Genomic DNA, 47,996 nt, shown 5'->3' on the forward strand with positions numbered 1-47,996 from the left:
GCTCGCCGCCCTCGCCTTCGCGGGTGCCATCGGCGTGATCAACGGCCTGCTCATCGCGAAGGGGAAGGTCACCGACTTCATCGCGACCCTCGGCACGCTCTCGGTCGCGACGGGCCTCGCCCTCATCGCCTCCGACGGCAAGCCGATCACCGTGGGGAGCCCGGAGCTGCTGCGCCTCACGACTGGGTCGATCGGGATCGTCGGCTACCCGATCATCCTCGCGGCCGTCATCGGCGTCATCGCCTGGATCGTCATGTTCCGCACGCGCTTCGGCCTCCACGTGCAGGCGGTCGGCGGCGACGAGGAGGCGGCCGTCGCGAACGGCATCGCGGCGGGACGCGTGCGCATCGCCGTCTACGTCATCGCGGCGGGGCTCGCCGGCATCGCGGCGCTGCTCCTCGTGGCGCGCGTCGGCGCCGCGGAGCCCGCCATCAACACGCAGTACCTGCTCAACTCCATCGCCGCGGTCGTGCTCGGCGGCGTGAGTCTCACGGGCGGCAAGGCCAAGATCGTCGGCCCCATCATCGGCGCTTTCCTCCTGACCGCCCTCACGAACGGCCTGACGCTGCTCGGCGTCTCGCAGTTCTACCAGCCGCTCGCGGTCGGCCTGGTGGTCGTCCTCGCCGCACTCATCACGCGCTACCAGAAGAAGTGAGCCCCTCCATGACCGACGACATCCTCCTCGAGGCCCGCGACATCACGAAGTCCTTCGGCGGCGTCCACGCGCTCAAGGGCGCGACCATGCGGATGCGCCGCGGCGAGATCACCGCCCTCATCGGCGACAACGGCGCCGGCAAGTCCACGCTCGTGCGCTGCCTCTCGGGCGTCCACCCGCCGGACTCCGGCACCATCACGCTCGAGGGCGAGGCCGTGTCCTTCGGCACGCCGCTGCAGGCCCGCGACGGCGGCATCGAGACGGTCCACCAGACCCTCGCCCTCGTCGAGGACCTCACGGTCTGGCAGAACTTCTTCCTCGGCCGCGAGCTCGTGAAGGGGATCCCGGGCATCCGCTTCCTCGACAGGGCGAAGATGCGCAAGACGGCCCAGGACCTCCTCGGCGACCTCGCCGTGAACGTGCCGCCCGTCACGAGCCGGGTGCGTCGCCTGTCCGGCGGACAGCGCCAGGCCGTCGCGATCGCGCGCGCCGCGGGCTGGGGGAGCCGCATCGTGATCATGGACGAGCCGACCGCGGCGCTCGGCGTGCAGGAGACCGCGCGCGTCGAGAAGATCATCCTCAAGCTCCGCGACTCCGGCGTGGCCGTGCTCCTCATCAGCCATAACTTCGACCAGGTGATGCGCCTCAGCGACCAGGTCTGGGTGATGCGAGCGGGCCTCGCCGTCGCCGAGCGCCGCACGACCGAGACGTCGGGCCCCGAGCTCGTCGAGCTCATCACCGGCGCGAAGGCCGCGTGATGCGCGAGCCGCTCCGGATGCACCGTACGTCGCCCGCGCGGACGTCGCCGATCGGGGTCCACGCCGGCCTCCTCACGCCCGACTGGACCCCAGGGTCCGCGCGGCGCGCGATCGCGACGGCCGCCGGCATCGGGTACGACCTCGTGGAGATCCCCGCGCCCGGCCAGGACGACGGGTCGGCCTCGGCGGCGGAGACGGCGGCGCTGCTCGACGAGCACCGCATCGACGCGGTCGTCTCCCTCGCGCTCGATGCGGCCTCCGAAATCCACACCGCGGATCCGGCCGCCTCCGCGCGCGGGGAGGCCCGGCTCTCGGACGCCGTGCGGTTCGCGGCCGGCATCGGCGCGGGGTACGTGGGCGGCGTCACGCACTCGGCCATGCGCAAGAACCTCCGCCGCGGAGGCCCGGCCGAGCGGGCGAACGTCGTCCGCGTGCTCCGCGACGTCGCGGCCCGCGCGGCGGCCGACGGCATCGTCGTCGGCCTGGAGTACGTGAACCGCTACGAGAGCAACCTCCTCAACACCGCGGCGCAGGCCGTCGCGCTCATCGAGGAGGTGGGGGCCACGAACCTCGTCGTGCACCTCGACGCCTTCCACGCCCACATGGAGGAGGTCGACCTCGCGAGCGCCGTGCGCGACGCCGGCGACCGCCTCGCGTACATCCACGCCTCGGAGAACCACCGCGGCGAGCTCGGCACCGGCAGCACCGACTGGGACGGCCTCCTCGCCGCACTCCGCGCGGCGTCCTTCGCCGGGCCGCTGACCGTCGAGACGTTCTCGCCGGCCGTGCAGGGCGCGGCCGTGGCCGACGACATCGCGCTGTGGCGCGAGCTCTGGTCGGACCCCGTCGCCGTCGCGACCGCGGGCCACCGGTTCCTCGCGGATCGGCTCGACGCCGTCCCGCCCGCCCGCGCCGTGGCATCCGCGGCGACCCGCGCCTGATCCCATCCACCCAGAAAGCAGGAGAACCATGCCCACCAACGCACTCGGAGTGCACGCCCTCGTCTTCGCCGGCGGCACGACCCCGGACGAGATCACCTACACGGTCGAGCAGACGAAGGCGGCCGGCTTCGACCTGCTCGAGCTCTCGCTGCACGACGTGGTCAACCTCGACACGGCCCACGCGAAGGCGGCCCTCGACGCGGCGGGGCTCGGCATCGTGTGCTCGCGCGGCCTCGCGTTCTCCGCCGACGTGTCGAGCGAGGACCCGGAGACCGTCGCCCGCGGCGCGCAGCTCCTCGCCGACAGCCTCGACGTGGTCGAGGCGCTCGGCGGCACGCACTTCACGGGCGCGCTCTACAGCGCCCTCGGGAAGTACGGCGCGCCCCTCTCGGCGAAGGGGCGGGACAACGTGGTCGGTGTGCTGACCGACCTCGCCGCCGACGCGGGACGACGCGGGATGACGCTCGGGCTCGAGATCTGCAACCGCTACGAGACGAACGTGATCAACACCGCCGCCGACGCGCTGCGCCTCGCCGACGACATCGGGGCGGACAACGTGCTCATCCACCTGGACACCTATCACATGAACATCGAGGAGGACGACCTCGCCCGGCCCGTGCGACTCGTCGGCGACCGGCTCGGCTACGTGCACATCGGCGAGAACCACCGGGGCTACCTCGGCAGCGGGCACCTCGACTTCACGACCTTCTTCCACGCCCTGGCGGAGATCGACTACCGCGGCGCCATCACGTTCGAGTCGTTCTCGTCCGCCGTCGTCTCGCCGACGCTGTCCAACGACCTCGCCATCTGGCGGAACCTCTGGGACGACGGGCCGGCCCTCGCCCGCCACGCGGGGGACTTCCTCCGCGCCGGGCTGGAGGGCAGCCGTGCCGGCGTCTGACCTCGACGCCCTCGCGCGCCGCGCTCTCGGCCTCGCGCAGGGCGGCCGCCGCGCGATCCTCGCCATCGCGGGCAGCCCCGGGGCCGGCAAGACGACGCTCGCGCGGGCGCTCGTGGCGCGGGTCGACGTGCTCGCGGGCGAGGGCACCGCCGCGTACGTGCCCATGGACGGCTTCCACCTCGCCAACGGCACGCTCGACCGGCTCGGGCGCCACGACCGCAAGGGCGCGATCGACACCTTCGACGGCTGGGGCGTGCTCGCGCTCGTGCGGCGGATCCGCGCGGAGACGGACCACGTCGTCTACGCGCCGTCGTTCGACCGCGCCGTCGACGAGGGCGTGGCGGGGGCCATCGCCGTCGAGCCCGCCGCCCTGCTCGTCGTGGTCGAGGGCAACTACCTGCTCGTGGACGAGGATCCGTGGGGGCTGCTCCGCGCGGAGCTCGACGAGGCGTGGTTCTGCGCGACCCCCGCCGACGCGCGGTTCACCCGGCTCGTCGACCGGCACACGGCGGGCGGCCGCGCCCCCGACGCCGCGGCGGCGTGGGCCCGTGACGTCGACGGGGCGAACGCCGTGATGATCGAGGAGACGCGCGCCCGCGCCGACCTCGTGGTCGACGGGACGGCCGCCGGCGTGCCGGAGGCGGTCGCCGGCTAGCGCGACCGACGCCGGACGCGCGACGGCCCGGACCCCGCGGGGCCCGGGCCGTCGTCGCGCGCGGCGGGCGCCGATCAGAGCTCGACGGTGCCGTGCTCCCCGACGTCCTTCGGGCGCTCGCCCGTGATGGCGGCCTTCGCGTACTTGATGAGCGCGACGGGCTTCGGGGTGTCCTGGTACCAGTACTCGGCGGCGTCGGCGTGGACGCGGATCAGCGCGACCGTGGGGTCGGCCTTCCCGCCCTCGAACCAGGCCTCGGCGCCGGTCGACCACAGCTCGTCGATGCGCGCGCGGTCGCGGGTGATCTCCGCGGTGCCGGCGATGGAGAGGAACCCGTCGCCGGACTGCAGCGACACGTTGACCTGGTCGTCGGCGCGGATCTCGGCGGTCTTGTCGCTCGGGTCCTGCGTGAAGAACCAGAGGTCGCCGTCGAAGTCGCGCTCCTGGCTGGCGAGCGGGCGGCTGACGAGCTGCCCGTGCGCGTTGACGGTGGTGAGGAGCGCGATGCGGGCGCCCTTGACGAGCTCGGCGACGCGCGCGCGGTCGTCCTGGTGGTCGTTCGTGGTGTCGGTCATGCGGCCGACGCTACGCGCGCCCGGCGCGGCCGAGGAGGGTCGGCGGCCGTGCGTACCCTGAGGGGATGGACCAGGGCGGCGCGGAGGTGACGGCGCCCGACGCGCGAACGACGTACCGCCCCGACCGCGAGGTCGACCTCCGGTTGGTGCTGCGCCCGCTGTTCCGCGGGGTCGTGGATCCCACCTGCCGCTGGGACCCGGCCCCGCCCGGCTCCCGACGCGTCGGCGTCTGGCGGACCGCCCGCACGCCGCTCGGGAACGCGTCGCTCCGGCTGGATCCGCGCCCCGACGGCGGCATCGACGCGCGCGCCTGGGGCCCCGGCGCCGAGTGGGTCGTCGCCGGCGTGCCGGAGCTCCTCGGCGAGGGCGACGACTGGTCCGGGCTCGACGTCTCCGCGCACCCGCTCCTCCGCGACGCGCACCGCCGCCTGCCCGCGCTCCGGCTGATGCGCACGAACCACGTGTTCGAGGCGATGGCGTCGGCGGTGCTCGAGCAGAAGGTCACGGGGCTGGAGGCCCGGCGCGCATGGCGGCAGCTGATCCTCGCGCACGGCGAGCCCGCGCCCGGGCCCGTCCCGGTCGGCATGCGCGTGCTCCCGTCACCCGAGCGCTGGCGCCTCATCCCGTCGTGGGAGTGGCATCGCGCGGGCGTGGATCCGAAGCGGTCCCGCACCCTCATCGCCGCCGCGACCTCGGCGGCCGGCCTCGAGCGCACGCTCGCGCTCGGCCGGGGGAGCGAGGAGATCACTCGGCGCCTCCGCTCGATCCCGGGCGTCGGCATCTGGACGGCGGCGGAGACCACGCAGCGCGCCCACGGCGATCCGGACTCGGTGAGCGTCGGCGACTACCACGTGCACGACACCGTGGGGTGGGCGCTCGTCGGCCACGCGGTCGACGACGACGGGATGCTGGAGCTGCTCGAGCCGTGGCGCGGGCACCGCCAGCGGGTGATGCGGCTCATCGAGGCGAGCGGGTTCCGGAAGCCGCGGTTCGGCCCGCGCATGACGGTGCAGGACCACCGCGCGCACTGAGCGCCGCGGCCCCGCACGCCGGATCAGCTGTCGGCGGTGATGCCCTCGGGCAGGTCCGCGCCGGCCTTCGTGAGCGCGTCCACGAGGTCCTGGCCGGCGACCGTCGTGACGATGTCGCCCTGGATCCGCAGGGTCGGCGTGCCCGTGACGCCCGCCGAGGTCGCGTCGGAGGTGTTGCCCGTGATCCACGACGAGTACTTCCCCTCGGCCACGCAGGTGCGCGCGGCGTCCGAGGACACGCCCTCGGTGGTGAGCCAGGTGACGAAGTCGGCGTGGGTCCACGAGTCGGTGATGGTCGAGTGGTTGTCGAAGAGCGCCGAGTGCACGGCCGGCCACTTGTCGGGCTCCTCGGCCAGGACGCATGCGGCGGCGCTGCCCGCGACCTGCCCGTACTTCGTGACGATCTGGATGGGGTGGTACACGATGCGCACCTGGCCCGTGGCGGCGATCCGGTCGAGCAGCGGGCCGGTCTCGGCCTCGTACTGCGCGCAGTGGGGGCAGGAGTAGTCCTCGAAGACGTCCATGGTGACGGGGGCGTCCGCCGCGCCGACGCTGACGCCGGTGGGCTCGGTCGCGATGCGCACCTGGTCGCCGGTGGACAGCGCCGCGGTCGTGTCCTGGACGGGGCCCGCGGCGCTCGCCGCCTGCGACTGCCCGAGGAGGTAGACGCCGCCGGCGATGGCCGCGATGACGACGACGAGGCCGCCCGCGACGGAGAACTGGGTGATGAGGCGGCGGCGCTTGCGGCGCCGGTCGTCGAGGGCCCTCTCGATGCGTGCCTTCTCGCGGATCGCGCGTACCTTCTCGTTCTCATGCCGGGCCATGCGGACGATCCTAGGGAGCCGCCCGCTCGTGCCCCTGGGAGGCGCCACAGCGCGCGGTACGGATAGGCTCGGCGGGTGCCCGAAGACGTGTCGTACTCCCCCCGCCTCCCCACCGGCCAGCAGCACGAGCTCACCGCGGAGGTGGACGGCCGCTCCCAGCGCATCGTGATCGCGGAGGTCGGGGCCGCGCTCCGCGTGCTCCAGGTCGACGGCGTCGACCTCGTGCAGTCCTACCCCGACGAGGCCCGTCCCCCCTTCTGCAGCGGCATCGTGCTCGCCCCCTGGCCCAACCGGATCCGCGACGGCGTCTGGGAGCGGGACGGCGTCACCCACCAGCTCGACATCACCGAGGTCGACCGCGAGAACGCGATCCACGGCCTCCTCGAGAACGCGCCGTACCGCCTCGCGGAGCGCGACGACGTCTCGATCACGCTCGCCGCCGACGTCCACCCGCAGCGCGGCTACCCGTTCGCCCTGGAGACGACCGTGCGCTACGAGCTCACGGGCTCCGGCGTCCGCGTCACCCACGGCATCCGCAACGTCGGCTCCGCGGACGCGCCCGTCGCCGTCGGCACGCACCCCTTCCTCCGCGTCGGCGACGTGCCCACGGAGGACCTCGAGGTCGTCATCGACGCGCCCACCCACATCGAGGTGGATCCCGTGCGCCTCAACCCCACGGGCGTCCAGACCCCGGTCGAGGGCACCCGCTACGACCTGCGCCAGGGCGTCCGCGTGCGCGACGCGCAGCTCGACGACGCGTGGGCCGACGCCCGCGTGGTCGACGGCGTCACCCGTCACGGCGTGCAGGCGCCCGACGGCCGGCGCACCGAGATCTGGGCCGACGGCGAGTTCACCTACTGGCAGGTCTTCGTGACGCCGTGGTACCCCGTCGCGGACGGGCACGTCTGGGCGGTCGCGGTCGAGCCGATGACGGCGCCGGCCGACGCGTTCAACTCGGGCGACGGCCTCATCACGCTCGCGCCCGGATCCGAGTGGTCCGGCACCTGGGGCATCGACCTGCACGACTGACCGCGTGGGGAGGCGTCCCGTCTGGGCGCGGCCTGGGAGCCGTGGTCGGAATCCGAAGGGGGCGGGGACGCGCGGCGCGGACCGTCCTAGCGTCGGAGCATGACCGACACCACCGCGACCACCGCAGCCCTCGACTCCATCACCGGCGTGCACCACGTGCGCCTCTCCGTCACCGACCTCGCCCGCTCGCGCGCGTTCTACGAGGGCGTGCTCGGGCTCACCCCCGCCATCGAGAGCGAGGGCGACCCGGCCGATCCCGCCGTGCGCGAGGACCCGTCGCAGTACTTCGGCGGCGTGATCTACGGCGTCGGCTCGCAGCTGCTCGGCCTCCGGCCGATCGAGGGCGACGGCTCCGCGTTCGACCCCGCGGCCCGCGGCCTCGACCACGTGAGCCTCCAGGTCGGCTCGCGCGACGACCTCGTCCGCGCCGCCGCGCTGTTCGAGGAGCGCGGCATCGCCCACGGCGAGGTCATCGACCTCCCCGGGGGCATGTCGATCCTCTCGGTGCAGGACCCGGACGGCATCAACGTCGAGCTCGTCGTCGCGGGCTGATCCGCGCCGGCGGCCCGGCCCCGCCGGTCGCACGCATTTCCCCGGTTGCGTAGCATCTAGGCAGATCACGGAGCGGTGCACGGCACCGGTCGAGGAGGACGCGATGACGACGACGGATCCCCTGGCGCTCGAGAGCCAGGTCTGCTTCCAGGCGGTGGTCGCGGCCCGCACGGTCGTGGCCGTCTACCGGCCGATCCTCGAGCCGCTCGGCCTCACGCACACGCAGTACCTCGTGATGCTCGCGCTCTGGGAGCGGGACGAGCGCTCGATCTCCGACCTCGGGTCCACCCTGCAGCTCGAGCCCGCGACGCTCACCCCGCTGCTCAAGCGCCTCCAGGGCGCCGGGTTCGTCGACCGGGCCAGGAGCCGCGCCGACGAGCGCATCGTGGTGGTCTCCCTCACGACCGCCGGTCGCGACCTCCGCGAGCGCGCGCTCGACGTCCCCGCGCGGGCCGCGGAGCGCACGGGCCTGACCGTCGCCGAGCTCGAGGCCCTGCGCGACGCGCTCGACGACGTGGTGGGACGGCTCACCGGCGCGCTCGACGAGGACGAGGCCGCGGCCTGATCCCGCGGCGTCCCGTCACGCATCCGCGTCGAAGGGCGTCCAGCTCGCGTCGGACACGCGCGTCGTGCCGTCGACGGCCTCCACGGTGAGGCCGGCGCCGTCGAGCGTCCCGACCGTCGCGGTCGTGAGCACGGCGGCGTCGCCGTCGACGAAGACCTCGAGCGTGCAGTCGTCCACGACGACGTCGAGCGTGACCGGATCCCCGTCCGCCGCATCCGGGAGCGGCGCCGTCGCCGGCCGGTCGTAGGCGTCGGGCATGATCCCGTCCGGGTCGTCGTCGCGCACGACGAACGCCTGCCGGCGCTCCGCGTCGTAGCCGACCGTGACGGTGCCGCCCTCGGGGGAGGCGAGGCGCACGCGGGTCTCGCGCGCGGGATCCGCCGGGTCGGGCGTGAGCGCGAGGCGGAGGCGCGACGGGCCGTCCGGGGCGTCGGCGAGCGGGGTCGCGGCGTCGACGCGCGCGTCCGGGATGGGCCGGGCGTCGCCCTCGCGCGCGGACAGGGCGTCGAGCGGGGCCGAGCGCAGCGCCCAGCCGTCGCCGTCGGGCACCAGATGCAGCTCGCGCACCAGCGACTGGCCGCCGCCCGAGCCGCCGTCCCGCAGCGGCAGTCGTCCCGCGTAGGCCCAGCTGCTCGTCCAGCCCATGGCGTAGCGGCGGGTGGGCGCGGCGCCGTCGGCCGGATCCGCCCACGTGACGCCCGCGTAGAAGTCGCTGCCCGCATCGAGCCAGCGGGGTGCGTCGTCGTCCGGGACGAAGCGCTCGCCGTCGAAGTCGCCGACCCAGTACGCGTAGCCCGTCCCGCGGCCCTGGTCGGCGCCGTCCGCCCCGACCCCGAGGACCCAGCGCACGCGGCCGGGCTCCTCGGCGCTCGCGATCGGGAACACGTCCGGTGTCTCGAGCGTGCCGAGGTCGTCGCGCGCGAAGTCGGAGCGGTAGTTCCAGTGGACGAGGTCGGGCGACGTGTAGAAGCCGATGCGCCGGCCCTCCGCGAGCGCCATGCTCCACCGTCCGTGCTCGGCGTCCCAGACGACCTTCGGGTCGCGGAAGTCGGGGCCGCCCGGGTTGTCCAGGACGGGGTTCTGCGCGTACGGCTGGAACCGGTAGCCGCCGTCGGTGGAGGAGTACAGCGACTGCCGCTGCACGCCGTCGGACTGCTGCGTGAGGATCGCGATGACCGTGCCGGCGCCGAGGCCGGACGTGTTCGCGGTGTCGACCACGACGCTGCCGGTCTCCGCGTCGCCGAGCGGGGTGTCGTACTTGTCGATGGCGACGCCCTCGTCGTGCCACGAGACGAGGTCGGCGGACGTGTAGTGCCGCCACGAGGATCCGTTGCCGCCCGGGTGGTCGGCGTTGACGAGCGCGTAGGCGTGCCAGACGCCGTCGAGCAGGAAGGGGCGCTGCGGGTCGTTCATGAACTCGCCCGACGGGCGGATGTGGATGCCGTCGTCGGCGGCGCGGGGCGCGGGCGGCGGGGGCGCGACGGGTCCGCGGTCGGCGCCGGTGATGCCGCGCACGGCGACGACGAGGGCGACGACCAGGAGGATCGCGACGGCGGCGACGAGGGCGCGGCGATGGCGGCGGGCGAGGGGGCGGATGCGGTCGCGCACGCGCGCGGCGATGCCCGCGGCGGGCGGGCGCGACGGGGCTGCGGTCATGTCGTCGGACTCCTCGCGGTGCGGCGTTCGGGGGCAGACGGGTGGCGGAGCGGAGCGGGAGAGCATGCACCGCCGCACGACCGAGCTGCGACGGTACCGGCTCCGACGGGCCGCGTCCACCCCGTTCGGGGGACACGCCCGGGATCCCTCCCCACCCCCGAGCGGGGGCACGCCGGCCGCCGCGGACCCCCTATGCTCGCCGACCGGGGGAGCGTGCACCGCGCGTCGCGATCGGACTCATCGACACGAGAACGAGAGTGAGAACAGGTGACCAAGAGAATCAGACGCGGGCTGTCCGCGTCCGCCGCGGCGACCCTGGTGGTGGCGTCCGCGCTGCTCGCCGGCGGATCCGCCCAGGCCGCGGGCACGACGCCGCCCCGGCCCACCGTCCACACGCAGGAGGCGTACGCGCCCGAGGACGACTTCACGGCCCACTGGACCCGGGCGGACGCCAAGCAGATCGCGAAGCTGTCCGATCCGACCGCGCCGCCCCGGCAGAACTCCATGCCGGAGGCGCAGACCATGCCGCAGGTGCCGGAGGACTTCCCGTCCATGACCGACCAGGCGTACGTGTGGGACACCTGGCCGCTCACGGACTCGTCCGGCCAGACCTACAGCGTCGACGGCTACGACGTGATCTTCGCGCTCACGGCCCCGCGCACCCTGTCGTTCGACGACCGGCACACGTCCGCGAAGATCGGCTACTTCACCCGGCCCACGGGGATCCCGGCGGAGCAGCGGCCCGAGAACGGCGGCTGGACCTACCAGGGGAACGTCTTCGGCGACGGCGTGACGGACGGCATCTTCCCCGACCAGTCGTTCACGCAGCAGGCCGAGTGGTCGGGATCCGCGCGGATCATGGCCGACGGCACGGTCAAGCTGTTCTTCACCGACGTGGCGTTCTACCGCGACGCGAAGGGCCAGGACGTGAAGCCCGCCGACCCGGTGATCTCGCTCAGCGAGGGGCGCATCGAGAAGGTGGACGGCGCGGTGAAGACCGCCGGCTTCGAGACGGTGACGCCGCTCCTGCGGCCCGACGGGCAGCGGTACCAGACGAAGGACCAGAACCCGTTCGTGAACTTCCGCGACCCGTTCACGTTCACGGATCCGGACCACCGGGGCAAGACGTACATGGTCTTCGAGGCCAACGTGGCCGGGAAGCGCGGCGAGCAGCAGTGCGACGAGACCGACCTCGGGTACCGGAAGGGCGACCCGAAGGCGGAGGACCCGAAGGAGGTCACCGCCACCGGCGCGAACCTGCAGATGGCGTCCATCGGCCTGGCGGTCGCGGACGACGCCGACCTCACGAAGTGGCACTACCTCGATCCGCTCCTCGAGTCGGCATGCGTCACCGACCAGACCGAGCGGCCCGAGGTGATGATCCAGGACGGCAAGCACTACCTGTTCACGATCAGCCACCGGTCGACGTTCGCCAACGGCATCGACGGCCCCGAGGGCGTGTACGGCTTCGTGGGGAACGGCCTCCGCAGCGACTACAAGCCCATGAACGGCGGATCCGGCCTCGTGCTCGGCAACCCGACGAACCTGAACTACGCGGGCGGCACCGCGTACGCGCCCGACTACAACCAGACGCCGGGCGCGTTCCAGGCGTACTCGAGCTACATCCTCCCGGGCGGGCTGGTGGAGTCGTTCATCGACGCGGTGGGCTCGAAGGACTCGTTCCGCCGCGGCGGGACGCTCGGGCCGACCGTGAAGCTCGACTTCGACGGCGACACCTCGGAGCTCGACCGGGGCTACGGGGACGGGGGGCTCGGCGCGTACGCCGACATCCCGACGACACGGGTCTTCGACCCGGCGCACCCGCCGCAGTAGGGCGAGGCGCGGCGGCGGCGGCGGGCGTCCCGCCGTCGCCGCGTCCTCCCGGGCCGCTCATCTACACTCGCTGGCGATGCCCGCTCCGTCCCCGATCCCGCCGCGCGTCCAGCGCGTGATCCGGGGGCTCGCCGCATCCACCACCGCCACGTTCGTGGCCGCCCTCTTCCACGAGGCCGGCGGCGGGGCCGCTCCGGCGTGGGGCGTCGTCGCGTTCGGCCTCGCGCTCGCGTCGCTCGCCGCCATCGCGCTGGCCGGCGCGCGCACCTCGCTGTGGCGGCTCACCGCGGCGGTGGGCGTCAGCCAGCTGCTGTTCCACGGTCTGTTCACGGCGGCGGGCGACGCGACCGGCCGGGCCGTCCCGGCGGATCCGCACGCGGGCATGGGGCACGGCACGACCCCGCTCGCGCTCCCGGGCCTCGATGCGCCGGCGACCGGGGCGACCGGGGCGTCGGGCCTGCTCGATCCCGGCATGCTCCTCTCCCACGGCGCCGCCCTCGTCGTCACCGTGCTCGCGCTGCGCCACGGCGAGGCCGCGATCCGGGCGCTCCTCGCGGCCTCCGCGCTCCGTGTCGTGCTCGCGCTCGCGATCCCGTTCCTCCGGCCCGAGGGGCGACGCGGCACCGCGCTCGCCCGGGCCCTCCGCGCCCCGTGCCCGCTGCGCGACCTCTGCGCCCGGCTCGGCCGCCTGCGTCACCGCGGACCGCCGCGCACGCACCAGCTCGCCCTCGCCCTCGCCGCGGCCTGACGCGCCGGCCGGATCCCGGCCTCCCGCGCGAGCCCGCTCGCGCCGCGGACGCGATGCCCGTGCATCGCCCGCCCCTCCCTCTCCCCACCGGACGCCGGCACCGCCGCGTCCGCTCTCGGGGCCGCCCTGCGCGGCCCGGAACAGGACATGCCATGACCCGCTCAACCCTCCCCGCCTCCCGCCGCCGGATCCTCCGCTCGGTCACCGCGCTCGTCGGCGGCGTAGCGCTCGCCGTCGCCGTGCCGCTCGCGGCGTCCGCGCACGTGCGCGTCTCGCCCGACCAGGCGGCCGCCGGCAGCTACAGCACGCTGACCTTCAAGGTCCCCACCGAGTCCGCCACCGCGACCACCACGAGCGTCACGGTCGACCTGCCGAAGGACACCCCCTTCTCGAGCCTCTCCACCGAGCCCGTGCCCGGCTGGACCGCGAAGGTCACGACGGAGGCGCTCGACACCCCCGTGAAGACGGACGACGCGACCATCACGGACGCGCCCGTCGAGGTGACCTGGACCGCCGACGACGGCGTGGGCCTCCGGTCCGGCGAGTTCCAGCGCTTCACCGTCTCGGTCGGTCCCGTGCCCGACACCGGCAGCATCATGCTCCCGGCGCACCAGGGCTACTCGGACGGATCCGTCGTCGACTGGGACCAGGCCACCCCGGCGTCCGGCGAGGAGCCGGAGCACCCCGCCCCCACGCTCTACGTCGACGACGCCCCGCCCGCCGACTCCATGAGCGCGATGACGACCACGCCCGCGCCCGACGCGTCCGTCACGACGGCGTCCACCGACTCGGTCGCCACGAACAGCGCGGTCGCGGTCGGCCTCGGCGTGGGCGGGCTCGCCCTCGGCGCGGTCGCGGTCGTCGTCGCGGTCTTCGCGCTCACCCGGGTGCGCCGCGAGGGCGGCGGCCAGGCGTGACGCCCGGGGACCGGATCCGCGTCCGCACCGGCCGACGCCCGCTCCGGCGGCTCGCCGCGGCGGTCGTCGGCGCCGCGCTCGCGACGGGCGCGCTCGCCTTCGTCGGGCTCGCGCAGGGGAGCGGCCCCGACGGCGCGCTGTCGGCGTCCGCGCACAACTACCTCGTGTCGAGCTCGCCCGCGGCCGGATCCACGATCGACGCGCCGCCGTCGGAGGTCACGCTGACCTTCAACGACGTGATCCTCGACCTCGCGGCCGCGGGCGGCGCGGGCGGCGACGGCGGTGAGGCCGGCGACGCGTCGACCGGGTCCGCGCCCGCAGGCGGCTCGTCCGTCGTGCAGGTGACCGGGCCCGACGGGCAGGGCACGCACTTCGAGACCGGCTGCGCGACCGACTCCGGGCGCGCGGTCACGGTGCCCGTGGCGCTCGGCGGATCCGGCGAGTACACGGTCACGTGGCGCGTGGTCTCGGCGGACGGGCACCCGGTCTCCGACTCGATCGCGTTCACGTACCAGGCGCCCGCGGGCGCGACGGCGTCGGCGGGCACGCCCGACGGGCCCGGCTGCGCGGCGCCGCAGGAGGGGGCGGCCGGACCCGGCGCGACCTCGTCCGGCGAGGACCCGGGCACCGCGGCCGGCCAGGAGCAGGGCATCGCGCCCTACCTCGGCGTCATCGTCGGCGTGGGCATCGGGATCGTCGTGCTCGCGGCGGCCGCCGTCGTGCTCATCGTGGTGACCGGACGGCGGAAGCCCGCCGGGAAGGCGGCGACGGGCGAGGCCCAGGACGACGCCCGGCTCGCGGACGGCCCGCCCGCCGGCTGACCGCTCGCGCCCCGCGACGACGGGCCCGGATCCCGTGCGGATCCGGGCCCGTCGTCGTCCGCGCCCGGTCGAGCGCGCGATCCGGGTCAGCCCGCGCCGGGCCCCATGGTCTCGACCGCGCGCGCGAGGGCGTCGCGGCAGGCGCGGATCCCCGGCCGGTCGAGGCTGCCGACCCGCGACGACGTGAAGACGGTCCGCCGCGGCGAGCCGGGCAGGCCGATGAGCCGCACGTCCGGCTCGCGCCCCGCCCAGACGAGGTCGGGCAGCACGGATGCCGCGTGCCCGCCGCGCACGAGGTCGATGTGCGCCTGCAGGTCGGCCGTGACGTACCGGACGTCCGGCTCGAAGCCCGCGACCCGGCACACCTGCTCGGCGAAGTGGCGGGACGCGGTGCCCGCGGGCTCCATCACCCACGGCAGGCGGCGCGCGTCCGAGATCGAGCGGACGTCGTCGCGGCCGGGCGGGAGGCCGAGGCGGAGCGGATCCACGCACAGCTCCTCGCGGTCGAGGTCGGCCGGCCGCGGTGCCGCGTGCGCCGGGTACTGCTCGGCGATGACGAGGTCGTGGTCGCGCGCCCACACGTCGTGGAGGCCCGACTCGGGCTCGCGCATCGTGATCTCCACCCGGAGGTCCGGGTAGTCGTCGCGGAGGATCGTGAGCGCGGGCGGCACGAGCGCGAGGAGCGCCGACTGGAATGCGGCCACGCGGATGGTGCCGGACACGTTCGCGAGCGACGCGTTCACCTCGGTCTCGGCCCGCTCCAGCCGCTCGAGCAGCGCGGTCGTGTGCTCCACGAGGATCTCGGCCTGCGGCGTGAGCACCACCCGCCGGCCGACGCGGCGCAGCAGCGTGACGCCCGCCTCACGCTCCAGCTGCGAGAGCTGCTGCGACACGGACGACGGGCTGAACGAGAGCGCGTCGGCGACCGCGCCGATCGTGCCGCGGAGCTTGAGCTCGCGCAGGAGCCGCAGCCGTCGCATCTCGAGCACGTGCGCCTCCCCGGGATCTCAGGCGAGCGTGGAATCATCGGCAGGACCGCACGATGATCATCGGAAACGTTCAGCGCATCCGATGAGAGCATGGTCGCACACTGGGAGGACGCGCCCGCAGCGCGGCCGACGACGGGGCCGAGGCCCACCCGAGACGAAGAGGTTCCCGCATGACCGCCGAGACCGCATCCGCCCCCGAGACCGCCGCGATCCCGACGGGCACCGGCGCCTCCGCCCCGGACCGCGACGACCTCGCCGACCGCTCCGTCGCGCTCGTGCGCACCTGGCTCGCCGAGGCGGCGCAGCACCCCGCGGATCCCTCCGCCGAGCGCCTCGCGGGCGTCCTCAAGGACGAGAACGGCCTCGACTTCACCATCGGCTTCGTCGACCGCGTCGTGCGGCCCGAGGACCTGCCCGTCGCCGGCAACAGCCTCGCCGCGCTCACCGCCAAGACCCCCGGCTTCCTGCCCTGGTACATGCAGGGCGCGATCCGCGCGGGCGGCATCCTCGGCCCGGTCCTCCCGCAGGTGGTCGTCCCGGTGGCGCGCCGCGTGCTGCGCGAGATGGTCGGGCACCTCATCGTCGACGCGACGAGCGACAAGCTCGGGCCGGCGATCGAGAAGCTGCGCGAGAACGGATCCCGCCTCAACCTGAACCTGCTGGGCGAGGCCGTGCTGGGGGAGAAGGAGGCCGCTCGCCGCCTCGCCGGCACGCGCGAGCTGCTCGCCCGCGACGACGTGGACTACGTCTCCATCAAGGTCTCGAGCGTCGTCTCGCAGCTGTCGATGTGGGCGTTCGACGAGGCCGTCGACAAGGTCGTCGAGCGGCTCACCCCGCTGTACGAGCTGGCGTCGAAGGCCGCCACCCCCAAGTTCATCAACCTCGACATGGAGGAGTACAAGGACCTCGACCTCACCATCGAGGTGTTCACGCGCGTGCTCGACCAGCCGCAGCTGAAGGACCTCGAGGCCGGCATCGTGCTCCAGGCCTACCTGCCCGACGCGCTCGCCGCGCTGCAGCGGCTCACCGCGTGGGCGCAGGAGCGTCGCGCGGCGGGTGGCGCGCCCATCAAGGTCCGCATCGTCAAGGGCGCGAACCTCGCGATGGAGCAGGTCGACGGCCGGATGCACGACTGGCCCGTCGCCACCTGGTCCACCAAGGAGCAGACCGACACGCACTACAAGCGGATGCTCGAGCACGCGCTCGCCCCGGCCGCGGCCGACGCCGTGAAGGTCGGCGTCGCCGGGCACAACCTCTTCGACGTCGCGTACGCGTGGCTCCTCGCCGAGGATCGCGGCGTCACCGACCGGATCGAGTTCGAGATGCTGCTCGGCATGGCGACCGGCCAGGCCGAGGCCGTGAAGCGCACGGTCGGCGGGCTGCTGCTCTACACGCCCGTGGTGCACCCGACCGAGTTCGACGTGGCGATCTCGTACCTCATCCGCCGCCTGGAGGAGAACGCGAGCCAGGAGAACTTCATGTCGGCGGTGTTCGAGCTGAGCACGTCGAGCGAGCTCTTCGCACGCGAGGAGTCGCGGTTCCGGGCATCGCTCGCCGGCGTCGACGACGCGATCCCGGCGCCGAACCGCACGCAGGACCGCCGCTTCCCGCCGGAGCTCGACGACGTGGATCCGCTCGCCGAGCCGGAGACGCCGGAGGAGCCCGAGGACGAGGTCGACCCGCAGCTCACGAGCGTGGTCATGGGCTTCACGCGCGGCTCGCTGCTCACGCCCGACGCGCTCGTCGACCCCGACGCGTCCGCGACGCCGTTCCACAACGCGGCGGACACGGATCCGGCGCTGCCGACGAACCGCGCCTGGGGGCGGGAGATCCTGTCGCGCGTCGAGGCGTCGCGGCTCGGCGTCGCGACCATCGAGGCCGCGCGCATCGACTCCACCGACCAGCTGGACGACATCATCGACGGCGTGCGCACGGCGGCCGCGACCTGGGGCGCCCGCCCCGGCGAGCAGCGCGCCGCGCTCCTGCACCGCGTGGGCGTCGCCATCGAGCGCAACCGCGCGCGCCTCATCGAGGTGATGGCGTCGGAGACCGGCAAGACCATCGCCGAGGCGGACCCCGAGGTCAGCGAGGCCGTCGACTTCGCGCACTACTACGCCGAGCGCGCCCGCGACCTCGACCGCGTGCAGGGCGCCCGGTTCGTGCCGTCGCGCGTCACCGTGGTGGCGCCGCCGTGGAACTTCCCCGTCGCGATCCCCGCGGGCAGCATGCTCGCGGCCCTCGCCTCCGGCAGCGGCGTGGTCGTCAAGCCCGCCGGCCAGGCCCGCCGCTCCGGCGCCGTGCTCGTCGAGGCGCTGCGCGAGGCCGGCGTGCCGCGCGAGCTGCTCGCGCTCGTCGACGCGGGCGAGGCCGAGTTCGGCGAGCACCTCATCTCGCACAAGGCGGTCGACCGCGTGATCCTCACGGGCGGCTACGAGACCGCCGAGGTCTTCCGCTCCTGGCGCTCGGACCTCCCGCTCCTCGCCGAGACCAGCGGCAAGAACGCCATCATCGTGACCCCGAGCGCCGACCTCGACCTGGCCGCCGCCGACGTCGTGAAGAGCGCCTTCGGCCACGCCGGCCAGAAGTGCTCGGCGGCGAGCCTCGTGATCCTCGTGGGCTCGGTCGGGAGGTCCCGCCGCTTCCTCACCCAGCTCACCGACGCCGTGTCGTCGCTGCGCGTGGGCTACCCGGCGGATCCCACCACCCAGATGGGCCCGATCATCGAGCCCGCCGCGGGCAAGCTCAAGCACGCGCTCACGCAGCTCGGCGTCGGCGAGAAGTGGCTCGTGGAGCCCGAGGCGAAGGACGAGACCGGCCGCCTCTGGTCGCCGGGCGTGCGCGACGGCGTGAAGCCCGGGTCGTACTTCCACCTCACCGAGTTCTTCGGCCCCGTGCTCGGCGTGATGCGCGCCCGCACCCTCGAGGAGGCCATCCGCTTCCAGAACGCCATCCCCTACGGGCTCACCGCGGGCCTGCACAGCCTCGACGCGCGCGAGCTCGAGCAGTGGCTCGAGACCATCGAGGCGGGCAACCTCTACGTCAACCGCGGGATCACGGGCGCGATCGTGCAGCGCCAGCCGTTCGGCGGCTGGAAGCGCTCGTCGGTCGGATCCGGCACGAAGGCCGGCGGCCCGAACTACCTGATGGGCCTCGGGTCCTGGGTCGCGGACGCAGGCCGGCACTCGAGCTCGCTGCACCTGCGCGGGCTCGCGCCGCGGGTCACGGAGCTCATCGAGTCGGCGCAGCCCGCCATCCGCTACGAGGACTTCGACCTCGTCCGCCGCTCGGCGCTCAGCGACGCGGTCGCCTGGCACGACGAGTTCGGCCAGGTGAAGGACCCGAGCGGGCTCGGCGTGGAGCGGAACCTGTTCCGCTACCGGGCGCTGCCCGTCACGGTGCGGCTCACGGAGTCGGGCGCGCTCGCCGACCTGCTGCGCGTGCTCGCGGCCGGGCGCCTCGCGTACGCGGAGATGCACGTGTCGGTCCCGGGGATCCTCCCGGCCGGCCTCGGCCAGGTGCTCGACGACCTGCCGAGCGTGCACGTGACCATCGAGACGGACGAGGCGTGGCTCGCCCGGGTCGCCGCGTCCGGCATCGCGACGGAGCGCGTGCGCCTGGTCGCCGCACCGGAGTCACGGCTCGTGGAGGCGCGGGCCCTGTCCGACGCGCTCCGCGGAACGCCCGACGTCGCGGTGTTCGCCGACGAGGTCACCGCGGCCGGCCGCGTCGAGATGCTCACGTTCCTGCGCGAGCAGGCGATCAGCATCACGGCCCACCGCTTCGGCAACCCGGACGACTGGAGCGAGGCGGTCATCTAGGCCCCGCGGTCGGGGTGCGCGCGTCGTGCGCGGACCCCGGCCGCCCACCGGCGTGCGCGGGCGCGTCCCGCCTGCCACCATGAGCGCATGGACGAGGCCGGGGCGATCGCGCGCGCCACGGCGATGCGGGACGCCGGGGAGCGGGCCACGGGGATCCAGTCGCTGCGGACGCGCGTCGAGCGGAACCCGACCGAGCTCGAGGCCCGGCGGATCCTCGCGGAGTGGTACCGCGACGACGGCACGCACGACCAGGCCGGTCGCTGGGGCATCGTGCTCCCCGGCTGGACCACCACCTACGAGCGCGACCGCACCGCGCGCCTGTTCGCGGCGTCGTACCCGGTCGGCGGGGACGTGCGTGCGTTCCTGCACCTGCCCGCGGGGCCGATGCCGCCGGACGCGGAGCTTCTGGTCGCGCGGATCCCGGTGCAGCGGGAGCTGCTGGGGAGGAGGGCGCACCCGCCGGACCCGGGACCGCCCGTCGTGCCCTCCGGTCCGCTGGACGGGTACGCGCCGGTCCTCGGAGGCATCGCCGCCCTCGTGCTCCTCGTCATCGTCGGCGTGACGTTCGTCGGCGTCCTCGTCGGGGTGCCCATGGGCGGCTTCACGCGCGTGGCCACGATCGGGGGCGTCGCGATCCTCGTCGTCGCGATCGTCGTGGGGCTGCTGAACGCGTCCCTCGCCGCGTGGCGATCCACGGCCGAGGAGGGCGGCCCGTCCGTCGTGCCCCCGGATCCGCGGGAGCCCGGCGACCCCGGGCGATCGTGACGCGCATCCCGGTCGACGTCGTGCTCGTCGCGCGCGTGCCGGTCGACCCGTCCGCCGACCGCGCCGACCGCACCGCCGCCGGCCGCGCCGCGCTCCGGGCGCTCGCCGCGGAGCTCACCGGCGCGGATCCCGCCGACGTCACCGTCCGCGCCCGCTGCGCGACGTGCGGCGGGGCGCACGGGCGGCCGGTGCTCGGCGGATCCCGCGCGCTCGACGGCCTGCACGCGAGCGTCGCGCACGCGGGTGCGTCCGTCGTCGTCGCGGTGAGCGCCGAGGGCCCGATCGGCATAGACGCCGAGCCGCGCGACCGGGAGGCGCCGCCCGGATCGACGCTCGCGGAGTGGGTCCGCGTCGAGGCCGTGCTGAAGGCCGACGGGCGCGGGCTCGCGGTCGACCCGGCGCGGGTCCGCTCCGCGCCGGCGCCCTCGGACGGCGACGGACTCGTCGCCCGGATCGACGGCGAGGACGCGCGCTTCCGCGTGCGCGACGTGGACCTCGGCTCGGATCTCCGCGCGGCCGTGGCGCGTCGCGAGGCACCCGGCGCGGGCGACCCGCTGCGGATCCGCGTGCACGCGCTCCCGCTCGCCTGACCGCCGCGCGCTCCCGGCGGCCTGACCGCCGCGCCGTCGCGTGAACTCGGCGTGAACTCACGTCTGGCCAGGTATTTCCCCACCTGAGGCCGTTGCAGACTCGTCCGCGTCCCGCATCGACCCCTGCCCGGAAGGCGACCATGACCACCCGCGCCCGCTTCCTCACCACCGCCCTCGCCCTCGTCGGCGTCGCCTCCCTCGTCACCGGGTGCGCGGCCACCGGCGCCTCCGGATCCGAGTCCGACGCGGGCGGATACGCCGTCGACTCCGGCACGCTCGTCTTCGGCGTCGTCCCCGACTCCGCGGACACGGAGACGAACTACCAGCCGCTCATGGACTACATCGCGAAGGAGACCGGCAAGGAGGTCGAGTACCACGAGAGCACCGACTACGCGGCGCTCATCGAGGCGTCCATCGCCGGCCAGATCGACGTCGCCAGCTTCTCCGGCCTCACCTACGTCACGGCCACGCAGAACGGCGCGAAGCTCGACCCGATCTCGTCGATCATCACGGCCGAGGGCCAGGAGCCCGGCTACTACTCCGAGGCCATCGTGCCCAAGGGCAGCCCCATCACCTCGCTCGACGGGATGAAGGGCAAGAAGGTCTGCTTCGTCGATCCGTCCTCCACCTCGGGGTACCTGTTCCCGAGCGCCGAGCTGCTGAAGGCGGGCGTGGATCCGACGACGGACGTGACTCCCGTGTTCGCGGGCAAGCACGACGTCAGCGTGCAGAAGGTCGCCGAGGGCAAGGAGTGCGAGGCGGGCTTCGCGGAGGACAGCGAGGTCGCGAAGTCGGACGCCGTCACCGTCATCGGCAAGGTCGTGGTGCCCGGCGCCCCCATCGTGGAGTCGGACGCGCTCCCGGACGACGTGAAGCAGCAGCTGAAGGACGCGCTCTCCGACGTGACCGTCGACCAGATGGTCGCCGCGGGCGTCACGAGCGCCGACACCCCCGAGTTCCGCAGCGTGTTCTACGCGACCACGCCCGTCGACGACGCGTACTACGACCAGGTGCGCGAGACGTGCGCGACGACGAAGTCCGCCCAGTGCCAGAAGAAGTAGCCGGATCCGCGGTCGGCGCGGTCGTCGAGGCCGGCCCGGTCGTCGAGGTCGCGGGGCTCACCAAGCGCTTCGGGTCGACGACCGCGCTCGACGGGGTGTCGCTCGAGGTCGCGCGGGGCGAGGTCGTGGTGCTCCTCGGCCTCTCGGGATCCGGCAAGTCGACGCTCCTGCGCCACCTCGACGGGCTCGAGCTGCCGACCGCCGGATCCGTGCGCGTGCTCGGCGAGGACGTGCCGGGGCTCCGGGGCCGCGCGCTCCGCTCGCTGCGCGGCCGCGTCGGCGTGATCTTCCAGCAGTTCGAGCTCGTGCCGTCGCTCACGGTGCTCGAGAACGTGCTCACGGGCGCGCTCGCCGAGCTGCGCGGGCCGCGGCTGGGCCTCTGGACGTACCCGCGCGCGCTCCGGCTCCGGGCGCTCACGCACCTCGACCGCGTCGGGCTCCTCGACCGCGCGTACCAGCGCGCCGACACGCTCTCGGGCGGGCAGCAGCAGCGGGTCGCGATCGCGCGGGCGCTCATGCAGGACCCGCGGATCCTCCTCGCCGACGAGCCCGTGGCGTCGCTCGACCCGGAGTCGAGCGACCAGGTGATGGCGCTGATCCGCGAGATCGCGGCCGAGCAGGGGCTCACGGTGCTGTGCAGCCTGCACCAGGTGGACCTCGCGATCGCGTGGGCCGACCGCATCGTCGGGCTCCGGCACGGGCGCGTGGTGCTCGACACCCCGGCGGCCGGGCTGTCGAAGGCCGAGGTGATGAAGGTCTACGGGCGGGTCGCGACGACCACGGCGGAGCCGTCGGCGGTGGCGGACGAGCTGCTCGCGGGATCCGGCGCGGCGGCGGGCGCCGCGGGTGCCGCCCCGGGTGCCGCGGCGGGCCACGGGCGATGACCGCGACGCTCTCCCGCGCGAGCGCGACCGAGGCGGCGGCTCCCGCCGGGGAGCGCGGCGGCGACGTCGCCGCGCGCGCACCCCGGGCGCGTGCATCCCGCGCCCGCCTCGCCGCGTGGATCGTGCTCGGCCTCATCCTCGCGGCCGCCGTCGCCGCGCTCGTGTCCGTCGACATCTCCATCCCGCGCATGGTGCAGAGCTGGGGCAACGCGGAGCGGTTCGCCGGGCGCATCGGCGCGCTCACGCTGCCCGAGCCCGCCGACCTCCTGCGGCTCACCGCGCAGACGCTCGGCTTCGTGATCACCGGCACCGTGCTCGCGGCCGTGCTGTCCGTGCCGGTCGCGGTGCTCGCGGCGTCGAACACGTCGCCCGGCCCGGTCTGGCAGGGCGGCGCGCGGTTCGTCGGCGTGCTCGCGCGCAGCGTGCCGGACGTCGTGCTCGCCATGGTCTTCGTGCTGATGTTCTCGCTCGGGTCGCTGCCGGGCATCCTCGCCATCGGGATCCACTCGGTCGGCATGCTCTCCAAGATGTTCGCCGACGCCATCGAGCAGATCGACGAGGGGCCGCGCCTGGCGATCCGCGCGGCCGGGGGCTCTCGCCTGCAGGAGCTGGCCGCGGGCGTGCTGCCGCAGGTGGCGCCGTCGTGGGTGGCGAACGTGCTGCACCGCAACGACATCAACCTGCGCGGGTCGGTGATCCTCGGCTACGTCGGTGTCGCCGGGCTCGGCCTCCAGATGTCGTACGCGTTCAAGGCGCTCGACTACGGGCGGGGGCTCGGGCTCGCCGCGGTCATCTTCGCGCTCTGCGTGGTGATGGAGGTCGTCTCCGCCGCCGTGCGCGCCGCGATGCTCGGGGCCGGCGCCGCGCGCGCGCGGCCGATGGACCGGCTGCCGCGGCGGCTCGTCCCCGGGCGCGCGTCGGCGGGCTCCGCGGATCGCGCGCGTCCGTCGTCGACCGGCCCCGCGACCCCGGCCGAGGCGCTCCGCCGGCCCTGGACGCGCCCCCGGGTGAGCACGACCGTGGCGCTCGCCGTCGCCGGGCTCGTGCTCGTCGGGTCGGTGCTCGTGAGCGACATCACGTGGTCCGACCTCGGTACGTCCTGGGCCAGGGTCCCGCCGGTCGCCGCCCAGCTGTGGCCGCCGGACGCGGGCGCGTACGGCTGGCCTGTCCTCGTCGGCGCGATGGGCCAGACCGTCGTCATCGCGCTCGCCGCGGCCCTGCTGACGCTCACGGGATCCGCGGTGATCGGCGCGCTCGCCGCCCGCAACGTCGCGCCCGGCCCCGGGATCCGCGGCGCCGCCCGCCTCGTGCTCGTCGCGGTGCGCGGCGTGCCCGAGCTGATCCTCGCGATCGTGCTCATCGTCATCAGCGGCCTCGGCACGCAGGCCGGCACCATCGCGCTCGCGGTGGGCGGCGTCGGCCTCCTCGGGAAGCTCGTGGCGGACTCGCTCGAGGAGGTGGATCCCGGTCCCGAGCGCGCCCTCACCGCCACGGGCGCCACCCGTCCGCAGGTGCTCGCCGCCGCGACCCTGCCGCAGGCCGCCCGGGCGATGCTCGGGCACGGCTTCTACCTGCTCGACACGAACATCCGCGCGGCGACCCTCCTCGGCATCGTGGGCGGCGGCGGCGTGGGCTACTACCTCCTCAACGCGAGCGAGGGCGCCCGGTACGGCATGGTCACGGCGATCGTGCTGATGATCCTCGCGACCGTCCTCGTGGTCGAGGGCCTGGCCGTCTGGATGCGGCGGGTGCTGCGGTGACGGAACGCGCGGACGTCGTCGTGGTCGGCGCGGGCATCGTCGGGCTCGGCGCGGCGTACGCGGCCGTGCGGCGCGGGCTCTCCGTGGTCGTCGTCGAGCGCAGCGCGGAGCCCGCGGGCGCGAGCGTGCGGAACTTCGGGCACGTGGGCGTCACGGCGCAGTCCGGGGACGCGCTCCGGTACGCCGTGGCCGCGCGCGGGCTGTGGCTCGGGCTCGCGCGCGACGCCGGGTTCGGGATCCGCGCGGCCGGCGCCCACGTGGTCGCCCGGCATGCCGACGAGCTCGCGCTGCTCGAGGCTGCCGCGGCCGCGATGCCCGCCGACGGGCCGCTCGGCCCGGACGCCGTGCGCGTGGTCGACGCCGACGGGATCCGCCGCCTCGCCCCGGTCCGCGACGCCGACGTCGTGGGCGGCGCGGTCCTCGCGCGCGACCTGCAGGTGGATCCGCGCACGGCCGCCCCCGCGATCCGCCGCCACCTCGCCTCCCTCGGCGTGCGGTTCCTGCTGCGCACGCAGGTCGGCGCCGTCGCCCCGGGCCATGTCGCGACGAGCCGCGGCCGCATCGACGCGAGCACCGTGGTGGTCGCGGTCGACCACGACGTCGACCGGCTGCTGCCCGAGCTCGCGGAGGAGCGGGGCGTGGAGCGGTGCGCGCTCGACATGCTGCGCGTGCGGATCCCGCTGGCCGCGCCGCTCGACGCGCCCCTGCTCACCGGCTGGTCGCTCGTGCGGTACCGCGCCTTCGCGACGCTCCCCGAGGCCGCTGCGGTGCGCGCGCGGCTGCACGCCGAGCGGCCGGACCTCGCGAGGATCGACCTCAATCTCATGTGCACGCAGCAGCCCGACGGCACCGTGATCCTCGGCGACTCGCACAGCCGATCCGCCGCGCCGCCGCCGTTCCAGGACGAGGCGACCGCCGAGCTGATCCTCGCGGAGGCCGGCCGCCTGCTCGGTGCGCCCGCGCGCGTCGTCGAGCGGTGGCAGGGCGTCTACGCGACCGCCCCCGAGGAGTTCCTCGTCGCGGAGCCGATGCCCGGCGTCGTCGCGCTCGCGGCGACCACGGGCATCGGCATGACCTGCGGGCTGGGGCTCGCCGAGCTGGAGCTCGCGGCGCGGTTCGGGGCGGCGCACGCGGATGCGGTCGATCACCCGGGCGTGGGCGTCTGGCCCCTCCGCCGCCCCACCCCGCCCGGGGGCGCCGTCCACCCCGCGGAGAGGCCCTCATGACCGCCGTCCGCCCCGCATCCGCCGCCGAGCCCTCCCCCGCGCCGCGCGACCTCGCGCTCGACGGCATCGAGCTCGTCGTGCTCGACATGGCAGGCACGACCGTGCGCGACGACGGCGTCGTCGAGGCCGCGTTCCGGGGCGCGGCGGAGCGCACGGGCCTCGCCGACCGGATCGACGGGGCCGAGGCGATCGCGTACGTCCGGCGCACGATGGGCCGCTCCAAGCACGACGTCTTCCTGCACCTGTGCGGAGGCGACGCCGCCGAGGCCGCGCGCGCCACCGCCGCGTTCGAGGACGCCTACGCGGAGATCGTCGCGACCGACGGCGCCGAGCCGATCCCCGGAGCGGAGGACCGCATCCGCCGGCTCCGCGCCGACGGCCGCCGCGTGGCACTCACGACCGGATTCGCGCCCGTCACGCGCGACGCGATCCTCGACGCCCTCGGCTGGCGCGACCTCGTCGACCTCGCGCTCTCCCCGGCCGACGCGGGCCGCGGCCGCCCCGCCCCCGACCTGGTGCTCGCCGCGGCGCTCCGGATCGGCGTGAGCTCGATGTCCGCCGTGGCTGTCGTCGGCGACACGGCGAGCGACGTCGCCTGCGGCCGCGCGGCGGGCGCGGGACTCGTGGTCGGCGTGCTCACGGGCGCGCACGACCGCGCGGCGCTCGCAGCGGCCGGGCCCGACGCCGTGCTCGACGACGTGACGGGCCTCCTGACACTGACGCGCTGACGGGCGGCTTCCGGCGGTTCAGCCGTTCTCGTCCTGGTCGAGGACGAACTCCGTGAAGCCGGGGACCGTGAACGAGAGGTGCCCGTGCTTGTTCGCGTCGACCAGGCCCTTGTCCAGCAGCTTCTGGCGGGCGACCGAGATGGCTCGGGTGGTCGTCCCCAGCTCCTCGGCCAGGGACCCCCTCTTGACGTCCTCGCCGCCGAGATGCGCGATCGCCACCAGCATGTCCTGCTGTCGAGGGCTGGCCGACCTCCAGCGCGCCGTGAATAGCGTGCGCATCTCCGCATCCACCGTGGGCAGCGCCGCCAGCACGTCGGGGAGCGTGATGGCGTCGATGGGTGTCAGGCCGTCTTGTCCGAGCCGGGTCGCAGCCGCCCGCCAGGCCGCGTCACCGATGAGCTGGACCTTGTACGGGTATCCGCGCGATTCGGTCACGCTGAGGTCGAGGGCGTCCATCTCCCAGGAGACGCCGGCATCGCGGGCCGTGGCATCGAGCGCTTCGCGTGCTCCTGCGCTGGAGAGGCCGTGCATGGGTTGGAAGCTGAATCGCTCGCTGAATGTCACCGCCTTGTTGATCTTCACGGGCGCACCGGGCAGACCGACCGCGAAGAGCGCCGCTCGCGGTTGGTCAGGGTCGGACGCGCGGAGCGGGCTCATCTCCTGCCAGGCGTATGCGACAGTGCGCAGGCTCTCGGGATCCGCCTCCTGGATCTCATCGATGAGGATCACGATCCCGGCGTCGCCGTCGTGGATCACCGAGGCCAGTGCGGCGCGGAACGCCTGCTGGAGCTGCTTCGCGGATGCGGCCGCGCGCGTGCGCTCGGGAGCCACGGTGACCCCGACCTGTGCGATCCCGGGCACGCCGATCGTGAGCGTCGCGGAGTCGATGGCCTCCAGGGCGGCCCTCCGGCTGCGGGTGCCGGTGCCGACGATCCGCTTCAGCTCGGCGAGGAGCGAACGCACCAGGTCCTCGTTCGGGTCCGCGGTGATGAGCACCGTGCGGACGTCGTATCCACCGAAGATGCGTTGCGCCTCCCGGAGCAGTGACGTCTTGCCGATGCCGCGAGGGCCGTGGTCGACGTGCACGCGGGGGACGAACTGCCGGTCCGCCTTGATGCGCTGCGCGGCCTCGCGGAACTGCTGCAGCTTGTCCGCCCGTCCGGGGAGGTTCGGGGGCACGGATCCGGGCGTGTACGGGCTCAGCGATTCGCTGGGGTGGCGCTCATCGACGTTATACATCGGGCCTAAGTATAAGCCCGATGGTCGTCGAGCCGGTCGCTCTGCGTCAGCGTCAGCGCCGCCCCACCCGAGGAAGCGCCGGCAGCGGCGCGTCCGCGAGCCACGCGCGCAGCAGCGCGCCCGCGTCGCCGGCGGCGGCCACGAGGTCGTCGGTGGTGCGCGGATCCGTCCACGCCGGATCCGTCCAGGTGAGCAGCAGCTCCCGCCACGCCGCGTCGCCGAGCGTCAGCCGCAGCGCGTGCACCGCGAGGGCGCCGCGCTTGTAGACGACGTCGTCGAACATCGACTCGGGCCCGGGATCGCCGATGCCCATCTGCGTGCCGTACCGGTCGAGGCGCGTGTGGTGCTGGCGCGCGAGCTGGTCCGCGGTCGCCCCGCCGGACTCCTCCGACCACAGCCACTCGGCGTAGCAGGCGAAGCCCTCGTTGAGCCAGATGTGCTGCCACGATGCGAGGCCCACCGAGTTGCCGAACCACTGGTGCGCGAGCTCGTGGGCGACGAGCCGCTCGGATCCGCCCGTGCCGTCCGCGTGGTTCGAGCCGAGCACGGCCATCGCCTGCGCCTCGAGCGGGATCTCCAGCTCGTCGTCGGTGACCACGACCCGGTACTCGTCGAACGGGTACGGCCCGAACAGCGTCTCGAAGAACGCCATCATGCGCGGCACGGGCGCGAGGTCCTGCAGCACGCGCGCCTCGCGCGGCTTCGGGTACGCGAACACGGCCTGCGTGGATCCGGCGGGCACGCGCCGCTCGGAGTACCGGCCGATCTGCACGGTCGCGAGGTACGGCGCGGTCCGCGCGTCCTGCTCGTAGGTCCAGGTGGCGCGGCCCGAGCGCTCGAGGCGGGAGACGAGCCGGCCGCTCGCGATGACGGAGTAGTCGACCTCGCACGCGACGCGGATCCGGAACGTCGCCCGGTCGTCCGGCCGGTCGTTGCAGGGGAACCAGGTGGACGCGCCGCTCGGCTGCGAGGCCACGAGCACGCCGTCGCCGAGCTCCTCCCAGCCGAGGTCGCCCCAGGTGGTGCGGCGCGGGCCGGGTTCGCCCGAGTAGGAGACGTCGACCGTGAAGGTCGCGCCCGCGGGGACCGGCGCGGCCGGGGTCACGACGAGGCGCCCGCCGCGCTGCACGTGCCGGGTCTCGCGGCGGCCGTCGACGCGGACGTCGCCCGCGCGGAGGCCCGTGAGGTCGAGCTCGAACCGGGGGAGCGGCTCGCGCGCCACGGCGGTGATCACGGCGCGCGCCTTGAGGCGGTTGCGGGCGACGCGGTAGTCGAGGTCGAGGTCGTAGCGCTCGACCGCGTACGCGGAGGATCCGACCTCGGGGGTGTAGTCGTCGCCGGACGCGGGGCCGGCCGTGGCCCTCACGGGCGACCGGCGGTCGCGCGTGCGGCGGTCTCGGCGGTCTCGGCGGTCTCGGCGGGAGCGGTGGCGCTCGCGGGCAGGTAGCGGCCGGTCTTCACCTCGCGCCACGGGCCGATCGGGTTCCCGCTCCAGCGGCTCGCCTCGGGCACCAGCTCCCCGCGCATCACGAGGCTCGCGGGTCCCACGGTGGCCTGCGGGCCGATGCGCGCCGCGGGGAGGATGACGCTGTGCGGCCCGAGGGTCGCACCGGCGTCGAGGGTGACGGTGTCCATGCTCATGATCCGATCATGGAACAGATGCGTCTGCACGACGCACCCGCGGTTGACCGTCGAAGCGTCCCCCAACGTCACGAGGTCGGCCTCGGGCAGCCAATGCGAGTCGCACCAGACGCCGGATCCGATGCGCGCGCCGAGGCTGCGCAGCCACCAGACGAGCGCGGGCGTGCCGGCGGCCGACGACGCGAACCACGGCGCCGCGACCATCTCGGTGAAGACGTCCGACACCTCGCTGCGCCACACGAACGACGACCACAGCGGGTGCTCCTCCGCGCGGATGCGGCCGATGAGGATCCACTTCGCCGCCGTCGAGACCGCCGCGGCCACCGCGCCGGCCACGAGCAGCACGACGCCGCCGAGCAGGAACGCGACCAGCGGGCCCCACGCCTCGGTGAGCGCGGCGAGCGTCACGAGCACCGCGAGGCCGATCGCGCAGGTGATGAGCACGGGCACGACGCGGAGCAGCTCCCACAGGATCCGCGCCACGCGCAGCCGCGTCGGCGGCCGGAACGTGCGCGAGTCGTCGGCCGCGGCGACCGTGCGCCGGAGCCGGACGGGCGGGGAGCCGAGCCAGGAGGATCCCGACTTCGACTTCGTGGGCGCCGCCGAGAGCACGGCGACGAGGCCGTCCTTGGGCACCTTGTGGCCCGGGCCCGCCATGCCGGAGTTGCCGAGGAACGCGCGCTGGCCGATCTCGGCGCGGGCGACGCGCATCCACCCGCCGCCGAGCTCGTAGCCGGCGACGAGCGTGTCGTCGGCGAGGAAGGCGCCGTCGCGGATCGTGGTCATGGCGGGGATGAGCAGCACGGTCGACGCCTCGACGTCCTTGCCCACGCGCGCGCCGAGCAGCCGCAGCCAGACGGGCGTGAACAGGCCGGCGTAGAGGGGGAAGAGCACGGTGCGGGCGAGGTCGAGCAGGCGCTCGGTCGACCACAGCTGCCAGCCGACGCGGCTGCGGACCGCGTGGATGCCCTCGCCGACGCCGAGGCCGAGCAGGCGCACGGATCCGACCACGAGCAGCGCGAGCACGATCCCGGTCACGAGCGCCGCGGGCACGAGCGCGCCGAGGCCGCGCCACCACACGTCGCCGAGGTCGGCGGATCCGCGGATCGCGGCCGCGAGGATCCCGCCGCCCGCGACGAACGCGACCACCGGCACCAGCGCGGTCGCGACCGAGGCGGCGCCGTACGCCGCGACCCAGCGCGTGTTGCGCGGCGGCCGGTGGTCGGGCCACCAGACGCGGGCCTTGCCCTCGCGCGCGGCGGGGGATCCGGCCCAGCGCTGACCCGACGGCACCCGCCCGAAGACGGCCGAGCCCGGCGCGATCTCCGCGCCCTTGCCGATGCGCGTGCCCGGCAGCAGCGTCGAGCGCGTGCCGACCGTGGATCCCGCGCCGATGCGCACGGCGCCGACGCGCACGGTGTCGCCGTCGATCCAGTACCCGGAGAGGTCGACCTCGGGCTCGACCGAGGCGCCGCGGCCGATGCGGAGCATGCCCGTGACGGGCGGCAGCGTGTGCAGGTCGACGTCGTCGGCGATGCGCGCGCCGAGCGCCCGCGCGTAGTAGGTGATCCAGGGTGCGCCCGCGAGCCCGACCGCGCCGATCTGCTGCGCGATCTGCTCGGCCAGCCAGAGCCTGAGGTGCCAGCGGCCGCCGCGCGGGTGGTCGCCGGGGGTGAGGCCGCGGAGGAGCAGGCGCGCGGCGACCGCGGAGATCGCCATGCGGCCGAACGGCGTCGCGAAGAGGAGGAGGCCCGGGATCAGCAGCCCGAGCGGGACGGACGGCAGCGCGTCGAACCCGCCGAGCGGGCGCAGCAGCGCGCTCGCCGTCAGCAGGAGCGCGAGCCAGCGGAGGCTCTGCAGGGCGAGGAGGGGCGCGCCGAGGAGGGTCTGGATGCACTGCGTGCGGCGCGGCGTGGGCCTCACGTCCACGCGCGGGCCGCTGCGCTCCGCCCGCGGCGCGCGTCCCGCGATGGCGGCGTGCATGGCGCCGAGGCGCGGGTGCGCGTAGACGTCGGCGACCGTGAACTCGGGGTCGAGGGTGCGGATCCGGGCCACGAGCTGGGCCGCCGACAGGGATCCGCCGCCCAGGTCGAAGAAGTTCGCGTCGGCGCTCGCCACGGGCGTGCCGAGCGCGGCCGACCACATCTCCGCGAGCGGGCGGAGCTCGGCGTCGAGGTCGGCTCCGTCGTCGCCCGCGGCGCCCGGGAGCGGCCACGGCAGCGCGGCCTTGTCGACCTTGCCGGAGGTGCGCGTGGGCAGCGACCCGACCACGCCGATGAGCGGCACGAGCGCGGCGGGCAGCGCGACGCGGAGGCGCTGCACCGCGTCCTCGCGCGAGAAGGTCGCGGGATCCCGCGGCACGAGGTACCCGACGAGCACCGGGTTGCCCGCGCCCGTCATCTGCACCGCGACCGCCGCGCCCTGGACGTCGTCGAGGTCCTGCAGCGCCGCCTCGATCTCGCCCAGCTCGATGCGGCGTCCGCCGACCTTCACCTGGTCGTCGGCGCGGCCCTGGAACACGAGGCCATCCGCCTCGAAGCGCACGAGGTCCCCCGAGCGGTAGGCGCGGTCCCAGCCGAGCGCGGGGAACGGGGCGTACTTCTCGGCGTCCTTGGCGGGATCCAGGTAGCGCGCGAGCCCGACGCCGCCGATGATCAGCTCGCCGACGCCGCCCTCCGGCACGCGCGCGCCGTCGGCGTCGACGACCGCGAGGGTCCAGCCGTCGAGCGGCAGGCCGATGCGCACGGGACCCGGCCCGCCGAGCGGCGCCGCGCAGGCGACGACGGTCGCCTCGGTCGGGCCGTACGTGTTCCACACCTCGCGGCCGTCGGTGGCGAGGCGCTGGCCGAGCTCGGGCGGGCAGGCCTCGCCGCCGAAGATGAGCAGCCGCACGTTCTCGAGCGACTCCGCGGGCCACAGCGCCGCGAGCGTCGGGACGGTGGACACGATCGTCACCCCGTGCGTCGTGAGCCAGGGCCCGAGGTCCATGCCGCTGCGGACGAGGCTGCGCGGCGCCGGCACGAGGCACGCGCCGTGCCGCCAGGCGAGCCACATCTCCTCGCACGACGCGTCGAACGCGACCGAGAGGCCCGCGAGCACGCGGTCGCCGGGGCCGATCGGCTCGTCCTGGAGGAACAGGCGCGCCTCCGCGTCGACGAACGCCGCGGCGGAGCGGTGGGAGACGGCGACGCCCTTGGGGGTGCCGGTGGACCCGGACGTGAAGATGATCCACGCGTCGTCCTCGGGCGCGGGCGGCGCGACGAGCGGGAGCGCGGAGGTGGAGGCGTGCGCGGCGGCGGCGGGGAGGATCCGGAGCGCGGCTGCGGCCTCGTCGGCGGCCGTCTCGGCGGCGTCCGCGGCGTGCGGCGCGTACTCGCCCGTGCCCGTGACGGCGCCCGCGACGCGCGCCTCGCCGAACACCAGCCGCGCGCGCTCGTCGGGGTCGTCCGCGTCCACCGGCACGTACGCGGCGCCGGCCGCGAGCACGCCGAGCACGGTGATGTAGAGGTCGCGGGAACCCGACGGCATGCGGATCCCGACCCGGTCGCCCTTCCCCACGCCCGCCTCCCGCAGCGACGCCGCGACCTGCACCACGCGCGCCATGAGCTCGCGGTAGCTGAGGGCGCCGTCGCCGTCCTGGATGGCGGAGGCGTCGGGGTGGGCGGCGACCGTCGCCCGGAGCACGTCGACGAGGGTGCGCGGCGGCGTGACGGCGTCGGCCCGGTCGAGCACGCGCTGGGCGTCGGCCTCGGCGGTGCCGGTGGACCCGGCGGGAGCGCTCGGGAGCCGGGCGTCGTCGTGCGGCGTCGCCGCCTCCGGGGAGGACTCGGGCATGTGGTCTCCGTTCGGATCGTGCGGCGTCCGTACTGTCGGGCCTCCGGGTGAACGGGAGGTGGAATCGCGGCGACCCGGCGTCGCCGCCGGCGCGCGATCCGTCACCCGGCCGCGAGCGCCTCGTCGACCACGCGCCGGGCCTCGGCGTCGGCCACGCCGAGGCGTCCGGCGAGCTGCGCGTAGGCGACGGCCGCCGCCCGGAGCGCCTGGGGCACGTCGTCCTGCGCGGCGACGAAGGATCCGGCGCGCCCGCGCGTCTCGATCACCCCGTCGGCCTCGAGCTCCTTGTATGCGCGGGCGACGGTGTTCACCGCGACGCCCGCCTCCTCCGCGAGCGCCCGCACGGTCGGCAGCCGCGCCCCGACCGGCAGCTCGCCGTCGGCGGCCCGGCGCGCGATCTCCGCCCGCAGCTGCTCGTAGGGCGGGGTCGCGGAGCCCGGGTCGATGCGGTAGCCGGGCGCGGGATCCATGCGCCGAGGCTAGCGATGCCGGGGCGGCTCGCCCGCGCGACATGCACGGCGGCGCGCGCTCGGGGCGCCCGGGCGGGGCAGGATGGGGGAGCGGCACGCACGGCCGCCGACAGGAGGATCCCGCATGTCCGAGCTCGAGCTGATCACGATGTGGTCGCGCGCCCGCAAGCAGATGATCACGAGCCAGCTCGGCCCGATCCTCCTGCTCACCTCCACGGTGGTCCTGCTCCGCACGGGCCTCGCCGACGCGGACCTCGGCACGCGCCTCGCGGCCGCGCTCATCCTGCTCGCGACGGGCGTGCTCGGATCCGCCGTGCAGTTCTCCATCAGCTCGCAGGCCATCGCCATCGCCCGCGACCTCCGCGACCGGGGCGCGACCTCGCACGCGGCCCGCGCCGTCGTCGCCTCCGAGGGCATCACGAACCTGATCCGCTACGTGATCCCGGCCCTCTTCGTCGTCATCTACGTCGTGATCCTGGTGGCGCTGTTCTCCTGAGCCGCGTCGCCGGGCGCTACTCCAGCGTCCGGTTCACCAGCCGCGACAGCACGATCGCGCTGCGCGTGTGGTCGACGTTCGGGGCGAGGCGCACCTTCTCGAGGGCGTCCTCGAGGCTCGGGATGTCGCGGGAGCGGATCCGGACGATGGCGTCCGCGTCGCCCGTGACGGTGCCCGCGTCGACGACCTCGGGCACGCCCTGCAGGATCCGGCGCAGCTCGTCGGGCGCGACCGTCCCGCGGCAGAACAGCTCCACGTAGGCCTCGGTGCTCAGGCCGTCGACCGCCGGGTCGACCTGGATGGTGAAGCCGCGGATCACGCCGTCGGCCACCAGCCGGTCGACCCGCCGCTTCACCGCGCTGGCCGAGAGGCCGACCGTCCCGCCGATGTCGCCGTAGCCGGCCCGCCCGTTCTGGCGGAGGAGGTCGATGATCCGGTGGTCCAGGTTGTCCATGCTCCGACCCTATGGCGGGATCGTGCGTGGGACCCGGGCCCCACGCGCGGAATCCGCGTGGCCACCGGGTGAACGGGCGTGATCCGCGTGCCAGGCTGTGCGGAAGGCGTCCCCTCGGGGCTCTGGGACATCGTCCGCCTCCACGACCGCGCCAGCCGGCGCGCCGCACGAAGCAGGAGCACCATGCCCTCCACCCTCTCCCGATCCGCGGACGACACGTCCGCCCGCACCCCCGTCGCCAAGCGCGTGCTCATGTGCCGGCCCGACCACTTCGACGTGGTCTACAAGATCAACCCGTGGATGGATCCCGCCATCCCGACCGACACCTCGCTCGCGGTGCGCCAGTGGCAGACCCTCCACGACACCTACGTGGGCCTCGGCTTCCAGGTCGACCTCATCGACGGGATCGCGGGCCTCCCGGACATGGTCTACGCGGCCAACGGCGGCTTCACGCTCGACGGCATCGCGTACGGCGCGGCCTTCCAGCACGCCGAGCGCCAGCCCGAGGGCCCGGCGTACATGGACTGGTTCCGCGAGGCGGGCTTCGACGTGCGCGTGCCCGAGGAGATCAACGAGGGCGAGGGCGACATCCTGCTCGTCGGCGACACCATCTTCGCCGGCACCGGCTTCCGCAGCGACAGCACCAGCCACGCCGAGGTGGCCCGGATCTTCGACCGCGAGGTCGTGACCCTGCGCCTCGTGGACCCGAGCTTCTACCACCTCGACACCGCGGTCGCCGTGCTCGACGACACGAACATCGCGTACCTGCCGGGCGCCTTCGACGCCGCGAGCCTCGAGGAGATCGACCGCCGCTTCCCCGACGCCGTCGAGGTGAGCGCCGAGGACGCGTCGATCCTGGGCCTCAACTCCTACAGCGACGGGTACAACGTCGTCATCGCCGAGAGGGCCGTGGGCTTCGAGCGGTCGCTGCGGGAGCGCGGGTACAACCCGATCGGCGTCGACCTCTCCGAGCTGCTGCTCGGCGGCGGCGGCGTGAAGTGCTGCACGCTCGAGCTGCGACAGTGACGAACAGGACGGATGAGGGAATGACCGACACCATCGACCGTCCCGCCGGATCCGACGCCGGCGCCCTGGCGATCCACGCCGAGGAGGCGCACGCCGCGCACAACTACCACCCGCTGCCCGTCGTCGTCGCGTCCGGCGAGGGCGCGTGGGTGACGGACCTCGACGGACGGCGCCTGCTCGACTGCCTCGCCGCGTACTCCGCGGTGAACTTCGGGCACTCGCACCCCGAGCTCGTGCGGGTCGCGACCGAGCAGCTCGGGCGGATCACGCTCACGAGCCGCGCCTTCCACAACGACAAGCTGGGCCCGTTCGTCACGGCGCTCGCCGAGCTCGCGGGCAAGGACATGGTCCTGCCGATGAACACGGGCGCCGAGGCCGTGGAGTCGGGGATCAAGGTCGCGCGCGCCTGGGGCTACCGCGTGAAGGGCGTGGCCGCGGGCCGCGCAAAGATCATCGTGATGGCGGGCAACTTCCACGGGCGCACCACCACCATCGTCAGCTTCAGCGACGACGAGGAGGCGCGCGCCGACTTCGGGCCGTTCACGCCCGGGTTCGTCACCGTGCCCTACGGCGACGCGGCGGCGCTCGAGGCGGCGATCGACGCGGACACCGTCGCGGTGCTCGTCGAGCCGATCCAGGGCGAGGCCGGCATCGTCGTGCCGCCCGAGGGGTACCTCGCCGACGTGCGCCGGATCTGCACGCGCGAGCGGGTGCTGATGATCGCGGACGAGATCCAGTCGGGCCTCGGCCGCACGGGCGCGACGTTCGAGTGCGACAACGCCGACGTCGTGCCCGACCTGTACCTCCTCGGCAAGGCGCTCGGCGGCGGCATCGTGCCCGTCTCCGCGGTCGTCGGGGACGCGGACGTGCTGGGCGTCATCCAGCCGGGGCAGCACGGATCCACGTTCGGCGGCAACCCGCTCGCCGCGGCCGTGGGGCACGCGGTCGTCGACATGCTCGCGACGGGCGAGCCGCAGGAGCGCGCGCGTCGCCTCGGCGCCGTGCTGCACGCGCGGCTCGCGGACCTCGTCGGCCACGGCGTGCTCGAGGTGCGCGGCCGCGGGCTCTGGGCCGGCATCGACATCGACCCGGATCTCGCCACGGGACGCGCGGTCTGCGAGCGGCTCGCCGAGCGCGGCGTGCTCGCCAAGGACACGCACGGCTCGACGATCCGGCTCGCGCCGCCCATCGTCGTGGAGGAGGAGGACCTCGTCTGGGCCGTCGGCCAGCTCGCCGAGGTGCTCGCGGAGCTCGGGGCGCGCTGAGCGCTCTCCGCGCCGATCGGATCCGCGCCCGGCCGCCCTACGACGCGGCCGGGCGCGACGTCGTCCGGGGCGCGGCCGGCGCGCGCGTCGCGATGGCGACCCCGGCGGCCACGCACACCACGACGATCGCGCCGAGCTGCACCGGCGCGAGCGTCTCGCGCAGCACGATCACGCCGAGGATCGCGGCGACCACCGGGCTGAGGCTCGTGAGCACGGCGAACAGGCGCGGGGTGATGCGGCGGAGGATCACGGTGTCGAGCGAGTAGGGCACCGCCGACGAGAGCAGGCCGATCGCCACGAGCAGGCCGAGGATCCGCCCGTCGATCGCCGCGACGTCGAGCGTGAGGAGCGCCCACGGCACCAGCACGACGAGGCTCACGATGCTCGCGACCGCGATCCCCTGGAACCCCGGCAGCCGTTCGGCCACCCGGCGGGTGAAGACGATGTAGCCCGCCCAGGTGACGGCGGCGGTCGCGCCGCAGACGAGGCCGAACGCGTCGATCCGCCCCTCGAGCCCGGTGAGCACGACGACGCCCGCGGCTGCCACGAGCGCGCACGCCGCATCGAGGAGCCGGCGCGAGGCGAGCAGCGCGATCGACAGCGGCCCGAGGAACTCGATGGTCGCCGCGATGCCGAGGCCCAGCCGGTCGACGGCCGCGTAGTAGGAGAGGTTCATCAGCGACAGCGCGAGGCCGAGCATCACGGCGGGCACGAGCTGCGCGCGCGTCATGCGGTGGATCCGCGGCCGCGCCACCGGCAGCACGAGCGCCGCCATCATCACCTGCCGCGCGGCGACCACGAGCACGGGGCCGACCGCGGGGATCACGAGGCCGGCGAGCGAGGATCCGAAGCTGACGCTGACGATGGTGCCGACCTGCAGCGCGGCGCCCGCGGCGGTGGTGCGGGCGCCCGGCGTCGCGGGGGAGCCGGCGGCGGCCGTCGCGTCGGCGACCGCGGCCTCGACGCCGGCGGGGGTGGTGCCGGGGGCGGATCCCGGGTGCGCAGCCGCCGGGTCGACGGGGTCCCCGGGGCTGGTCACCTCGCGAGCGTACCGACGCGGGGGACGGGCGACCGCGCGGGGGCGACCGGGATCGCGCGGCGGATCAGCGGACGAGGTCGCCGAAGGGCTCGCGGGGCGGCGGCAGCCGGCCCGCGGCCGTGAGGACCGCATCCTCCAGGGAGTCGGCGAGGTCCTCCCACCGGTCGTCGCAGGCGTCGCAGCCGCAGGGCGGGAACGCCTCGGCCATGCGCCGCCCGGAGTGCAGCAGCACGCCGGGGAACGAGGTGTACTCGAGCGCGAGCGTCCGGCCGGTCCCGTCACGCGGCGCGAGGCGGACGGAGCGGACGGCGTCGGGGTGCGGATCCGCGAGGGACGGGTCCGCGCCCTCCACGACCGTCACCTCGTGCGTCGCGGCGAGGTGCGCGACGAGCGCGTCGGCCACCGCGTGCAGCGGCGCGAACCGCTCGAGGTGCGACGTGCGCGAGTACGCGTCCTCGGGCGGACCCTCGGCGTCGTCCCACCGCGATCCGTAGGCGACGCCGGCGTCGTCGAGCGCGGCCGGGGCGTCGATGGCGGGGCGGACGTAGGCGGCCATGTCCGGAGGGTAGCGATCGGCCGCGCGGAGGCGCACGCCCCCGAACGGCCGATCGGGGACGCGTCGCTCAGCGGACGGCGGCCCGCTCCTGCACCCGGGTCCGCCGGTCGAGCGGGAAGCGCGCGCCCGGGCGGGCGAGCAGCGTCGCGCAGTCGGGGCCGGCGGCGTCCGCGGCGTCGGCGAGGATCCGCGGGGCGAGGGCCTGGTCGGCGATGTGGCTCACGAGGAGCGTGCCGACCCCCGATCCCGCGGCGACCGCGCCCGCGCCCGCGCCGGTCAGGTGCCCGTGGCCCTCGAGCTCCTGCGGCGTGGCCGTGAGGTAGGTCGCCTCGCAGACGAACAGGTCCGCGTCGTGCGCGGCGGCGCGGAGGCCGGGGCAGTCCGAGGTGTCGCTCGAGAACGCGACGGTCGCGCCGGTCTCCCGGTCCGCGAAGCGCAGCGACGCGCTCGGCACGGCGTGGTGCGCGGCGAACGCCGTGAGCAGGAGGCCCGGCGCGACCTCGAACGGGGTCGGCGTTGCGAGGTCGAGCCCCCGCACGTCGAAGGCCTGCGCGAGCGGGGCCTGCAGGGTCGGCACGGTCGGGATCCCGATGAGCTCGTCGAAGGACGCCACGTAGTCGAGGCTCTCGGCGGGCAGGTGCAGGGGCACGCGGCGCGCGCGCGGCCGCGGGAACTGCAGGCGGAACGCGAGCGCGCCGAGATCCAGCGCGTGGTCGGCGTGCCGATGCGTGACGACCACGGCGACCAGGTCGTCGAGGGCGCCGCGCTCCGCGAGCTCGCGCACGATGCCGGGACCGCAGTCCACGAGCACCGAGCCGTGCGGGCCGCGGAGCAGGTAGCCGCTGGCGGCGGATCCGGCGACGGGCGCGGTCGCGGCGACGCCGAGGATGTCCAGGGTCCAGGTCATGCGCGTCGTCCTCTCGTACGCGATCGGCCGGGCGCGGGCGCGGGCGGCCAGGGGGATGCGGGGGAGGCGGCCGGGGATGCGTGCACGGTCGTGCCCGGCGCGTCGAGGCGCAGGTGCACGGCGTGGCCCGGCAGGTGCGGGGCGGCGCTCGACACGGTGAGCTCGGTGCCGTCGACCGCGCCGGATCCGTCGCCCACGAGCCGCAGCCGGAGTGCCCACGACGATCCGCGCGGCTCGACGTCGACGACCACGGCGGGGCGGGATCCGGCGACGGGCCGCTCGTGCAGGCTCGCGCCGCCGATGGGCCGGACCACCGCGAAGCACGCGCCCTCCGCCGGCACGTCGCCGTCCGTCGCGAACGCCGCGACGGGCATGCGCCAGTCGTCCGCGAGGACCAGCTCGCCGTCGGCCACGAGCGCGGGCAGGGCCGCGGCGCCGGCGACGAACTCGGCCACGAACGGATCCGCCGGCCGGCTCCACACGCCCTCGACCGTGTCGCGCTGGATGAGCCGCCCGTCGCGCATCACCGCGACCTCGTCGGCCAGCGCGAGCGCCTCGGCCTGGTCGTGCGTGACGATGATGGTGCAGCAGTCCGCCTCGGCGAGCAGGCGCCGGAGGTCGCGGCGCATGCCGTCGCGCAGCTGCGGGTCGAGCGCGGAGAGCGGCTCGTCCAGCAGCAGCACGCGCGGGCGGATCGCGAGGGCCCGGGCGAGCGCGACGCGCTGGCGCTGCCCGCCGGAGAGCTGGGCGGGGGAGCGGTCGGCGTACGCGGTCATGCGCGTGAGCTCGAGCGCGTGGTCCACCCGCTCGTCCCGCTCGGCGCGCGGCACCCGCTGCGCGCGCAGGCCGTACGCCACGTTGTCGCGCACGCTCAGGTGCGGGAACAGCGCGTAGGACTGCGGCACGTAGCCGATGCGGCGGCGCTCGGCGCGGAGCCGGGTGGCGTCCTCGCCGTCGAGGTGGAGGGATCCGCTCGACGGCGTGAGCAGCCCGGCGATGAGCCGCAGCAGCGTGGACTTGCCGCATCCGCTCGGCCCGACGAGCGCGAGCACGCGGCCGGGTGCGACCTCGAGGCTCACGTCGGCGACGGCCTGCGTGGATCCGTAGCGGTGCCCGATCCCCTCCAGCCGCAGCGCGGGGACGGGGGCGGCGGCGGTCGCGGGGGCGGCCGGGGCGTCGAGGACGGTCATGCGTTCTCCTTCCGGGAGAGGGCGTTGCGCGCCAGCAGGGCGTCGGCGACGGCGGCGGGCACGAGGGCCACGCCGAAGAGCAGGGATCCCGCGGCGCCGAGCTCGAGCCGCTGGGTGGTGAAGGCGGAGTAGAGCGCGAACGGCGCGGTCTGGTTGGCGGGCGGCACCACGAAGAAGCTGAGGTTGAACTCGCCGATGGAGAGCGCCGCGGCCATGAGGAGCGCGGCCGCGAGCGGGAGGCGGATGGCCGGCAGCGTGATCGTCAGGAGCCGGCGCACGGGGCCCGCACCCAGCGTCGCGGCCACGCGCTCCGCCTCGATCAGCTCGGCCGACGCGAGCGACGGCACGAGCCCCGCCACGAGGAACGGCAGCGCGATGAGCAGCTGCCCCACCACGAGGAGGGCGCCGCTCGTGCGCAGGTGCGGATCCGACGCGGCGAGCGCGAGCCCCAGCGCGACGCCGGGCACCGCGAGCGGCAGCATCGTGATCTGCCGGACCGCGGCACCGCCCGGCACCAGCCGGCGGGCGAGCGCGTGGCAGAGCGGCAGCACGACGACGAGCGACAGCACGAGCACGACCGCGGTCACGGCGAGCGTCGGGCCGACGCGCGGGCGCAGCAGCTCCCACGCCATGGCGTACCAGTCGGCGGTGATCCCGCCCGCGAGCGGCCCGCGGGAGGCGTCGGGCGAGACGGACACGACGACCGTGCCGAGGATGGGGACGAGCACGAACGCGACGCACAGCGCGAGGGCGGCGGGGCCGACGCGGTCGCGGTGCCCGGGGCGGCGGCTCACCGGATCCCCCGGCCGGCGACGACGGGCGCCATGGCGGGATCGACGGCGGACGACGCGGCGGCGGCCCCGGGCGGCACGGCGACCGGCGCGACGGACGCGACCAGCGCATCGGATGCGCCGCCCGACCGGGCACCGCGCCCGTCGACGATCCGCGCCCCGACCGCGCACAGCACGAGCGACAGCACCGCGAGCAGCGCCAGCACCACGGAGAGCGCGGCGGCGAGGCCCTGGTCGCCCTGGTTGTAGAGGGCGTCCGCCACGTCGAGCGGCAGCACGCGGATCCCCTCCGAGAGCGTCGCGGCCGTGCCGTACGCCCCGAGCGAGGTCGCCATGCAGACGCCGGCGGCGGCGAGGAGCGGCCCGCGCAGCAGCGGCATCGTCACCGACCACGCGACGCGCGCCGGGTAGGCGCCGAGCGAGGCCGCGACCGCGGTGAGCTCGGGATCCAGCCCCGACGCCGCGCCGCGCAGCGTGCCGATCACGCGCGGGATGCAGAAGTACACGTACGCCGCGGCGAGCCCGCCGGCCGTGTACGCCCAGCGCCCGCCGGGATCGCCCGTGACGGCCTCGATCGCCTGCGAGAGCAGCCCGTTGCGGCCGAGCATGACGATCACGAAGAAGCCGATGACGATGCCCGGGAACGCGAGCGGGAAGACGAGCACGGCGTCCACGAGGGCGGAGGTGCGCGGCCCGGAGCGGGCGAGCGTGATGGCGGCGGGCGTGCAGATCGCGAGCGTCACGATCGTGACGCCGGCGGACAGCAGCATCGTCGTGACGAGGGAGGCGCGGAGCCGGTCGTCGGTCACGAGCGCCGCGTAGTTGTCGAGCGTGAGCCCGCCCTCGCGCACCCCGAGGACCGTGCGGTGCAGCGAGTCGATCACGAGACCCGCGAGGGGCCGCAGCAGGAACCAGACGAGGAGCGCGAGGGCGGGGAGGGCGGCGACGAGGCCGCCCCAGCCGACCCGGAGGGGTCGCGTGGGCACGGTCTAGCGGACCTCCGCCTGGTACTGGGTGACGAAGGCGGCCTGCGCGTCGGCGAGGGCCGCGTAGTCGACGACCTGCGCGCGCGCGAAGTCCTCCGCGCTCTCCACCTCGTCGGCGATCTCCGCGGGCACCTCGCCCGAGATCGGCCGCACGTAGCCGCCGGCGAGCGTCGACTGGCCGTCCTCGGAGAGCAGGTAGTCGAGCCACTGCTTCGCGAGCTCGGGGTGCGGGGCGTCCTTCACGAGCGCCGCGATGTACGGCACCTGGAGGGAGCCCTCGGCGGGGATCACGACGTCGAGCGGGGCGCCGTCGTTGTACTTGGCCGCGTAGCCGTTGAAGTCCGCGTCGATGAGGATCGGGATCTCGCCCTGCACGACCTTGGCCGTGGCGGTCTGCGCCGGCGTGACGGCGCCGTTCGCCTTGAGCTGCCGGAGGTAGTCGATGCCGGGGCCGAAGTCGTCGATCGTCCCGCCCATGGCGAGGTTCACGGCGGCGGCGACCGAGTAGCCGACGGCGGCCTGCGAGGGGTCGAGGTAGCCGGTCATGCCGCGGTACTCCGGCTCCAGGAGATCCGCCCAGCTGGTCGGGCAGGGGAGGTCGCCGAGCGCCTCGGTGTTGCAGATGAAGGCGATGGCGCCCGTGTGCACGGCGAACCAGCGGCCCTCGGGGTCCTTGAGCCCGTCGGGGATGGCGTCGAACCCGGGCGGCTCGTACGCCTCGGTCACGCCGGCCTCGACGGCCTTCGGGCCGAACGCGATGCCGAGGTAGACGGCGTCCGCCTGGGGCGCGGCCTGCTCGGCCACCAGCGCGGCGAGCGCCTGGCCGGAGTTCTTGCTGTCGCTCGGGGCGGCGACCGACCGCTCGGTGCCGAACTGCGCGAGCAGCGCGCCGAAGTTCGCGAACGAGGAGGGGGAGTTGTAGGTGATGAGCGTGCCGGCCGAGGTGTCGCCGGAGCCGGCGGCAGCGGGGGATCCGGTGCCGGTGCTGGCCGAGGTGCAGCCGGCCAGGGCGAGCGCGGCGACGGCGGCGATGGCCGTGGCGGCGACGCGGGTGCGGAGCAGGGACATGCGGGTGGGCCTTTCGTCGAGGATGACTAAAACGTTAAAGTCGTCGAGCGGCCCGCTCCGGTCCGCGACGTGAACGCCGCCTTAACGCCTGCGGTCGCACCGGTCCGTCACGCGGCTCCGGCCGATGCGCGGGCCCCGAGACGCTAGGAATGACGGATGACCCGCGACCCCGCCCCGCGCCGACGGGTCTCGCTCACCGACGTCGCCCGCGAGGCCGGCGTCTCGGCGACCGCGGCGAGCTTCGCGCTCAACGGGCGGTCGGGGGTCGGCGAGGTCGTGCGGGCGCGCGTCAAGGAGGCCGCCGCGCGGCTCGGCTACGTGCCGTCCACCTCGGCGGTCGCGCTGCGCACCGGCCGCTCCGGCGCGGTGGGCCTCCTCATCCGCAACATGCGGAACCCCTTCTTCCTCGACGTCATCGACGGCTTCGACGCCACGTGCGCGGCGGCCGGGCTGGGCGTCGTCATCGGATCCGCCGACTACTCGCCCGCGCGCGAGGCCGAGCTCGTGGCGACCTTCGCGGCGCGCGGCGTCGACGGGCTCGCGCTCGCGCCCATCGGCGGGGGGAGCGCGGCGGCCGACTGGGACGGATCCACCGGCAAGCCCGTCGTGCTCATCAACGGCGCCCGCCACGCGCCCGGGATCGACGCGAGCCGCGTGCACGTCGACGGCGAGCAGGCGGTCGCGCAGGCCATGGAGCACCTGGCGGAGCTGGGGCACCGGCGCATCGCCATCGTCGCCGCGCCCCGCGACCGCATCGCCGACGACGAGCGGGTCGCGGCCTTCCACCGGATCTGCGCCGAGCGCGGCCTCGCCCCGCGCGTGATCGAGACGGCCATGCAGCACGACGCCGCCGTCCAGGCGCTCACGCGCGCGCTCGCCGAGCCCGCGGCCACCCGGCCCACCGCGATCGTGACGAGCAGCGACTACCTCGCGACCGCCGTCTACTCGGCCGCCGCGACGGCCGGGCTCCGGATGGGCGTCGACGTCAGCGTCGTCGGCCACGACGACCTCGGCACGAGCCGCTTCCTCGCGCCGGCGCTCACGACCATCGCCGTCGACCGCACCGCGCTCGGCGCCGCGGCCGCCCGTCGGCTCATCGAGCGGCTCGACGGCGGCGAGGCCGGCACCACGGTCGTGCCGACCGCGCTCGTCGCCCGCGCGTCGACGGGACCCGCGCCGGCGGGCGGATCCGCCTAGCGCGGCAGCGCGTTCCCGTCGGCGTCGAGGTGGTCGCGCCAGCTCCGCTTCGGCTCCCAGCCGAGGAGGCGGCGGGCCTTCGCGGTCGAGATGCCGGAGGAGTCCACGCGCTCGATCGCCCGGAGCTCGATGGCGTCGCCGTAGTGCCGCTTCAGCTCGGCGGCGAAGTCGTGCCCGCCCGCGTTGTCGGCGGCCGCGATGTAGAAGACCTCGTGGCCGGGCAGGTCGGAGGCGACCGACAGCACGATCGCGTCGGCCAGGTCGTCCGCGTCGATGTAGCTCCAGAGGTTCGCGGTGAGCACGGAGGCGTCCCGCACCTGCTTGCCGAGGTTCGACGCGTAGTTGTCGTCGTTGTGCACGGTGCTCGGGCGGAGCGAGATCACGCGGATGTCGGAGCGGCGCACGGCCGCGTCCATCAGCTGCTCGCCGAAGGCCTTGGAGAGCGCGTACGGATCCTGCGGGTGGAGCGGGTGCTCCTCGTCCACGGGCGCGTAGTCGGGCAGGAACGGCCGCTCGGGGAAGAAGTTGCCGACGATGCTCTCGCTCGAGATGTTGACGAAGCGCGGCACCCCGAAGCGCACGGCGGCCTCGATCAGGTGGAACGTCGACATGAGGTTCGTCTGCAGCACCACGTGCGCGGGGTTGCCCGTGGGCTGCGGGATCGCGGCGACGTGCACCACGGCGTCCATGCCGGCGACGACCGCGAACGCGTCACCCTGGTCGGTGAGGTCGGCCATCACGTAGCGGCCCGGCACCACGACGCCGGCGTCGAAGACGGGACGCACGAGGTCGACGCCCGTGACGTCGTGCCCGGCGGCGACGAGCGCCTCGACGGCGGCGCGGCCGACCTTGCCGCGGGATCCGGTGACGAGGACCTTCACGACGCGGCCCCGTCCTGGGGAGCGTCGGCGGGCGCCTTCATCACGACGGGGACGAACGGGTCGTCCTCGATCCGCTCGGCGAACCACGTCTCGTCGACGTAGCCCTCGGACCACAGCTTCAGCGGCGTCGCGACGGTGGGCGTGAACAGCTCCCACCGGGTCCAGAGGCGCGCCTCCTCGGTCATCATCCGGCCGACCTCGCGGGTCCAGCGGACGACGACGTGGTCGGCGGGCAGCAGGCGCTCGAACGCAGCCTGCGCCTCGGCCAGGCGGGCGGACCTGGTGCCGTCGCCCGAGACCTGCTCGGCGCTGAGGGCGAGGACCAGCGTCCAGGTCGTGCTCTGCAGCTCGGCGTCGCGGGGGACGACGGCGTCCGGCGCGGGGGATGCGGGGGAGGGGTCGGTGCTCATTCGGCGTCTCGCTTCTCGTGTCGATCGAGTCTGTCACGCGGGGTCGCGCGCGTCCGGAGCGCCAGGTGCACGAGCACGCCCGCGACGAGCGCGCAGAACGCGGCGCCCAGCCCGCCGACCGTGATCCCCGACGCGGCCACCACGAACGTCGCGACCGCGGGCAGGTGCGCACCCGGATCCCGCACCGCGGACGCGAGGCTCGACGCGAGCGACGGCGCGAGCGCGAGCCCGGCGGCAGCGGCCACCACGCCGGCGGGACCCGCGACGATCACGGCCGCGAGCGCCGCCGAGGCCAGCCCGAGCACGAGGTTGGTCCACCCGGCCGTGCTCGCCGCGCGCCACCGCTCGTGCGTGTCCGGATGCGCGGACGGCGCCGCCGAGAGCGCGGCCGACAGGGCGGCCAGGTTCACGGCGTGCCCGCCGAACGGCGCGCTCACGAGGGTCGCGGCCGCGGTGGTCGTCATCGCGGCCCGCCACGGCGTCTCGTAGCCGAAGCTCGCGAGCACCGCGACGCCCGGCAGGTTCTGCGACGCCATCGTCACGACGAAGAGGGGGATCCCGAGCGCGACCGCCGCCGCCATGGTGAACACGGGCGCCGTCAGCTCGATCCGCGGCACGAGCTGCGCGAGCTCGAGCGTCGTCCCGGGCGCGGGCCCGGCGACCGCGAGCGAGATGCCGACCACGACGAGCGCGGCGGCCAACGCGGTCGGGGCCGCCCAGCGCGGGGCGAGGCGGGCGGCGACGAGCCAGGCGAGGACCACGGGCAGCACGACGAGGGGCGTGGCGACCGCCGCCGTCACGGTCGCGACGCACAGGGGGAGGAGCACGCCCGCGAGCATCGCGGCGGCGACGCTCGCCGGGATCAGGCGCACGAGCCGCCCGAGGAGCGGCCACAGCGCGGTCGCCAGCACGAGGATCCCGCACACGAGGAACGCGCCCACCGCGGCGGCCCAGCCGCCCTCGACCGCGCCGGTCCCGATGAGCAGCGCGGCCCCCGGCGTCGACCAGGAGAGCGTGATCGGCCGGCGGAAGCGGTGCGCGAGGAGCACGGTCCCGAGGCCCTGCGTGACGCACAGCGCGAGCAGCCCGGATGCGGCCTGGGACGGCGATGCCCCCACCGCCGTGAGGCCCGTGAGCACGACCGCGGACGTGCCGGCGAACCCGACGACCGCGGTCACGATGCCCGCGCCGCGCGCCTGGGCCCGGCCGCCGGGCGTCTCGATGGCCGTCATGCGCGCTCCCGACCGGACGCGGGTCGTCCTGCGGCCCGATCCTAGGGTCCGGCTGTCCCCCCAGGATCCCGACGGCTGTTTCCTCACCCGAAGAAACAAAAGTTGATGGTGGTGTTCCTGCACATTTCGGCTACCGTCGAAAGGACCGCGCTCCACCGACCTCGACGAGGCCCGCCATCTCACGCTCCGCACGCACCGCCCGCCCCGTCCCCGGACGCCCGCGGAACGCGACCGCGCCGCGCCTGCGCATCGCCGCCGTCCTCGCCGCATCCGGCCTCCTGCTCGGCCTCGGCGTCCCCTCGGCGCAGGCCGCGGAGGAGTACCCCACCTGGTCCGAGGTGCAGGCCGCGCGCTCGAGCGAGCAGGCCACCTCCGACCAGGTCACGCGCATCACGTCCCTCATCTCCGGGCTCTCCGCCGAGGTCGAGGCCGCCACGGCCCTCGCCCTGCAGCGCGCCGACGAGCACGCCGCCGCGGTGGATGCGCTCGACGAGGCCACCGGCGAGCTGGAGGCCCTCGAGTCCAAGGCCGCCAGGGCCCAGGAGGAGGCCGACGAGGCCAAGCGCCAGGTCGGCCAGCTCGTCGCGCAGCTCGCCCGCAGCGGCGGCGGCAGCGACGTCTCCCTCCGCCTGTTCACGAGCGGCGGCGAGGACGCCGACGTCCTCCTCGCCCGCATGGGCACGGCGACCAAGCTCGCCGACCGCCAGGACACCGCCTTCACCATCGCCGTCACCTCCGCCCGCACCGCCGAGTCCCTCGGCAAGCAGGCCTCCGTGGCCAAGGAGGCGCTCGCCGTCCTCGCCGCCGACGCCCAGGCGAAGCTCGAGGAGGCGTCCGCGGCGCAGGCCCGCGCGGATCAGGCGCTCGCCGAGCAGGAGGCCCGCAGCTCCGAGCTCCAGGCGCAGCTCGCCACGCTCCGCGACTCCCGCATCTCCGTCGAGGAGGGCTTCGCCATCGGCGAGCGGAAGCGCCAGGAGGCCGCGGCCGCAGAGGCCCGTCGCCAGGCCGAGGCCCGCGCGGCGGCCGATATTA

44 protein-coding genes and 1 pseudogene (1 of these 45 running past the window's edge) are annotated in these 47,996 nt (G+C 75.1%); 26 read left to right on the plus strand and 19 right to left on the minus strand.

Annotated features, from left to right (window positions below; genetic code table 11):
- The 5 genes in view from BFL37_RS11605 to BFL37_RS11625 are tightly spaced (at most 28 nt apart) and all read left to right on the plus strand, a layout consistent with a single transcriptional unit that may run on beyond the window.
- Positions 1-655, plus strand: the 3' portion of a protein-coding gene (locus BFL37_RS11605; RefSeq protein WP_086515249.1) for an ABC transporter permease. It extends 335 nt beyond the left edge of the window; only the last 655 of its 990 coding nucleotides appear in the window; its start codon lies beyond the left edge, outside the window; the stop codon is at positions 653-655.
- 8 nt (positions 656-663) lie between these two features.
- Positions 664-1,413, plus strand: a complete 750-nt coding sequence (locus tag BFL37_RS11610) for an ATP-binding cassette domain-containing protein (protein ID WP_086515250.1) — start codon at positions 664-666, stop codon at positions 1,411-1,413.
- The gene (locus BFL37_RS11615) at positions 1,413-2,354 is read left to right on the plus strand and encodes a sugar phosphate isomerase/epimerase family protein (protein WP_086515251.1); all 942 of its coding nucleotides are present in this window, start codon (positions 1,413-1,415) and stop codon (positions 2,352-2,354) included. Before BFL37_RS11610 ends, BFL37_RS11615 begins: the two co-directional genes overlap by 1 nt.
- Positions 2,355-2,382: 28 nt before the next feature.
- The gene (locus tag BFL37_RS11620) at positions 2,383-3,255 is read left to right on the plus strand and encodes a sugar phosphate isomerase/epimerase family protein (RefSeq protein ID WP_086515252.1); all 873 of its coding nucleotides are present in this window, start codon (positions 2,383-2,385) and stop codon (positions 3,253-3,255) included.
- Positions 3,242-3,910: a nucleoside/nucleotide kinase family protein gene (locus tag BFL37_RS11625; protein WP_086515253.1), complete on the plus strand. Its 669-nt coding sequence runs from the start codon at positions 3,242-3,244 to the stop codon at positions 3,908-3,910. The genes BFL37_RS11620 and BFL37_RS11625 overlap by 14 nt, the downstream gene beginning before the upstream one ends.
- A gap of 74 nt (positions 3,911-3,984) precedes the next feature.
- Here the strand turns inward: BFL37_RS11625 and BFL37_RS11630 are convergent, their stop codons facing one another.
- Positions 3,985-4,485 carry a pyridoxamine 5'-phosphate oxidase family protein gene (locus BFL37_RS11630; RefSeq protein WP_086515254.1) on the minus strand — a complete coding sequence of 167 codons (501 nt, stop codon included), beginning with the start codon at positions 4,483-4,485 and terminating at the stop codon, positions 3,985-3,987.
- Between the two features lie 65 nt (positions 4,486-4,550).
- Here BFL37_RS11630 and BFL37_RS11635 point away from each other — a divergent pair, with 65 nt between their 5' ends.
- The gene (locus BFL37_RS11635) at positions 4,551-5,516 is read left to right on the plus strand and encodes a DNA-3-methyladenine glycosylase family protein (RefSeq protein ID WP_086515255.1); all 966 of its coding nucleotides are present in this window, start codon (positions 4,551-4,553) and stop codon (positions 5,514-5,516) included.
- Between the two features lie 23 nt (positions 5,517-5,539).
- Here BFL37_RS11635 and BFL37_RS11640 read toward each other — a convergent pair whose 3' ends face one another.
- Entirely contained in the window at positions 5,540-6,340 is an 801-nt protein-coding gene (locus tag BFL37_RS11640; protein ID WP_086515256.1) for a thioredoxin domain-containing protein, read from the minus strand.
- A gap of 75 nt (positions 6,341-6,415) precedes the next feature.
- On the opposite strand from BFL37_RS11640, the gene BFL37_RS11645 reads away from it, so the two are divergent.
- The 3 genes from BFL37_RS11645 (at position 6,416) to BFL37_RS11655 (ending at position 8,486) form a co-directional block, all read left to right on the plus strand.
- Positions 6,416-7,369, plus strand: coding sequence for an aldose 1-epimerase family protein (locus BFL37_RS11645; protein ID WP_086515257.1), 954 nt, complete (start codon positions 6,416-6,418; stop codon positions 7,367-7,369).
- Positions 7,370-7,468: 99 nt separating this feature from the next.
- Entirely contained in the window at positions 7,469-7,921 is a 453-nt protein-coding gene (locus BFL37_RS11650) for a VOC family protein (RefSeq protein WP_086515258.1), read from the plus strand.
- A 103-nt stretch (positions 7,922-8,024) separates the two neighbouring features.
- Positions 8,025-8,486, plus strand: coding sequence for a MarR family winged helix-turn-helix transcriptional regulator (locus BFL37_RS11655; RefSeq protein ID WP_086515259.1), 462 nt, complete (start codon positions 8,025-8,027; stop codon positions 8,484-8,486).
- A gap of 15 nt (positions 8,487-8,501) precedes the next feature.
- Here BFL37_RS11655 and BFL37_RS11660 read toward each other — a convergent pair whose 3' ends face one another.
- The gene (locus BFL37_RS11660; RefSeq protein ID WP_086515260.1) at positions 8,502-10,142 is read right to left on the minus strand and encodes a glycoside hydrolase family 32 protein; all 1,641 of its coding nucleotides are present in this window, start codon (positions 10,140-10,142) and stop codon (positions 8,502-8,504) included.
- Positions 10,143-10,409: 267 nt separating this feature from the next.
- Here BFL37_RS11660 and BFL37_RS11665 point away from each other — a divergent pair, with 267 nt between their 5' ends.
- The 4 genes from BFL37_RS11665 (at position 10,410) to BFL37_RS11680 (ending at position 14,461) form a co-directional block, all read left to right on the plus strand.
- Complete coding sequence (locus tag BFL37_RS11665) at positions 10,410-11,975, plus strand: glycoside hydrolase family 68 protein (RefSeq protein ID WP_086515261.1); 1,566 nt, start codon at positions 10,410-10,412, stop codon at positions 11,973-11,975.
- A gap of 76 nt (positions 11,976-12,051) precedes the next feature.
- The gene (locus tag BFL37_RS11670) at positions 12,052-12,723 is read left to right on the plus strand and encodes a hypothetical protein (protein WP_241534021.1); all 672 of its coding nucleotides are present in this window, start codon (positions 12,052-12,054) and stop codon (positions 12,721-12,723) included.
- Positions 12,724-12,875: 152 nt separating this feature from the next.
- Complete coding sequence (locus BFL37_RS11675) at positions 12,876-13,640, plus strand: YcnI family copper-binding membrane protein (RefSeq protein ID WP_086515263.1); 765 nt, start codon at positions 12,876-12,878, stop codon at positions 13,638-13,640.
- Positions 13,637-14,461, plus strand: a complete 825-nt coding sequence (locus BFL37_RS11680; protein ID WP_086515264.1) for a copper resistance CopC family protein — start codon at positions 13,637-13,639, stop codon at positions 14,459-14,461. Before BFL37_RS11675 ends, BFL37_RS11680 begins: the two co-directional genes overlap by 4 nt.
- Positions 14,462-14,547: 86 nt before the next feature.
- Here BFL37_RS11680 and BFL37_RS11685 read toward each other — a convergent pair whose 3' ends face one another.
- Positions 14,548-15,450, minus strand: coding sequence for a LysR substrate-binding domain-containing protein (locus BFL37_RS11685; protein WP_086515265.1), 903 nt, complete (start codon positions 15,448-15,450; stop codon positions 14,548-14,550).
- A 170-nt stretch (positions 15,451-15,620) separates the two neighbouring features.
- Between BFL37_RS11685 and BFL37_RS11690 the strand changes: the two genes are divergently transcribed.
- The 8 genes from BFL37_RS11690 to BFL37_RS11725 all read left to right on the plus strand — a co-directional run bounded on the left by BFL37_RS11690 (position 15,621) and on the right by BFL37_RS11725 (position 26,282).
- A complete protein-coding gene (locus tag BFL37_RS11690; protein WP_086515266.1) occupies positions 15,621-19,268 on the plus strand; it encodes a proline dehydrogenase family protein in 3,648 nt (1,215 codons plus the stop codon).
- Positions 19,269-19,355: 87 nt separating this feature from the next.
- Positions 19,356-20,033, plus strand: coding sequence for a DUF6584 family protein (locus tag BFL37_RS11695; protein WP_086515267.1), 678 nt, complete (start codon positions 19,356-19,358; stop codon positions 20,031-20,033).
- Positions 20,030-20,623, plus strand: coding sequence for a 4'-phosphopantetheinyl transferase family protein (locus BFL37_RS11700; protein WP_241534024.1), 594 nt, complete (start codon positions 20,030-20,032; stop codon positions 20,621-20,623). The genes BFL37_RS11695 and BFL37_RS11700 overlap by 4 nt, the downstream gene beginning before the upstream one ends.
- 140 nt (positions 20,624-20,763) lie before the next feature.
- Positions 20,764-21,684, plus strand: a complete 921-nt coding sequence (locus BFL37_RS11705) for a phosphate/phosphite/phosphonate ABC transporter substrate-binding protein (RefSeq protein WP_086515268.1) — start codon at positions 20,764-20,766, stop codon at positions 21,682-21,684.
- Positions 21,669-22,568, plus strand: a complete 900-nt coding sequence (gene phnC, locus BFL37_RS11710) for a phosphonate ABC transporter ATP-binding protein (RefSeq protein ID WP_086515269.1) — start codon at positions 21,669-21,671, stop codon at positions 22,566-22,568. The genes BFL37_RS11705 and phnC overlap by 16 nt, the downstream gene beginning before the upstream one ends.
- Positions 22,565-24,328, plus strand: a complete 1,764-nt coding sequence (locus BFL37_RS11715; RefSeq protein ID WP_086515270.1) for a PhnE/PtxC family ABC transporter permease — start codon at positions 22,565-22,567, stop codon at positions 24,326-24,328. Before phnC ends, BFL37_RS11715 begins: the two co-directional genes overlap by 4 nt.
- Complete coding sequence (locus BFL37_RS11720; protein WP_086515271.1) at positions 24,325-25,554, plus strand: TIGR03364 family FAD-dependent oxidoreductase; 1,230 nt, start codon at positions 24,325-24,327, stop codon at positions 25,552-25,554. The genes BFL37_RS11715 and BFL37_RS11720 overlap by 4 nt, the downstream gene beginning before the upstream one ends.
- Positions 25,551-26,282 (plus strand): HAD-IA family hydrolase, encoded by a 732-nt coding sequence (locus BFL37_RS11725; RefSeq protein WP_086515272.1) that lies wholly within the window; start codon positions 25,551-25,553, stop codon positions 26,280-26,282. Before BFL37_RS11720 ends, BFL37_RS11725 begins: the two co-directional genes overlap by 4 nt.
- 18 nt (positions 26,283-26,300) lie before the next feature.
- Here BFL37_RS11725 and BFL37_RS11730 read toward each other — a convergent pair whose 3' ends face one another.
- From BFL37_RS11730 to BFL37_RS11745, 4 genes are all read right to left on the minus strand, one after another.
- Entirely contained in the window at positions 26,301-27,521 is a 1,221-nt protein-coding gene (locus tag BFL37_RS11730) for an ATP-binding protein (protein WP_086515273.1), read from the minus strand.
- Between the two features lie 52 nt (positions 27,522-27,573).
- The gene (locus tag BFL37_RS11735; protein WP_086515274.1) at positions 27,574-28,887 is read right to left on the minus strand and encodes a M1 family metallopeptidase; all 1,314 of its coding nucleotides are present in this window, start codon (positions 28,885-28,887) and stop codon (positions 27,574-27,576) included.
- A complete protein-coding gene (locus BFL37_RS11740) occupies positions 28,884-32,996 on the minus strand; it encodes a Pls/PosA family non-ribosomal peptide synthetase (protein WP_086515275.1) in 4,113 nt (1,370 codons plus the stop codon). The genes BFL37_RS11735 and BFL37_RS11740 overlap by 4 nt, the downstream gene beginning before the upstream one ends.
- Before the next feature lie 101 nt (positions 32,997-33,097).
- Positions 33,098-33,466 carry a GntR family transcriptional regulator gene (locus BFL37_RS11745; RefSeq protein WP_086515276.1) on the minus strand — a complete coding sequence of 123 codons (369 nt, stop codon included), beginning with the start codon at positions 33,464-33,466 and terminating at the stop codon, positions 33,098-33,100.
- Between the two features lie 124 nt (positions 33,467-33,590).
- Between BFL37_RS11745 and BFL37_RS11750 the strand changes: the two genes are divergently transcribed.
- Positions 33,591-33,962 carry a hypothetical protein gene (locus tag BFL37_RS11750; RefSeq protein WP_086515277.1) on the plus strand — a complete coding sequence of 124 codons (372 nt, stop codon included), beginning with the start codon at positions 33,591-33,593 and terminating at the stop codon, positions 33,960-33,962.
- A gap of 16 nt (positions 33,963-33,978) precedes the next feature.
- Here BFL37_RS11750 and BFL37_RS11755 read toward each other — a convergent pair whose 3' ends face one another.
- A complete protein-coding gene (locus tag BFL37_RS11755; protein ID WP_011931848.1) occupies positions 33,979-34,416 on the minus strand; it encodes an Lrp/AsnC family transcriptional regulator in 438 nt (145 codons plus the stop codon).
- 183 nt (positions 34,417-34,599) lie between these two features.
- Between BFL37_RS11755 and ddaH the strand changes: the two genes are divergently transcribed.
- Together ddaH and rocD are read left to right on the plus strand one after the other, a co-directional pair.
- Positions 34,600-35,442: a dimethylargininase gene (gene ddaH, locus BFL37_RS11760; protein WP_086515278.1), complete on the plus strand. Its 843-nt coding sequence runs from the start codon at positions 34,600-34,602 to the stop codon at positions 35,440-35,442.
- 20 nt (positions 35,443-35,462) lie between these two features.
- Positions 35,463-36,707 (plus strand): ornithine--oxo-acid transaminase, encoded by a 1,245-nt coding sequence (rocD, locus tag BFL37_RS11765; protein ID WP_086515279.1) that lies wholly within the window; start codon positions 35,463-35,465, stop codon positions 36,705-36,707.
- Positions 36,708-36,744: 37 nt separating this feature from the next.
- Here rocD and BFL37_RS11770 read toward each other — a convergent pair whose 3' ends face one another.
- The 7 genes from BFL37_RS11770 to BFL37_RS11795 form a co-directional block, all read right to left on the minus strand.
- Positions 36,745-37,746 (minus strand): EamA family transporter, encoded by a 1,002-nt coding sequence (locus BFL37_RS11770; RefSeq protein ID WP_172403805.1) that lies wholly within the window; start codon positions 37,744-37,746, stop codon positions 36,745-36,747.
- Between the two features lie 64 nt (positions 37,747-37,810).
- Positions 37,811-38,302: a DUF6226 family protein gene (locus BFL37_RS11775; protein ID WP_143331604.1), complete on the minus strand. Its 492-nt coding sequence runs from the start codon at positions 38,300-38,302 to the stop codon at positions 37,811-37,813.
- A gap of 67 nt (positions 38,303-38,369) precedes the next feature.
- Positions 38,370-39,209: an MBL fold metallo-hydrolase gene (locus BFL37_RS11780; protein ID WP_086515281.1), complete on the minus strand. Its 840-nt coding sequence runs from the start codon at positions 39,207-39,209 to the stop codon at positions 38,370-38,372.
- Positions 39,206-40,399: an ABC transporter ATP-binding protein gene (locus BFL37_RS14510; RefSeq protein WP_143331605.1), complete on the minus strand. Its 1,194-nt coding sequence runs from the start codon at positions 40,397-40,399 to the stop codon at positions 39,206-39,208. The genes BFL37_RS11780 and BFL37_RS14510 overlap by 4 nt, the downstream gene beginning before the upstream one ends.
- Positions 40,396-41,193, minus strand: coding sequence for an ABC transporter permease (locus BFL37_RS14515; protein WP_143331606.1), 798 nt, complete (start codon positions 41,191-41,193; stop codon positions 40,396-40,398). Before BFL37_RS14515 ends, BFL37_RS14510 begins: the two co-directional genes overlap by 4 nt.
- Positions 41,190-42,176, minus strand: a complete 987-nt coding sequence (locus BFL37_RS11790; protein ID WP_086515282.1) for an ABC transporter permease — start codon at positions 42,174-42,176, stop codon at positions 41,190-41,192. Before BFL37_RS11790 ends, BFL37_RS14515 begins: the two co-directional genes overlap by 4 nt.
- A 3-nt stretch (positions 42,177-42,179) precedes the next feature.
- A complete protein-coding gene (locus BFL37_RS11795; protein WP_086515283.1) occupies positions 42,180-43,244 on the minus strand; it encodes an extracellular solute-binding protein in 1,065 nt (354 codons plus the stop codon).
- 156 nt (positions 43,245-43,400) lie between these two features.
- Between BFL37_RS11795 and BFL37_RS11800 the strand changes: the two genes are divergently transcribed.
- Positions 43,401-44,441 carry a LacI family DNA-binding transcriptional regulator gene (locus BFL37_RS11800; protein ID WP_086515284.1) on the plus strand — a complete coding sequence of 347 codons (1,041 nt, stop codon included), beginning with the start codon at positions 43,401-43,403 and terminating at the stop codon, positions 44,439-44,441.
- Here BFL37_RS11800 and BFL37_RS11805 read toward each other — a convergent pair.
- From BFL37_RS11805 to BFL37_RS11815, 3 genes are read right to left on the minus strand one after another with little or no spacing between them, the layout of a single operon-like run.
- Positions 44,438-45,322: an NAD-dependent epimerase/dehydratase family protein gene (locus BFL37_RS11805; RefSeq protein WP_086515285.1), complete on the minus strand. Its 885-nt coding sequence runs from the start codon at positions 45,320-45,322 to the stop codon at positions 44,438-44,440. The genes BFL37_RS11800 and BFL37_RS11805 overlap by 4 nt on opposite strands.
- Positions 45,319-45,732, minus strand: a complete 414-nt coding sequence (locus BFL37_RS11810; RefSeq protein ID WP_086515286.1) for a hypothetical protein — start codon at positions 45,730-45,732, stop codon at positions 45,319-45,321. The genes BFL37_RS11805 and BFL37_RS11810 overlap by 4 nt, the downstream gene beginning before the upstream one ends.
- Positions 45,729-46,964, minus strand: coding sequence for a benzoate/H(+) symporter BenE family transporter (locus BFL37_RS11815; RefSeq protein ID WP_086515287.1), 1,236 nt, complete (start codon positions 46,962-46,964; stop codon positions 45,729-45,731). The genes BFL37_RS11810 and BFL37_RS11815 overlap by 4 nt, the downstream gene beginning before the upstream one ends.
- A 338-nt stretch (positions 46,965-47,302) precedes the next feature.
- On the opposite strand from BFL37_RS11815, the pseudogene BFL37_RS14830 reads away from it, so the two are divergent.
- A pseudogene (locus BFL37_RS14830) lies at positions 47,303-47,996 on the plus strand (M23 family metallopeptidase); the annotation flags it as partial.

Origin of the sequence: Clavibacter michiganensis, assembly GCF_002151125.1 — a bacterium.
GTDB classification, from domain to species: Bacteria; Actinomycetota; Actinomycetes; order Actinomycetales; family Microbacteriaceae; genus Clavibacter; species Clavibacter michiganensis_C.

Excerpts from the sequence above, each read along its gene's own strand:
- BFL37_RS11620 (WP_086515252.1), top strand. The coding sequence starts at position 2,383 with ATGCCCACCAACGCACTCGGAGTGCACGCCCTCGTCTTCGCCGGCGGC.
- BFL37_RS14510 (WP_143331605.1), bottom strand. The coding sequence starts at position 40,399 with ATGACCGTCCTCGACGCCCCGGCCGCCCCCGCGACCGCCGCCGCCCCC.
- BFL37_RS11715 (WP_086515270.1), top strand. The coding sequence starts at position 22,565 with ATGACCGCGACGCTCTCCCGCGCGAGCGCGACCGAGGCGGCGGCTCCC.
- BFL37_RS11640 (WP_086515256.1), bottom strand. The coding sequence starts at position 6,340 with ATGGCCCGGCATGAGAACGAGAAGGTACGCGCGATCCGCGAGAAGGCA.
- BFL37_RS11795 (WP_086515283.1), bottom strand. The coding sequence starts at position 43,244 with ATGTCCCTGCTCCGCACCCGCGTCGCCGCCACGGCCATCGCCGCCGTC.
- BFL37_RS11730 (WP_086515273.1), bottom strand. The coding sequence starts at position 27,521 with ATGTATAACGTCGATGAGCGCCACCCCAGCGAATCGCTGAGCCCGTAC.
- BFL37_RS11740 (WP_086515275.1), bottom strand. The coding sequence starts at position 32,996 with ATGCCCGAGTCCTCCCCGGAGGCGGCGACGCCGCACGACGACGCCCGG.
- BFL37_RS11695 (WP_086515267.1), top strand. The coding sequence starts at position 19,356 with ATGGACGAGGCCGGGGCGATCGCGCGCGCCACGGCGATGCGGGACGCC.
- BFL37_RS11690 (WP_086515266.1), top strand. The coding sequence starts at position 15,621 with ATGACCGCCGAGACCGCATCCGCCCCCGAGACCGCCGCGATCCCGACG.
- BFL37_RS11660 (WP_086515260.1), bottom strand. The coding sequence starts at position 10,142 with ATGACCGCAGCCCCGTCGCGCCCGCCCGCCGCGGGCATCGCCGCGCGC.
- BFL37_RS11800 (WP_086515284.1), top strand. The coding sequence starts at position 43,401 with ATGACCCGCGACCCCGCCCCGCGCCGACGGGTCTCGCTCACCGACGTC.
- BFL37_RS11815 (WP_086515287.1), bottom strand. The coding sequence starts at position 46,964 with ATGACGGCCATCGAGACGCCCGGCGGCCGGGCCCAGGCGCGCGGCGCG.
- BFL37_RS11775 (WP_143331604.1), bottom strand. The coding sequence starts at position 38,302 with ATGGCCGCCTACGTCCGCCCCGCCATCGACGCCCCGGCCGCGCTCGAC.
- BFL37_RS11705 (WP_086515268.1), top strand. The coding sequence starts at position 20,764 with ATGACCACCCGCGCCCGCTTCCTCACCACCGCCCTCGCCCTCGTCGGC.
- BFL37_RS11725 (WP_086515272.1), top strand. The coding sequence starts at position 25,551 with ATGACCGCCGTCCGCCCCGCATCCGCCGCCGAGCCCTCCCCCGCGCCG.
- ddaH (WP_086515278.1), top strand. The coding sequence starts at position 34,600 with ATGCCCTCCACCCTCTCCCGATCCGCGGACGACACGTCCGCCCGCACC.
- BFL37_RS11670 (WP_241534021.1), top strand. The coding sequence starts at position 12,052 with ATGCCCGCTCCGTCCCCGATCCCGCCGCGCGTCCAGCGCGTGATCCGG.
- BFL37_RS11610 (WP_086515250.1), top strand. The coding sequence starts at position 664 with ATGACCGACGACATCCTCCTCGAGGCCCGCGACATCACGAAGTCCTTC.
- BFL37_RS11810 (WP_086515286.1), bottom strand. The coding sequence starts at position 45,732 with ATGAGCACCGACCCCTCCCCCGCATCCCCCGCGCCGGACGCCGTCGTC.
- BFL37_RS11755 (WP_011931848.1), bottom strand. The coding sequence starts at position 34,416 with ATGGACAACCTGGACCACCGGATCATCGACCTCCTCCGCCAGAACGGG.
- BFL37_RS11750 (WP_086515277.1), top strand. The coding sequence starts at position 33,591 with ATGTCCGAGCTCGAGCTGATCACGATGTGGTCGCGCGCCCGCAAGCAG.
- BFL37_RS11650 (WP_086515258.1), top strand. The coding sequence starts at position 7,469 with ATGACCGACACCACCGCGACCACCGCAGCCCTCGACTCCATCACCGGC.
- rocD (WP_086515279.1), top strand. The coding sequence starts at position 35,463 with ATGACCGACACCATCGACCGTCCCGCCGGATCCGACGCCGGCGCCCTG.
- BFL37_RS11630 (WP_086515254.1), bottom strand. The coding sequence starts at position 4,485 with ATGACCGACACCACGAACGACCACCAGGACGACCGCGCGCGCGTCGCC.
- BFL37_RS11655 (WP_086515259.1), top strand. The coding sequence starts at position 8,025 with ATGACGACGACGGATCCCCTGGCGCTCGAGAGCCAGGTCTGCTTCCAG.
- BFL37_RS11745 (WP_086515276.1), bottom strand. The coding sequence starts at position 33,466 with ATGGATCCCGCGCCCGGCTACCGCATCGACCCGGGCTCCGCGACCCCG.
- BFL37_RS11780 (WP_086515281.1), bottom strand. The coding sequence starts at position 39,209 with ATGACCTGGACCCTGGACATCCTCGGCGTCGCCGCGACCGCGCCCGTC.
- BFL37_RS11615 (WP_086515251.1), top strand. The coding sequence starts at position 1,413 with ATGCGCGAGCCGCTCCGGATGCACCGTACGTCGCCCGCGCGGACGTCG.
- BFL37_RS11635 (WP_086515255.1), top strand. The coding sequence starts at position 4,551 with ATGGACCAGGGCGGCGCGGAGGTGACGGCGCCCGACGCGCGAACGACG.
- BFL37_RS11675 (WP_086515263.1), top strand. The coding sequence starts at position 12,876 with ATGACCCGCTCAACCCTCCCCGCCTCCCGCCGCCGGATCCTCCGCTCG.